Origin of the sequence: Streptomyces sp. DH24 (genome assembly GCF_029813775.1) — a bacterium.
Taxonomy (GTDB): Bacteria; Actinomycetota; Actinomycetes; order Streptomycetales; family Streptomycetaceae; genus Streptomyces.
In genome coordinates, this window is the sequence record NZ_JARVKW010000022.1 from 54,817 (window position 1) to 110,412 (window position 55,596).

57 protein-coding genes and 2 pseudogenes (2 of these 59 cut by a window edge) are annotated in these 55,596 nt (G+C 71.5%); 22 read left to right on the forward strand and 37 right to left on the reverse strand.

The window, feature by feature from the left end; all coding sequences use genetic code 11:
• From QC282_RS19115 to QC282_RS19135, 5 genes are all read right to left on the reverse strand, one after another.
• On the reverse strand, positions 1-1,369 hold the 5' portion of the coding sequence (locus tag QC282_RS19115; RefSeq protein ID WP_279550699.1) for an AAA family ATPase. 671 nt of this gene lie to the left of the window's left edge; only the first 1,369 of its 2,040 coding nucleotides appear in the window; the start codon lies at positions 1,367-1,369; its stop codon lies off the left edge, out of view.
• Positions 1,370-1,451: 82 nt separating this feature from the next.
• Positions 1,452-2,060 carry a TetR/AcrR family transcriptional regulator gene (locus tag QC282_RS19120; RefSeq protein ID WP_279550700.1) on the reverse strand — a complete coding sequence of 203 codons (609 nt, stop codon included), beginning with the start codon at positions 2,058-2,060 and terminating at the stop codon, positions 1,452-1,454.
• A gap of 96 nt (positions 2,061-2,156) precedes the next feature.
• Entirely contained in the window at positions 2,157-4,268 is a 2,112-nt protein-coding gene (locus QC282_RS19125) for an aminoglycoside phosphotransferase family protein (RefSeq protein ID WP_279550701.1), read from the reverse strand.
• Between the two features lie 355 nt (positions 4,269-4,623).
• A complete protein-coding gene (locus QC282_RS19130; protein WP_279550702.1) occupies positions 4,624-5,346 on the reverse strand; it encodes an HAD family hydrolase in 723 nt (240 codons plus the stop codon).
• A gap of 29 nt (positions 5,347-5,375) precedes the next feature.
• The gene (locus QC282_RS19135; protein WP_279550703.1) at positions 5,376-6,254 is read right to left on the reverse strand and encodes a GntR family transcriptional regulator; all 879 of its coding nucleotides are present in this window, start codon (positions 6,252-6,254) and stop codon (positions 5,376-5,378) included.
• Positions 6,255-6,423: 169 nt separating this feature from the next.
• Between QC282_RS19135 and QC282_RS19140 the strand changes: the two genes are divergently transcribed.
• A complete protein-coding gene (locus tag QC282_RS19140) occupies positions 6,424-6,612 on the forward strand; it encodes a hypothetical protein (RefSeq protein ID WP_279550704.1) in 189 nt (62 codons plus the stop codon).
• Between the two features lie 33 nt (positions 6,613-6,645).
• Here QC282_RS19140 and QC282_RS19145 read toward each other — a convergent pair whose 3' ends face one another.
• From QC282_RS19145 to QC282_RS19155, 3 genes are all read right to left on the reverse strand, one after another.
• Positions 6,646-7,551 (reverse strand): GntR family transcriptional regulator, encoded by a 906-nt coding sequence (locus tag QC282_RS19145; RefSeq protein WP_279550705.1) that lies wholly within the window; start codon positions 7,549-7,551, stop codon positions 6,646-6,648.
• Between the two features lie 220 nt (positions 7,552-7,771).
• Positions 7,772-9,031, reverse strand: coding sequence for a GNAT family N-acetyltransferase (locus QC282_RS19150; RefSeq protein ID WP_279550706.1), 1,260 nt, complete (start codon positions 9,029-9,031; stop codon positions 7,772-7,774).
• A 69-nt stretch (positions 9,032-9,100) separates the two neighbouring features.
• Positions 9,101-9,763 (reverse strand): aerial mycelium formation protein, encoded by a 663-nt coding sequence (locus tag QC282_RS19155; RefSeq protein WP_279550707.1) that lies wholly within the window; start codon positions 9,761-9,763, stop codon positions 9,101-9,103.
• Between the two features lie 156 nt (positions 9,764-9,919).
• Between QC282_RS19155 and dtd the strand changes: the two genes are divergently transcribed.
• Positions 9,920-10,345 carry a D-aminoacyl-tRNA deacylase gene (gene dtd / locus QC282_RS19160; protein WP_279550708.1) on the forward strand — a complete coding sequence of 142 codons (426 nt, stop codon included), beginning with the start codon at positions 9,920-9,922 and terminating at the stop codon, positions 10,343-10,345.
• A gap of 42 nt (positions 10,346-10,387) precedes the next feature.
• Here dtd and QC282_RS19165 read toward each other — a convergent pair whose 3' ends face one another.
• The 4 genes from QC282_RS19165 to QC282_RS19180 form a co-directional block, all read right to left on the reverse strand.
• Positions 10,388-11,353 carry a folate-binding protein gene (locus tag QC282_RS19165; protein WP_279550709.1) on the reverse strand — a complete coding sequence of 322 codons (966 nt, stop codon included), beginning with the start codon at positions 11,351-11,353 and terminating at the stop codon, positions 10,388-10,390.
• A gap of 9 nt (positions 11,354-11,362) precedes the next feature.
• Positions 11,363-11,800, reverse strand: a complete 438-nt coding sequence (locus QC282_RS19170; protein WP_279550710.1) for a transcriptional repressor — start codon at positions 11,798-11,800, stop codon at positions 11,363-11,365.
• A gap of 16 nt (positions 11,801-11,816) precedes the next feature.
• Positions 11,817-12,392, reverse strand: coding sequence for an FABP family protein (locus QC282_RS19175; RefSeq protein WP_279550711.1), 576 nt, complete (start codon positions 12,390-12,392; stop codon positions 11,817-11,819).
• Between the two features lie 235 nt (positions 12,393-12,627).
• Complete coding sequence (locus tag QC282_RS19180) at positions 12,628-12,780, reverse strand: hypothetical protein (RefSeq protein WP_279550769.1); 153 nt, start codon at positions 12,778-12,780, stop codon at positions 12,628-12,630.
• Positions 12,781-12,834: 54 nt separating this feature from the next.
• Here QC282_RS19180 and QC282_RS19185 point away from each other — a divergent pair, with 54 nt between their 5' ends.
• Positions 12,835-13,197, forward strand: coding sequence for a DsrE family protein (locus QC282_RS19185; RefSeq protein WP_279550712.1), 363 nt, complete (start codon positions 12,835-12,837; stop codon positions 13,195-13,197).
• 41 nt (positions 13,198-13,238) lie between these two features.
• Here QC282_RS19185 and QC282_RS19190 read toward each other — a convergent pair whose 3' ends face one another.
• From QC282_RS19190 to QC282_RS19220, 8 genes are all read right to left on the reverse strand, one after another.
• Positions 13,239-13,496 (reverse strand): DUF3099 domain-containing protein, encoded by a 258-nt coding sequence (locus QC282_RS19190; RefSeq protein ID WP_279550713.1) that lies wholly within the window; start codon positions 13,494-13,496, stop codon positions 13,239-13,241.
• 82 nt (positions 13,497-13,578) lie between these two features.
• Positions 13,579-13,866 carry a DUF1416 domain-containing protein gene (locus QC282_RS19195; RefSeq protein ID WP_003991226.1) on the reverse strand — a complete coding sequence of 96 codons (288 nt, stop codon included), beginning with the start codon at positions 13,864-13,866 and terminating at the stop codon, positions 13,579-13,581.
• A 42-nt stretch (positions 13,867-13,908) separates the two neighbouring features.
• Positions 13,909-14,754 (reverse strand): sulfurtransferase, encoded by an 846-nt coding sequence (locus QC282_RS19200; RefSeq protein WP_279550714.1) that lies wholly within the window; start codon positions 14,752-14,754, stop codon positions 13,909-13,911.
• Positions 14,755-14,885: 131 nt separating this feature from the next.
• The gene (locus QC282_RS32410) at positions 14,886-14,966 is read right to left on the reverse strand and encodes a putative leader peptide (RefSeq protein ID WP_355172694.1); all 81 of its coding nucleotides are present in this window, start codon (positions 14,964-14,966) and stop codon (positions 14,886-14,888) included.
• A 216-nt stretch (positions 14,967-15,182) separates the two neighbouring features.
• On the reverse strand, positions 15,183-15,920 hold the full coding sequence (locus QC282_RS19205) for a DUF2993 domain-containing protein (protein WP_279550715.1): 738 nt from the start codon (positions 15,918-15,920) through the stop codon (positions 15,183-15,185).
• Between the two features lie 297 nt (positions 15,921-16,217).
• On the reverse strand, positions 16,218-17,693 hold the full coding sequence (locus QC282_RS19210; protein ID WP_279550716.1) for a hypothetical protein: 1,476 nt from the start codon (positions 17,691-17,693) through the stop codon (positions 16,218-16,220).
• A 7-nt stretch (positions 17,694-17,700) separates the two neighbouring features.
• Positions 17,701-17,955, reverse strand: a complete 255-nt coding sequence (locus QC282_RS19215) for a MoaD/ThiS family protein (RefSeq protein ID WP_279550717.1) — start codon at positions 17,953-17,955, stop codon at positions 17,701-17,703.
• A gap of 38 nt (positions 17,956-17,993) precedes the next feature.
• On the reverse strand, positions 17,994-18,863 hold the full coding sequence (locus QC282_RS19220; protein WP_279550718.1) for an alpha/beta hydrolase: 870 nt from the start codon (positions 18,861-18,863) through the stop codon (positions 17,994-17,996).
• 285 nt (positions 18,864-19,148) lie between these two features.
• Between QC282_RS19220 and QC282_RS19225 the strand changes: the two genes are divergently transcribed.
• From QC282_RS19225 to QC282_RS19250, 6 genes are all read left to right on the forward strand, one after another.
• Positions 19,149-19,928 (forward strand): response regulator transcription factor, encoded by a 780-nt coding sequence (locus tag QC282_RS19225; RefSeq protein ID WP_279550719.1) that lies wholly within the window; start codon positions 19,149-19,151, stop codon positions 19,926-19,928.
• A gap of 86 nt (positions 19,929-20,014) precedes the next feature.
• Positions 20,015-21,037, forward strand: a complete 1,023-nt coding sequence (locus tag QC282_RS19230; protein ID WP_279550720.1) for a LacI family DNA-binding transcriptional regulator — start codon at positions 20,015-20,017, stop codon at positions 21,035-21,037.
• A 209-nt stretch (positions 21,038-21,246) separates the two neighbouring features.
• Positions 21,247-22,347: a S1C family serine protease gene (locus tag QC282_RS19235; protein ID WP_279550721.1), complete on the forward strand. Its 1,101-nt coding sequence runs from the start codon at positions 21,247-21,249 to the stop codon at positions 22,345-22,347.
• A 42-nt stretch (positions 22,348-22,389) separates the two neighbouring features.
• Positions 22,390-22,587: a hypothetical protein gene (locus QC282_RS19240; RefSeq protein WP_279550722.1), complete on the forward strand. Its 198-nt coding sequence runs from the start codon at positions 22,390-22,392 to the stop codon at positions 22,585-22,587.
• 98 nt (positions 22,588-22,685) lie between these two features.
• Positions 22,686-23,420 (forward strand): response regulator transcription factor, encoded by a 735-nt coding sequence (locus tag QC282_RS19245; RefSeq protein WP_279550723.1) that lies wholly within the window; start codon positions 22,686-22,688, stop codon positions 23,418-23,420.
• Complete coding sequence (locus tag QC282_RS19250) at positions 23,417-24,838, forward strand: HAMP domain-containing sensor histidine kinase (RefSeq protein WP_279550724.1); 1,422 nt, start codon at positions 23,417-23,419, stop codon at positions 24,836-24,838. Before QC282_RS19245 ends, QC282_RS19250 begins: the two co-directional genes overlap by 4 nt.
• A gap of 59 nt (positions 24,839-24,897) precedes the next feature.
• Here the strand turns inward: QC282_RS19250 and QC282_RS19255 are convergent, their stop codons facing one another.
• The 7 genes from QC282_RS19255 to QC282_RS19285 all read right to left on the reverse strand — a co-directional run bounded on the left by QC282_RS19255 (position 24,898) and on the right by QC282_RS19285 (position 33,374).
• Positions 24,898-26,991: a pectinesterase family protein gene (locus QC282_RS19255; RefSeq protein ID WP_279550725.1), complete on the reverse strand. Its 2,094-nt coding sequence runs from the start codon at positions 26,989-26,991 to the stop codon at positions 24,898-24,900.
• 75 nt (positions 26,992-27,066) lie between these two features.
• Positions 27,067-28,497, reverse strand: a complete 1,431-nt coding sequence (locus QC282_RS19260) for a DUF6177 family protein (protein ID WP_279550726.1) — start codon at positions 28,495-28,497, stop codon at positions 27,067-27,069.
• Between the two features lies 1 nt (position 28,498).
• Positions 28,499-29,359, reverse strand: a complete 861-nt coding sequence (locus QC282_RS19265) for an immunity 49 family protein (protein WP_279550727.1) — start codon at positions 29,357-29,359, stop codon at positions 28,499-28,501.
• Complete coding sequence (locus QC282_RS19270) at positions 29,356-31,584, reverse strand: hypothetical protein (RefSeq protein ID WP_279550728.1); 2,229 nt, start codon at positions 31,582-31,584, stop codon at positions 29,356-29,358. Before QC282_RS19270 ends, QC282_RS19265 begins: the two co-directional genes overlap by 4 nt.
• Before the next feature lie 226 nt (positions 31,585-31,810).
• Positions 31,811-32,215 carry a DUF6507 family protein gene (locus QC282_RS19275; protein WP_279550729.1) on the reverse strand — a complete coding sequence of 135 codons (405 nt, stop codon included), beginning with the start codon at positions 32,213-32,215 and terminating at the stop codon, positions 31,811-31,813.
• Between the two features lie 131 nt (positions 32,216-32,346).
• Complete coding sequence (locus QC282_RS19280) at positions 32,347-32,550, reverse strand: DUF397 domain-containing protein (RefSeq protein ID WP_279550730.1); 204 nt, start codon at positions 32,548-32,550, stop codon at positions 32,347-32,349.
• Positions 32,547-33,374, reverse strand: coding sequence for a helix-turn-helix transcriptional regulator (locus tag QC282_RS19285; RefSeq protein ID WP_279550731.1), 828 nt, complete (start codon positions 33,372-33,374; stop codon positions 32,547-32,549). Before QC282_RS19285 ends, QC282_RS19280 begins: the two co-directional genes overlap by 4 nt.
• Before the next feature lie 118 nt (positions 33,375-33,492).
• Here QC282_RS19285 and QC282_RS19290 point away from each other — a divergent pair.
• Positions 33,493-33,778 (forward strand): annotated as a pseudogene (locus QC282_RS19290) (hypothetical protein).
• 11 nt (positions 33,779-33,789) lie between these two features.
• Positions 33,790-34,731: a hypothetical protein gene (locus QC282_RS19295; RefSeq protein ID WP_279550732.1), complete on the forward strand. Its 942-nt coding sequence runs from the start codon at positions 33,790-33,792 to the stop codon at positions 34,729-34,731.
• Positions 34,732-34,831: 100 nt separating this feature from the next.
• Here QC282_RS19295 and QC282_RS19300 read toward each other — a convergent pair whose 3' ends face one another.
• Complete coding sequence (locus QC282_RS19300; RefSeq protein ID WP_279550733.1) at positions 34,832-35,359, reverse strand: DinB family protein; 528 nt, start codon at positions 35,357-35,359, stop codon at positions 34,832-34,834.
• 264 nt (positions 35,360-35,623) lie between these two features.
• Positions 35,624-37,435, reverse strand: coding sequence for a bifunctional metallophosphatase/5'-nucleotidase (locus tag QC282_RS19305; RefSeq protein WP_279550734.1), 1,812 nt, complete (start codon positions 37,433-37,435; stop codon positions 35,624-35,626).
• Between the two features lie 148 nt (positions 37,436-37,583).
• Here QC282_RS19305 and mshD point away from each other — a divergent pair, with 148 nt between their 5' ends.
• Positions 37,584-38,510, forward strand: coding sequence for a mycothiol synthase (gene mshD / locus QC282_RS19310; RefSeq protein ID WP_279550735.1), 927 nt, complete (start codon positions 37,584-37,586; stop codon positions 38,508-38,510).
• Between the two features lie 185 nt (positions 38,511-38,695).
• Here the strand turns inward: mshD and QC282_RS19315 are convergent, their stop codons facing one another.
• Both QC282_RS19315 and QC282_RS19320 read right to left on the reverse strand, forming a co-directional pair.
• Positions 38,696-39,220, reverse strand: coding sequence for a hypothetical protein (locus tag QC282_RS19315; RefSeq protein ID WP_279550737.1), 525 nt, complete (start codon positions 39,218-39,220; stop codon positions 38,696-38,698).
• Between the two features lie 8 nt (positions 39,221-39,228).
• Positions 39,229-39,498: pseudogene (locus tag QC282_RS19320) on the reverse strand (ABC transporter permease); the annotation flags it as partial.
• A 412-nt stretch (positions 39,499-39,910) separates the two neighbouring features.
• On the opposite strand from QC282_RS19320, the gene QC282_RS19325 reads away from it, so the two are divergent.
• The 7 genes from QC282_RS19325 to pstB all read left to right on the forward strand — a co-directional run bounded on the left by QC282_RS19325 (position 39,911) and on the right by pstB (position 48,145).
• A complete protein-coding gene (locus QC282_RS19325; protein WP_279550739.1) occupies positions 39,911-42,142 on the forward strand; it encodes an RNA degradosome polyphosphate kinase in 2,232 nt (743 codons plus the stop codon).
• Entirely contained in the window at positions 42,123-43,211 is a 1,089-nt protein-coding gene (locus QC282_RS19330; protein ID WP_279550740.1) for a CHAD domain-containing protein, read from the forward strand. Before QC282_RS19325 ends, QC282_RS19330 begins: the two co-directional genes overlap by 20 nt.
• Before the next feature lie 132 nt (positions 43,212-43,343).
• Positions 43,344-43,766, forward strand: a complete 423-nt coding sequence (locus tag QC282_RS19335; protein ID WP_279550741.1) for an NUDIX hydrolase — start codon at positions 43,344-43,346, stop codon at positions 43,764-43,766.
• A 257-nt stretch (positions 43,767-44,023) separates the two neighbouring features.
• Positions 44,024-45,151: a phosphate ABC transporter substrate-binding protein PstS gene (pstS, locus tag QC282_RS19340; protein ID WP_279550742.1), complete on the forward strand. Its 1,128-nt coding sequence runs from the start codon at positions 44,024-44,026 to the stop codon at positions 45,149-45,151.
• A 99-nt stretch (positions 45,152-45,250) separates the two neighbouring features.
• Positions 45,251-46,255 (forward strand): phosphate ABC transporter permease subunit PstC, encoded by a 1,005-nt coding sequence (gene pstC / locus QC282_RS19345; protein ID WP_279550743.1) that lies wholly within the window; start codon positions 45,251-45,253, stop codon positions 46,253-46,255.
• The gene (pstA, locus tag QC282_RS19350; RefSeq protein ID WP_279550744.1) at positions 46,252-47,313 is read left to right on the forward strand and encodes a phosphate ABC transporter permease PstA; all 1,062 of its coding nucleotides are present in this window, start codon (positions 46,252-46,254) and stop codon (positions 47,311-47,313) included. The genes pstC and pstA overlap by 4 nt, the downstream gene beginning before the upstream one ends.
• 55 nt (positions 47,314-47,368) lie before the next feature.
• A complete protein-coding gene (pstB, locus tag QC282_RS19355) occupies positions 47,369-48,145 on the forward strand; it encodes a phosphate ABC transporter ATP-binding protein PstB (protein ID WP_279550745.1) in 777 nt (258 codons plus the stop codon).
• A 689-nt stretch (positions 48,146-48,834) separates the two neighbouring features.
• Here the strand turns inward: pstB and QC282_RS19360 are convergent.
• Positions 48,835-49,833 carry an inorganic phosphate transporter gene (locus tag QC282_RS19360; RefSeq protein WP_279550747.1) on the reverse strand — a complete coding sequence of 333 codons (999 nt, stop codon included), beginning with the start codon at positions 49,831-49,833 and terminating at the stop codon, positions 48,835-48,837.
• A gap of 7 nt (positions 49,834-49,840) precedes the next feature.
• Positions 49,841-50,461, reverse strand: a complete 621-nt coding sequence (locus QC282_RS19365; protein ID WP_189421789.1) for a DUF47 domain-containing protein — start codon at positions 50,459-50,461, stop codon at positions 49,841-49,843.
• Positions 50,462-50,700: 239 nt separating this feature from the next.
• Between QC282_RS19365 and QC282_RS19370 the strand changes: the two genes are divergently transcribed.
• Positions 50,701-51,078 (forward strand): metal-sensitive transcriptional regulator, encoded by a 378-nt coding sequence (locus tag QC282_RS19370; protein WP_279550748.1) that lies wholly within the window; start codon positions 50,701-50,703, stop codon positions 51,076-51,078.
• 45 nt (positions 51,079-51,123) lie between these two features.
• Here the strand turns inward: QC282_RS19370 and QC282_RS19375 are convergent, their stop codons facing one another.
• Positions 51,124-51,303 (reverse strand): hypothetical protein, encoded by a 180-nt coding sequence (locus QC282_RS19375; protein ID WP_279550749.1) that lies wholly within the window; start codon positions 51,301-51,303, stop codon positions 51,124-51,126.
• A gap of 110 nt (positions 51,304-51,413) precedes the next feature.
• Complete coding sequence (locus tag QC282_RS19380; protein WP_279550750.1) at positions 51,414-52,250, reverse strand: hypothetical protein; 837 nt, start codon at positions 52,248-52,250, stop codon at positions 51,414-51,416.
• Positions 52,251-52,376: 126 nt separating this feature from the next.
• Here QC282_RS19380 and QC282_RS19385 point away from each other — a divergent pair, with 126 nt between their 5' ends.
• Both QC282_RS19385 and QC282_RS19390 read left to right on the forward strand, forming a co-directional pair.
• Positions 52,377-52,547, forward strand: coding sequence for a hypothetical protein (locus QC282_RS19385; RefSeq protein WP_279550751.1), 171 nt, complete (start codon positions 52,377-52,379; stop codon positions 52,545-52,547).
• 75 nt (positions 52,548-52,622) lie between these two features.
• Positions 52,623-54,179 carry an FAD-binding oxidoreductase gene (locus tag QC282_RS19390; RefSeq protein WP_279550752.1) on the forward strand — a complete coding sequence of 519 codons (1,557 nt, stop codon included), beginning with the start codon at positions 52,623-52,625 and terminating at the stop codon, positions 54,177-54,179.
• Positions 54,180-54,197: 18 nt separating this feature from the next.
• Here QC282_RS19390 and QC282_RS19395 read toward each other — a convergent pair whose 3' ends face one another.
• Both QC282_RS19395 and QC282_RS19400 read right to left on the reverse strand, forming a co-directional pair.
• Positions 54,198-54,905 (reverse strand): phosphatase PAP2 family protein, encoded by a 708-nt coding sequence (locus tag QC282_RS19395; RefSeq protein WP_279550753.1) that lies wholly within the window; start codon positions 54,903-54,905, stop codon positions 54,198-54,200.
• Between the two features lie 231 nt (positions 54,906-55,136).
• Positions 55,137-55,596, reverse strand: the 3' portion of a protein-coding gene (locus QC282_RS19400; protein WP_279550754.1) for a bifunctional lytic transglycosylase/C40 family peptidase. 548 nt of this gene lie beyond the right edge of the window; the window shows 460 of its 1,008 coding nt (coding positions 549-1,008); its start codon lies beyond the right edge, outside the window; its stop codon occupies positions 55,137-55,139.

The following is a 55,596-nucleotide window of genomic DNA, read 5'->3' on the forward strand; positions in this document are numbered from 1 at the left end:
CGACGAGCCCGGCGACCTCGTCGAGGAGGACCAGGTCGGCGGCCGACCAGCGCGCCGACTTCCACGACCTCGGCGGTCTCGCCCACAGCAGCGCCTTCTGTTCGTCCGCGTCCAGGAGCCCGTGGGCGGCGGCGGCCAGCGCGGCCGGGTCGGCGAGCAGCCCGGCCACCACCTCCTCCGGGCGTACCCGGGGCCAGACGGCGTCGACGTACGCGCCGACCGGCCGTGCCCGTTCGATCTTGCGCACCCAGGCGGTGCCGCGCGGCCCGCTGCGCCGTTCGGCCCGGTCGCGCAGGCAGTGCACGATCCGGGTCCGCACCCGCTCCCGCCCGACGGCGTACGGCGGCTCCTCGGCCAGCACGTCCGCCACGATGCCCGCGAGTTCGTCGCCCGGAATCCGCCAGCGGTAGGCACCGTCCGGGACGGCGAGGGAGTCGGCGCGGTCGGCGCGCACGCGCGCGTACAGGGCGCGGCGCAGCACCTCGGCCGTCCGGGCGTCGTGCTTGACGGCGGCGGCCCGCTCGTCGTCGGTGCCGGTGACCGGATGGAGCGCGATCTCGTCGGCGAGCGTCGACTGCCGGACGCCGGTCTCGCCGAGGGCGGGCAGGACTTCGGAGATGTACAACAGGAAGGTGCGGTTGGGTCCGAGGATGAGCAGGCCGCCGCGCCGGATGCGCTGGGGGTGGGTGTAGAGCAGGTAGGCGGCCCGGTGCAGGCCGACGGCGGTCTTGCCGGTGCCGGGGGCGCCCTGGACGCACACCGACCGGCCCAGGTCGCCGCGTACGAGGTCGTCCTGCTCGGGCTGGATGGTCGCGGCGATGTCGCGCATGGGCCCGACGCGGGGCCGTTCGATCTCGCGGGCGACCAGTTCGCCGTCCCGCGACTCGCCCTCGGTCAGGTGCTCGTCCTCCAGGCCGGTGAGGTCGGCGCTGTCGCCCCGGCTGCCGGGGGCCCAGCCGAACCGGCGGCGGACGGCGACGCCCTGCGGGTCGCGGGCGCTCGCCTGGTAGAAGGCGCGGGAGACGGGGGCGCGCCAGTCGACGACCAGGGGCGGGGCGGCGAGGTCCTCGGTGATCCGCAGCCGGCCGATGTGCAGGGCGCGTCCGGTGTCGTCCGGGGCGGCGTCCGGGGTGAGGTCAAGCCGCCCGAAGAACAGGGGCCCCTCGGGCAGTTCGCGCAGTTCCCCGGCCCGGCTGCGCAGGCGGTGTCCGAGGACTTCGGCGTCGGCGCCGGAGGCGGAGACGTCCTCGCCGGTGACGACGTGTTCGCGGGCGCCGTCGACCATGGCGGCGAGGGCGGCGCGGCAGCGGTCGTGGTGGGCGCGTTCCCGGGCGAGGGCGTGCTGGAGGGCAGGTTCGGTCGACGTCATTCCCCGGACGGTACCGGAAAATGTAACTGAGTTAAATTTCTAACCACGCTTCATATTGTCGGTGACCGAGGCCCGCCGGACGTCACGGGGCGAGGTGCGGCAGCCCTGCCTCCAGCCTCCCGAACGCCCGCTCCGCCGCCGCCACGGCGTCCGCCCGTACGTCGGCCGCGCGCTCACCGGCCGCGATCCGGCGCCAGTTCTCCAGGGCGAGGACCCGCTGGACGGCGACGATCTGCCCGGCGGCCAGCCGGGCGTCCAGGTCGCCGCCGAGGGCGTCCGCCAGCGCGGCCTCCGCGCGCTCCTGGTGCGCGTGGAGCCGGGCCCTCAGGGCGGGAGTGCCGTAGAGCAGGGTGTGGAAGGCCAGCACCTCCGGGTCGTCGTTGAGCCCGGTGACCGGGTCGTGGCGCTCCAGCCCGGCGAGGAAGTGCCGCCGCAGCGCACCGAGCGGGGTCGGCCCCTCGGCCACCACCCGCGCCGCCTCCCCCTCGTGGTCGGCGATCCGGTACAGGACGAGGTCCTCCTTCGCCGGGAAGTACCGGAACAGCGTCGGCTTGGAGATCTCGGCGGCGGCGGCGACCTCGGCGACGGACACCGCGTCGAAGCCCTTCTCCAGGACGAGCCGCACGGCGATGTCCGACACGACCTGGTACATCCGCCGCTTCTTGCGCTCACGCAGCCCGATCTCAGCCATACGGCGAGCCTACGCACCACGGCGCGGCTCCCCCCGGCCCCCGGCCGCGCAGGGCTGCTCCCCCGGCCCGCCCGCGCGGCGCGGGTCCGGTCCGCGCTACGCCAGGGCCCGGGTCAGGTACGGGTTCGCCGTCGTGCGGACCGGCAGGCCGAGCGAGCCGGTCGCGACGGCCAGGGTGACCGCGTAGGAGTCGACGGCCCGGCGCACGTTGGGGGCGTCCAGGCTCGCGCCGGTGACGATGCGGTCGAGGTCGACGTACGCGGACCGCACGATCTCCAGCCAGGAGTACACCCGCCAGTCCTTGCGCCAGTCGCGGGTGTACTCGGCGGGCAGCAGGCGCTCCCAGCGGCGGAACATGCGGTCGCGGATCTCCGGCCGGGTCGGGGTGAGGTGCAGGTGCCGGACGAGGTCGTAGAGCGGGTCGCCGACCAGCGCCATCTCCCAGTCGATGATGGTCAGCGCCAGGTCGTCGTCCCGGCGCACCAGGTTCCAGGGGTTCAGGTCGCCGTGCAGCAGCGACGGTTCCCGGTGGGTCACCTCGTGGCGGGACAGGATCTGCCCGAGCCGGTCCGCGTCCGGCAGGCCCAGCAGCCGGGCCAGTTGCTGGGACTCCTTCGGCAGCCCTCGCACCAGCGACACGAGTTGGCCGCACAACCAGCGGTGGAAGCCGCCCTCGCCGGCCGCCGGGTCGACCTGCTGGTAGTCGACGTGCCGCAGGGCGCCGAGCTGGTCGACGAGGCGGTCCGCCTCGTGCGGCAGCAGGCCGTGCACGGGGTGGTTGGGCGGCCGGTCGGCGTCCGGGCCGACGTAGGTGTGGATGGCGAAACGGTCGTCCGGGTAACTCTCGCCCAGCGCCAGCACGCGGGGCGCCGCGACCTCCACGCGCGCCTGCTCGATGGCGCGCAGCACGGCGTGCTCACTGAGGAAACTGCGCTCCCGGCGGCACACCTCCGGCAGTTTCCGCCGCACGACCACCGGCGTCGCGGCGCCGGTCACCCGCACGACGGTGTTGAGGTGCGCCGTCCCCTTGAACACCCGGTACGCCGGCGCGGCCCCCTCCGCCACCAGCGCCTCCCGCACGAGCCGAGCGGGAAACTCCGGGTGCTCCGGCACGCGGCGGTCAGGTTCCCAGACCAGGGCCCGCGCGATCCGGCCGGGCCCGCCGCGCTGCGGGTCGGTGCGGGAGGCCAGCCACCGGAACAGGGCCCGCTCGATCTCGCCCTCGCCCGGCACGCTCCTGAGCCGCAGCGGTTCGGCCGCCGCCTCCAGGGAGCGGCGCACCTCGGCGGTGGCGTCGTCGAGCCGCTTCTGCGTGAACGACTCCTCCAGCGACCGCGCGGCCCGTATGACGTCCGGATACACGGACCGCGCCCGCTCGAAGGCGACGTAGTGGTCCAGGTCCCTGGTGAGGCCCGCGACGGCGGCCGGGCGGACGGCCCGCATGGCCCGCGCCCACGCGTCGACCACCTCGGCCCACTGCCCCGGCGGGTACCGCATGCGGACCAGGTGCGTGGCCAGGTCGTGCAGGGGATCGCCGTAGGTGGCGAGCTCCCAGTCGACGCAGATGAGCGGCGGGACGCCTCCGTAGGACACGAGCACGGTGTCCCGGTGCAGGTCGGCGTGGAGGAGGCTGTACGGCCGGCGGGTCATCGCGGGGACGCGTTCGGCCATGCCCGGCAGGGCGTCGTCCGGGATGCCGAGGGCGGCGAACAGCCCGCCGAACGCCGCCCACTTGGGTTCCCGGACCTGCCGGCCGGCGAGGACCGCCAGGGTTCTCAGGAACCCCCGGCTGTCCGTCTCGTTGCGGGGCCGGCCGGCGGGCAGGGCAGGCAGTGTTCCGCGCCGTACGTGCGCCATCTGCGCGAGCAGGTCGGCCAGCGCCCGGACGAGCAGGGCGTCCACGGGCCTGCCGTTGCCGCAGACGCTGGAGAGCGGGACGCCCTCCACACAGCTGTGGACGGCGAAGTCCTCCCGCTCGACCAGGCACTCCGGCACGTGCGGCAGGACCGCCCGGACCGCGCGCAGGACGGCCGCCTCGTCCCGCCAGGTCCTGACGCCCACGGGCAGCGCCCCGGTGCGCCGCATCCGCACGGTCACGGTCGTCCCGGCCTCCCGGCCGAGCAGCCGGGCCACGGGTTCGGTCAGCGGTACGACGAAGCTCTGGTGGTCGTGGCCGCCGCTCGCGCCGGCCTGCCGGACGGTGTCCACGAACTCCCTCAGGACGTCGGGCGTGGCGCGCTTCCCGCGAAAGGAACGGGGAAGGGGAGGTGCGCCCACAGGTCGCTCCGAGGTGAGAGGGGACGGTATGGCACACGGTAGGCGTGCGGGTCCCGTCGCGCATGGCGGCGGGCGCCGTGACGTCCGCGACGGGTGACTTCCACCCTTCCGCATGAGGTGTACGCCGGTTCGGTCGAGTGTGGCTCGCGGGCCCCTCGACACGAGGAAAACCGGGCGATCGCCCCATTGGTGCGGGCATGCTACAGCACGCCGGGCGCGCGTCCGCCGAGCCGCCGTCAGCCGCCCGCGAGGCGTCGGCGCCGGGCGGGGGGAGGGCGCCCGCGTCCTACCCCCGCACCTCGCGCAGCAGGGGTTCGAGCGACGTCACCACGGCGTCGGCTCCGGCGCTCCGCAGCAGCGCGGCCTTGTGTTCGTCGCTCGCGTAGCCGAGGAACGGGACCCCGGCGCGCCGGGCGGCCTCGTGGTCCGTGGGGGCGTCGCCGATCATCAGCGCGGCGGCCGGGGCGGCGCCCATGGCGTTCAGGGCGCGGCCGAGGCAGTACGGGTCGGGCTTGAGGTGGTGCAGCTCCTGGGTGCGGCCGTAGACGTGGGGGTGGAAACAGCCCGCCAGGCCCCGGCTCTCCAGGTAGGTGCGCACCACGCGCGGGGAGTTGTTCGTGGTGATGGCCATGCGGGAGCCGACCGCCGTCCAGGTGCGGATCAGCGGGTCGGCGTACGCGGTGGGCATCGCGGACGCCGTGGCCCGCAGCTCCTCCTGGGTGAGGCGTTCCTCCAGTTCCGCGACGAGGTCGCTGCGCGGGTGCCGGCGGTCCACGGCGCGCAGCACGACCTGCGGGTCGAGGGTTTCGCGCTCGGTGTCCGTCAGCAGGCCGTGCAGGCCCCGTCCCTCCAGCCACTGCACCAGGTCGCGCGCCACGCGCTCCGCCGAGTGCCCGGCGAACAGCCGGCAGATCGGCCCGTCGAAGTCCCAGAGCACGACGCGGGCCCGCGCGACCAGGTCCCGGAGTCCGTCGGGAGCGGGTGCCGGCCGGGCCGCCCGCACGGCCACCGGATCAGTCTGCGTCGTATCAGAAGTCACTAGGAGAGTGTCAGGTCAGTGGTGATGGTTTCCCAGAGGGCGTCGAACCACTTCTGGGATTCCGCCACGAACGCCGCGTCCCGCGCCCCGGCCGCCGCCTCGAAGGAGAACAGCAGGGACTCGGCGCCCAGGACGTCGTACATGTCCAGCGTCCCGGCGTCCGAGGTCTCCTCGCGGCGGGCGACCATGTAGTACGCCATCAGCGCCTCCGTGCCGTTGAGCAGGTACAGCTTCACCGGCGGCGTGAAGGGCAGGGCGCGGAAGGTGACCCGTACGTCGATGCCGTGCGAGTGGCGCAGCGAGCGCAGGTTGTGGCGCAGGACGTGGCCCTGGGCGTTGCGCTGCTGGAGCCAGCGCTGGTGGACCGGGTCGTCGTCGCCGTGGTCGCCGACCGAGATCGGGAAGGCCAGGTTGATGTCGCGGGACGGCAGCAGGATGCGCACGTCGATCGACTCGGGGCGGATGCGGCCCTCGTGTATGAGGCGCAGCGGTTCGCCGAGCCCCAGCATCAATGTCTCGGCCGTCAGGCAGGCCGCGTCGACGCGCACGTGCGGCACCTGGAACGCCTCGGCCAGCCGGGGCGCGATGGCCACCATGGTCGGCTGCGGGTCGTGCCGGGCCGGACCGGGAACGGCGATGCGCGGCGGGCTGCCCTTGCTGACGTTGCTGAGCAGGCCGTCCTCCTGGAGGGCCCGCAGGGCCTGGCGCACGGCACCGCGCTCCACACCGAACTCCTCGGCCAGCTCGGCCTGGGTGGGCAGGCGGTCTCCGGCCCTGAGCTCGCCGACGCGGATCCGCTCGCGCAGCACGTCGGCGATCTCCTGGGGCGTGCGCTTGTCGCTGCCGTTCACTGCCACGTTCTCCTGGGTCACGACCAAACGCTAACAACTCTGACCCATCTAAGGGGAGTTGCTCGGAAGTTGTTTATGCCTGACCGCCAAGTGGGGACAACTTACTAAGAGTTGGTTACCAACTTGACTCACTTGCTCCGAGTTGGCGGACATTTTGCTTCCGGAGCCCGACCCGAAGCCAGAAGGGGGAACCACCATGCCGGCCCTCGCCCTCCTCTCCGCCGTGTTCGTCATCGGCTTCGAGCAGCTCGTCCAGTGGAAGTTCGGCGCCACCGGAGTCGTCGGTCTGCTCCTGCTCACCGTGGGCCTCAAGGCCAACAGCCCCACCATCAGCACGATCGGGGCCGTCCTGCTCGCCGTCCTGCTCTCGGGGCCGGCGCTGTGAACGAAGCCCCCGCGATCGGCGCCGCGGGAGACGTCAGGACGTGAGCACCAGCTCCGAACTGATCGTCTCCCACAGCGCGTCGAACCACAGGTGCGACTGCTCCACGAACGTCGTGTCCCGCGGGCCGGCGCCCTGCTCGAAGGCGAACAGCATCGACCGGGTGCCCTCGGTGTCGTACATCTGAAGCGGCTCGTGGTCGATCTCCTCCTCGCGGCGCCGCAGCGTGTAGTACGCGAACAGCGCCTCCGCCCCGTTGAGCAGGTACAGCTTCACCGGCGGCGTGAAGGGCAGGGCGCGGAAGGAGACCCGCGCGTCGACCCCGTGCAGGGTGCGCAGCGCGAGCAGATTGTGCTGGAGGACCTGGACCTGCGCGTTGCGGTGCGCCACCCAGCGCTCGTGGACCAGGTCGTCGTCGCCGTGCCGCTCCACCGGGACCGGGAAGGCGAGGTGGATGTTCCGGCTGGGCAGCAGCACCCGCATGTCGATCTTGGCCGGTTTCAGCTGTCCGGCATGCATCCGGCGCAGCGGCTCACCGAGGGCGAGATTGAGGGAGACCGACGTCAGACAGAGGGCGTCGATCTCTACGTGCGGGGCGGCGAAGGCCTCCGCGACACGGGGTCCCAGGGCGACCGTGGTCGGCAGCGGCGGCGCTCCGGGCCCGGTCAGCGCGGAGGCGGGGTGCGGCGCGACCCGCGCCGGGCTTCCCTTGGAGACGTCGGTGAGCAACCGCTCCGACTGCAGCAGGCGCAGCGCCTGGCGCACGGCGCCGCGCTCCACACCGAACTCGTCGACCAGTTCCGCCTGGGTGGGCATGCGCTGTCCCGGCCGCAACACCCCGGACATGATGCGGGCGCGCAGTTCGTCGGCCACCTCGCGAGGTGACCGCTGTGACCGCTGTGACCTCTTCCGCCCATTGACGGAGGCGTGTTCCGGGTCCACAGTCCCAGACTACAACGTCCCGCCATCTTCGCGCAGTTCACACGAAGGTGGTTATGAGACGCACCCAAGCGGAGATAAGTACAGTGAAGTTGGCTGCCAACTCGCGCAACATGGTCACACCTTAGGACGGTTGGCCGACGCGAAGGGCTGTCGAAGGACGATGTCGGGCTCCCTTCCGGAGGGGAGCCGGGAGCCCGGTCGTCCACGGCAGGAAGGAGACTCAGAACAAGTCCGGGCACCACGGACGCCTGGACGTACGCAGCAGGGCGTCGGCCACCCGGCCGGCGCCCGCTCGTTCCTCCCGCACCCGGCCCAGCGCCGCGAGCCGCACCGCCGACTCGTCACCGAGCCACAGCGCCGCCAAGTCACCCACGTCGAGGGCCAGATCGGCGGACTCGGTGGTCGGCTTGCAGGACCCCCCGTCCGCCGCCGCCTCCAGCCGGTAGCGCCCGCCGGCCCCGCCGCCGTCCCAGGCGTCCACGACCTCCAGCACCAGCGAGCCCTCCCCCTCGTACGTCCGCGCCTCCAGCGCTCGTACGACGTCCAGGATCCGCACCCACAGCCAGTCCGCCTGCGTGGTGATCCTGGCCGCGCGCGGGTCCGGCAGGAACAGGGGCAGCAGGTCGTCGGGGGCCCGCCAGCCGCTCTTGACGCTCGTGACCCAGTCGATGGAGCACAGGAAGCGCCACAGCGCGCGCTCCGCGGCCGGGGTCACGCCGATCAGCCAGTTCACCGTGGCCGTGTTCAGCGGCTGCTTGGCGTCGCCCCACGTGTCGTCCGCCTCGTACGACACCATGCCCTCGACCGTGCCGTCCGCCGCGCGGTACACGGCGTAGAAGGGCTCGGTCCACGACGGTTCGAAGCGGACGGCGCCGGTCCGGGACCGCCACCACAGGTCGTCCCGGCTCACGGCACCCGGCTGGGCGCGGCGCAGCCGCTCGTGCAGTTCGGGGCCCAGCTCGCGGACGTCCTCGCCGTCCACGAGGTCGATACGGCCGCCGTCCTCCGGCCCCGACCAGCGCGGGTCGAGGCCGGCCCGCGGCACGTCGACGGTCCACTCGGTCATCCAGGTGGCAGGGCCGAAGCCGTACCGCCCGTAGATCGGGTACTCGGCGGCGATCAGCGTCGCGACGACGTCACCGCGGTCCCGCGCGGCGGCCAGGTCACGCGCCATCATGCGGCTGAGCAGGCCGCGGCGGCGGTGGGTCGGGCTCACGGTGACGTTCGAGACGGCGTCGGCCGGCACCGGCGCGCCGCCGACCGCGGTGAGCTCCTGCGCGAAGGAGCGGAACGTCGCGACACAGCGGCCCCGGTCGAAGGCGCCGAGCAGCCGGCCCGGCACCCACTGCTCCCGGCGGGCGGCCAGCTGCTCCTCGCTGATCGCGGGCTCCTGGAGGAACCCGGTCTTCACGGCGCGGTGCCAGTCGGCGAACTCGGCCTCGCTGATGGGACGTACGTCGATGTCGGCGCTGCGGGTCATGCGGCCACGGTAGGTCGACGCGGGCGGAGGTGTCGCGGCGTTTATCGCCCGCCCGGCGCCTCCGCCGCCTCACATCAGCAGGTCGTCCACCTGTGCCTCGCCCTCCCGGTAGCGGCGGGCGATCTCCGCGCTGCAGTCGTCGGCCGTGCGCTGCAGGAGCTGGCGGCGGCGGGAGACCTGCTGCTCGTAGCGCACCAGGCGGCCCATCGCGGCGTGCAGTTCCGGGTCGGTGCGGGCCCCGAGGTCCGACAGCTCGACCTCGGCGAGCATCTCGGCGGCCAGCAGCCGGTACTCCTCGCTCTGCGGCGTCCCCAGCGTCACGTGCCGTGCGGAGGAGCGGTGCCGGGCGGGCGCGTCGGTCAGGATCTCCGGGAGCCGCTCGACGACGGACGCCTCGGGCGGGGCCGCGACGGACGCCGCCCCCACCGGGGTGCGGCGCGCCAGCTCCGCCCGCAGGATGTCGATCCGCCCCTGCAGCAGCCGCCGCACATAGCTGAGGTCGGCCTCGTCGCGCTGCGCGTCCCGGCGCAGGGTGCGCAGCTCGGGCAGGCTCAGCTCGGTCAGGCCGGGTTCCCGGGGGCATGCGCCGCTCGGTGCGCTGGGCGGATGATCGCCGGGCAGCCGCGGGCTGTCGGTGCGCTGCGCGGGCGCCCGGAAGCCCTCCAGGGCCCCGTCTCCCACATGGGTCAACGGGACAGTGCCAAGCGGCCGCCCCGTACTCGGTGTGCTCATGTGCCTCTACCGTCCCCTCGACCGGCGTGTGCCAGCATCGTGCCATCCCAAGTGGCCGCAATGTGAATGAGTGCCCCCGATCGGCCCCAGATGGGGGGGTACGGTAGAAAAATCCACCGGCAAGGAGCACACTGCGTCGCACTGCATGATGGTCGTATGCGTGCGGTGGTACAGAGGGTGGACGGCGCGAGCGTCGTCGTGGACGGCGAGACGGTCGGGGAGATCACCGGCGAGGGGCTGTGCGTCCTGGTCGGAGTGACCCACGACGACACCAAGGAGAAGGCGGCGCAGCTCGCCCGCAAGCTGTGGTCGATCCGCATGCTCACGGACGAGAGGTCGTGCAGCGACATCGACGCCCCGCTGCTGGTGGTCAGCCAGTTCACGCTGTACGGCGACGCCCGCAAGGGCCGCCGCCCCACCTGGAACGCGGCGGCGCCCGGCGAGGTCGCCGAGCCGCTGGTGGACGAGGTGGTGGCGCAGCTTCGCGCACTGGGCGCGACGGTGGCGACGGGCCGGTTCGGCGCCCGGATGCGGGTGTCGCTGACCAACGACGGCCCGTTCACCGTCCTGCTGGAGATGTGAGCCCCGGGCCCTCGCGCCCCGGGGCTCCGACGGCCTTTCGGCTCAGGGCTCGACCACGGTCTCCTGGGCCGCCGCCGTGTCCCCGGCGACGAGCCGGGCGTCCACCGGCACGTTCCGCTTGACCAGGGCGAGCGCGACCGGGCCCAGCTCGTGGTGGCGCGCGGACGTGGTGACGAAGCCGACCTTGCGCCCGTCGGGGCCGTCGTCGGACAGCCGGATCCCGGTGCCGGGCGGCGGCAGGTGGACCTCGCTGCCGTCCAGGTGCAGGAAGACCAGCCGGCGCGGCGGCTTGCCCAGGTTGTGGACGCGGGCGACGGTCTCCTGGCCCCGGTAGCAGCCCTTCTGCAGGTGCACCGCCGAGCCTATCCAGCCCAGCTCGTGCGGGATGGTGCGGTGGTCGGTCTCGAAGCCGAGGCGCGGCCTGCACTGCTCGACGCGCAGCGCCTCGTACGCCAGGATCCCGGCCGGCGGCCCGGCCGACCCGGCGTAGGACTCCAGGTCGGCGCGCGGCAGCAGGAGGTCACGGCCCTGCGGCGTCTCGCGGACGACGGCGCCCTCGGGGACCTCGGCGATGGAGCCGGCCGGCAGGTGCACGACCGCGATGTCGGCCGTGCGGTCGGCGACCTCGACCCTGTAGAAGAACTTCATCGACTCCAGGTACGCGATCAGCGCCCCCTGCGTGCCCGGCTCGACGTGGGCCCACGTCGTGGTGCCGTCGTCGACGAGGTAGAGGGCGTGCTCGATGTGGCCGTTCGCGGAGAGGATCAGCGCCTCGGTGGCCCGGCCCGGCGGCAGCTCGCTGACGTGCTGGGTGAGCAGCAGGTGCAGCCAGCCGAGCCGGTCCTCGCCGGAGACCGCGACGACGCCGCGGTGCGAGAGGTCCACGAAGCCGGTGCCGTCGGCGAGGGCGCGCTGCTCGCGGAACAGGTCGCCGTAGTGGGCGGCGACGCCTTCGTCCACGCCTTCGGCGGGGACTGCGCCGGGCAGGGTCAGCAGAGGGCTCTTCATATGCCTAGCCTACGACTCGGTAGTTGAACCCTTCAGAGAACAGTCCCGGCACCGGCCGAAGATCGCGAAGTGCTTCAGGTCCGTGTCGAAGCCGAACGTCTCGCGCAGCTTGGCCGTGAACTCGGCGGCCACCTCCAGGTCGGCCTCGATCACGTTCGTGCAGTCGCGGCAGACGAGGTGGATGTGGTGGTGCCGGTCGGCCAGGTGGTAGGTGGGGGCGCCGTGCCCGAGGTGGGCGTGCGAGACGAGGCCCAGCTCCTCCAGGAGCTCCAGCGTGCGGTAGACCGTGGAAATGTTGACCCCCGACGCCGTCTTCCTCACTTCCACGAGGATGTCGTCGGGGGTTGCGTGCTCAAGGGTGTCCACGGCTTCGAGCACGAGTTGGCGCTGCGGCGTCAGCCGGTAGCCGCGCTGCCTGAGGTCGCTCTTCCAGTCGGTGCTCACCACACCAGAGAGTCTAGGACTACTTGAAGAAGGCGATGCCGTCGTCCGGCATGTCGTCGGGGAGGGCCTTCGCCCAGCGCTCGACGTCCTCCGGGGTGACGACCTTCTTCAGGTGCGCCGACATGTAGGGGCGCAGCTCGACCTCGGGGGTCTGCTTCTCGCCGACCCACATCAGGTCGCTCTTGACGTAGCCGTACAGCCGCTTGCCGCCGGTGTACGGACGGGAGGCGGCCGTGCGGGCCACCGCGTCCGTGACCAGGTCGATCTGCGGCTTCTTGTCGGCCAGCTCGCCGTACCAGACCTCGACGACGCCGTCGTCGCGGACCATGGTGACCTCGACCTTGCGCTCGGCGTCGACACGCCAGTAGCCGTGCTCGGACTCCAGCGGCTTCACCTTGTTGCCGTCGTTGTCCAGGACCCAGGTGTGCGAGGAGTACTCCAGGAAGTCCCGGCCGTCGTGCGAGAAGGTGACCTCCTGCCCGAAGTTGCACTTCTCGGCGCCGGGGAAGTCGTGGACGCCCGCGCCCGCCCAGTTGCCGAGCAGGAAGGCGAGCGGGACGAGGTCCTTGTGGAGGTCGGACGGGATCTCGATCATGAGCTGCTTTTCGTCGGGTACGTCGGTACGGGCGGGATCAGCGCTGGCCCTGGTACAGCTTCTTCACGGTCAGACCGGCGAAGGCGAGGACGCCGACGGCGACCAGGACCAGCAGGATTTCGAAGAAGAGTTCCACGGGATGCTCCTCGGTGAGCGGAGAGTGCGGTGCACAGGGCCGGGCCCCAGCTTACGCGGCCGGGCCCCGGCCCCGCCTGTGAGGTGCGCCCGGTGTGGATCAGCCCAGCAGCTGGCTCTGCAGGGTCACCGTCTGCTGGAACGGCACGGCGGGCGCGGTGCCCTTTTGGGACTGGACGATCACGGCGAGGGTGTCGCCGGCGGTACGACCGCGCCGACGGCGACACGGGCCGGGCCGGACCGCGGTGCGCACAAGAGGCCCATGGCCAACGCGCCGGGGTGTGGGGAAGTTGATTACGATTCAGCCATGGCCAAGAAGCTTGTGATCAAGGTGACCGCCGGGGCCGACGCCCCCGAGCGCTGCTCCCAGGCGTTCACCGTCGCGGCCGTGGCCGTGGCCAGCGGTGTGGACGTCTCGCTGTGGCTGACGGGCGAGTCCGCCTGGTTCGCGCTGCCGGGACGTGCCGCGGAGTTCGAGCTGCCGCACGCGGCCCCGCTGCCCGACCTGCTGGACTCGCTCCTGGCGGGCGGCCGGGTGACGCTGTGCACCCAGTGCGCGGCCCGCCGGGACATCACGGAGAAGGACGTGATCGAGGGCGTACGGATCGCGGGGGCGCAGGTCTTCGTGCAGGAGGCGCTCGCCGACGAGACGCAGGCGCTCGTCTACTGAGACGGCCGGGCGCTCGTCCCCTCAGAAGGCGCCGCCCGGGGTCACCCGCGGCGTTTGCCGTCCAGCTCGTCCCACCACTCGTCGGACTCCGGGTCGCCTGAGGGGTCGTCCCACCAGCGGTCCTCGGGGCCCCTGCGGTTGGCGACGACGGCGGCGAGCGGCGGGATGACCATGGCCACCAGGCACATGCCGACGGCCACCGGGACCGACCAGATGCGCACGACGCCCCAGGCCAGGACGAAGAGCGTGAGGCACGTCCCCATCATGACGAAGTACAGGTGACGCCGCCGTGCGTACATGTCTCCAGGGTAGATCCGGGCGCCGGACACGCCAGAGGGCCGCACCCCGGTCAGGGTGCGGCCCTCTCGTCACTCGGGCGGGTCAGACCGCGATCGCGACCTCGGCCAGGCCGCCCTGCTGGGCGACGACCGTGCGGTCGGCGGTGGCGCCGGGCACGAGGGCGCGGACGGTCCAGGTGCCCTCGGCCGCGTAGAAGCGGAACTGTCCGGTCGCCGAGGTGGGCACCTCGGCGGTGAACTCGCCGGTCGAGTCCAGGAGACGGACGTAACCCACCACGGGCTCGCCGTCCTTGGTCACCTGACCCTGGATGGTGGTCTCACCGGGCTTGATCGTCGAGGCGTCCGGGCCGCCGGCCTTCGCACCGCACATGTCTTACTCCTGAAGGGGTCTGGAAAGGTCGGTCGGGTGGCGTTACTTGTTGGCGCCGAGCTCGATCGGCACACCGACGAGGGAGCCGTACTCGGTCCAGGAACCGTCGTAGTTCTTGACGTTCTCCACGCCGAGCAGCTCGTGCAGCACGAACCAGGTCAGGGCGGAACGCTCACCGATGCGGCAGTAGGCGATGGTGTCCTTCGCCAGGTCCACCTGCTCCTCGGCGTAGAGCTCCTTGAGCTCCTCGTCCGACTTGAAGGTGCCGTCGTCGTTGGCGTTCTTCGACCACGGGATGTTGCGGGCGCTCGGGACGTGGCCCGGACGCTGGGACTGCTCCTGCGGCAGGTGGGCCGGGGCGAGCAGCTTGCCGGAGAACTCGTCGGGCGAGCGGACGTCGACCAGGTTCTGCGAGCCGATCGCGGCGACGACGTCGTCGCGGAAGGCGCGGATCGACGTGTCCTGCGGCTTGGCCTTGTACTCGGTCTTCGCGCGCTCGGGGACCTCGTCGCCGGCGACCAGCTCGCGGGCGTCCAGCTCCCACTTCTTGCGGCCGCCGTCGAGCAGCTTGACGCTCTCGTGGCCGTAGAGCTTGAAGTACCAGTAGGCGTACGAGGCGAACCAGTTGTTGTTGCCGCCGTAGAGAACCACGGTGTGGTCGTTCGCGATGCCCTTCTCCGACAGGAGCTTCTCGAAGCCCTCCTGGTCGATGAAGTCACGACGGACCGGGTCCTGGAGGTCCTGGGTCCAGTCGATGCGGACGGCGTTCTTGATGTGGTTCTTGTCGTACGCGGACGTGTCCTCGTCCACCTCGACGATGACGATGTTCGGGTCGTCCAGGTGCTCCTGGAGCCAGTCGGCATCGACCAGGACGTCGCTGCGGCTCATGCTCTTTCTCCTCCGGGGCAGTTGCGGCGGGGCGTGCGAGTTGAGAGGGTGCGCGCTCGCGCGCTCGGGCAGGGAGCGGCGCACGGATGCCCTTGTGCAGGGCGGGGGGACGCGGAAGTCGGAGCTTCCGCTCAGAAGGCGCGACAGAGCATGGCGGCAACGCGGCACAGGTCTACTGCCCGCCGCTTCGTGAGATCCGCCTGTCGCTTCATGGTGTCGATCGTAGGGACGGTGGGGCGGGCATGTCACCGGCGTGTCGCATGATGAGACGCGATCGTCCGGATGGCGGGACGAGAGGGCTCTGAGGGCCGTTCCCGCAAGGTTTCCGGCCGGATGGGGCGCCCGTCACAGTTGAGTGGCGGACTGAGCCGTCTCGCTCATCGGACAGCCGAGGTGGGGACGGCGCCCGGGTGAGGCCGTAGGGGGTGCTACCCGGCCAGCCGGACGTTCGAACCCTTCACCGAGATCTCCACGCCGTTCTTCGCGGCCTCGACCTTGTCGAGCTCGATGCCGCCGGGCAGGTCGTCGATGCGCTGCTCGAAGTCCGTGATCGCGCGGACCCGGGACTCCGGGAGCTCGACACTGCCGATCCTGGGCAGGGCGTCGGCGTCCACGCGGACGGAATCGCCCTCGACCTTGACGGTGCTGAGCACGTACACCGGCTCGGGCAGCTCGGCGCCGAACAGCGTGGCCTCCACCGCGACCCTGATCTTGCCGTTGCCGCCGTCGGAGAGGCCCACGACCTTGGCGGTGACGCCCGGGGCGACGCGCGTCGGCTCGGACTTGGCGGTCTTCAGCAGCTCGTCGTACGCGATGGTCGCGGTGCCGGTCGCGGTGGCGGCGGTCGCGGAGCTGTAGTCGCCGGAGAACTCGACGCCCTTCATGTGGGCGGTGAGGTCGGCGATGCGGATCTTCTCGTCGCCGCTGCCGGTGGTGGCCTCGTAGTTCTCGATGCCGATCTCCACGTCGTCCAGTTCACCGCCGGCGAGCTGGGTGAGGAACGGGAAGCCGTTGATGGACACGTCCGGGGTGTCGGCCAGGTTCTCGTTGGTCCGCAGCCTGTCCGCCACCTCGCCCTCGGCGAGCGTCACCGCGACCCGGTCGACGATCACGAACAGCCCGCCGAGGATCACGACGACGATCAGCAGTACTCGCAGTGCGCGCATGTGGTGTCCCCCACCTAGGCCGGTCCGGCGGTCATCGACTACGGGTGGTCATAACGGCCGGCGGCCGTCGAACGCCGAGCGTAGCCCTGCCGGGGGCCGGGGCAGGGGAATTGTCGATCACCTGTGACAGGGGGGCGGGGAACAGGGACCGGGGGCGGGGATTGGGTTGCCGGGGTGAGTCCCGCCGTCCCCCGGGCGGGCGTACGGGCGGACGGGCGGCCGGGTGGCCAGGCGACGGGCGGACGGCCGGGCGGGCGGCCATGCGGCCAGGCGACGGGCGGGACCTCACCAGAGACGTCAGCCCAGCGCACGCCCCAGGACGTACACCGCCGGGGCCGCCGCGGCCAGCGGGAGGGCCACGCCCGCCGTGAAGTGGACGAAGCGGGACGGGTAGTCGTAGGCCGCGACCCGGTGGCCGATGAGGGCGCAGACCGCCGCTCCCCCGCCGAGCAGCGCGCCGGACGCGCCCAGACCCGTCAGCTGTCCCACCGCGATGCCCGCGCCGGCCGCCGCGAGCAGGGCCGCGACCACCGACGCGGGGGTCGGCAGCGGCAGCGACCGGGCCAGGACGGCCACGGCCACTCCGGCCGCGCCGACCGACACCGCGTCCGCGTCGGCCGCGAGCCAGCCGCCGGCCACGATGGCCAGCGCGGCGGCGGCGACGGTCGCCATCAGCCCGTACATCCGCTCGTCCGGGTCCGCGTGCGACCGCAGCTGGAGCACCAGCGCCAGCAGCACCCACACGCCCAGCGTTCCGAGGATCGCCGCCGGGGACCGGTCCGACGCCAGCAGCGCCACGTCCGCGGCGAGCGCGCCCGCGAAGCCCAGCGCGATGCCCTGCCGGGCGGGCCACATGCCGTTCAGCCGGAACCAGCCCGCGGACGTCACCGCCTGGAGCACCACCAGCGGGACCAGCAGCGCGTACGTGCCGATCGCCGCGGTGCCGGACAGCAGCAGACCCAGCAGCGCCGTGAGCGCCGCCGGCTGCATGCCCGGGTCGATGATCGGCGAGCGGCCCTCGGCGCGGGCCCGCTGGGCGTCGGTGACCCGGGTGTTCCCGGCGAGGGTGGCGGGTCCGTAGGAGGGCGCCTCGCCGCCCTCACCCGGCGCGGGCGCGGGCACCGACGCCGACGGGGACGCCGGACCGGCCGGCGGGGCCGCGGTCACCGGCGACTGCTGGTACGGCTGCGCGTACGAGGCCTGGGGCTGGGGCTGAGGCTGCGGCTGCGGCTGCGGCTGCGGCTGCGGCTGCGGCTGGCGGCGGACGCCGTAGCCGTGGGACTCCCCCGGGGCCTGCGGGCCGTAACCCTGACGCGCCCCCTGGGCTTGCGCGCCATGGCCTTGGGGCTCCCCCTGGGCCTGCCCGCCATACCCCTGAGGCGCCGCCCCCTGGGCTTGCGCGCCGTAGCCCTGGGACACCTGGGCCTGCGCGCCGTAGCCCTCGGGCGCCTGGGCGTACGCGCCGTGATCCCGGGGCTGCCCATGGGCGGCGTGCGCGTCGTAGCCGTGGTTCGGGGGTGCCGTGTGGTGCCCGGGGCCGTAGCCCTCGTGGGGGGTGGAACCGACGGGCGGTTCCTGGCCCTGCGGCGGCAGGTACGCCGTCTCCTCCACGGAGACCGGCGGCTGGAGCCGCGTCTCCCACGTCTGGCCCTGCCACTGCTGCGTGTGCTGGGCGGCGTGCGGGTCGTCCGGGTCCGGCGCGTGGCCCTGCCAGGGCTGCTGCCGGTGCGGGTCGTAGCCCCCGTACGGGCCCTCGTACGGCTGGTTCGTCATCGGTCGCTCATCCTCCTGCGAACGGCGGGAGCACTTCGACCGTGCCGCCGTCGGCCAGCCGTACCGTCTCATGCGCGCGGGTGCCCACGGGGTCGCCGTCGACGAGGAACGAGCAACGTCGCAGCACGCGCGTGAGTTCACCGGGGTGTCGCTCGCGCACCGTGTCGAGCGCCTCGGCGAGCGTGGCGGCGTCGTACGGTTCCTCGGCCACCCCGGCCGCGGCCTTCGCGGCGGCCCAGTAGCGCACCGTGACCTTAGCCATCTGGTTCCTCAATCGATTCGGTGACGGACAGCCAAAGGCTAGCCCGCCCGGCCGGCCCGGGCGGCGGCCCAGTCACCGATGCGGCGCAGCAGCTCGTCCGTGGCCGCGTGCTCGGCGTGGCCCATGCCCGGCTCCAGCCAGAGTTCGCCGTGGTCACCGGCCGCGGCGGCCAGCATGCGGGGGTGGTCCACGGGGAAGTAGCCGTCCCGCTCGCCGTGCACGACGAGCAGCGGCGTCGGCGCGATCCGCGGCACGGCCTCGACCGGGGACAGCGGGACCGGGTCCCAGTCGCGGTCGTGGATACGGGTGCGCAGGCCGTAGCGGGACACCAGGCGGCCCCCGGGCCGGGTGACCAGCCAGTGCAGGCGCCGCATGGGGGCGGTGCCCCGGTAGTACCAGCGGGCGGGGGCGCTCACCGACACGACCGCGTCCGGATGCAGATCGCCGTCCCTGTCGTACAGCGCCGCCTGCCGCAGCACCACCGAGCCGCCCATCGAGAAGCCCACGGTCACCACGCGCCGGTGTCCGAGCTCGCGCGCCCAGGCGACCGCCGCCGCCAGGTCCAGCACCTCCCGGTCGCCGACCGTCGACCGCCCGCCGGACGCCCCGTGCCCCCGGAAGGAGAACGTCACCACGGCCCCGTACCGCGCGAACGCCCCCGCGACGCGCCGCACGTGCGGCCGGTCCGCGTCCCCGGTGAAACCGTGCGCGACTACGAAAACGGGGCAGCCGGGGCGGCCGGAGGGTGACGCCCCGGGGTTGTATACGACCGTTCCCGGTTCGTATACGGAATCGATGCGAACCCCGTCCGACGTGCGCAGAAACGTCCGCAAACGGGCGTACCCACCTGTCTCGGAATGCGGACGCGCCGTGGAACGGGCCACACGGCCTGCCGGAGAAAGGGTCATGTCGGCTATTCTGCTTGCCAGAGGACTCGGGCAACGTAGCCCCCGGGTCCTTTTGTGCTTTCGGAAGCGTTGTATACGACGCGGGAAACCGCGGGTGTACGGGCCGTCGGACGCATGGCGGAGTCCAGGGGCGCGGGAACCGCACAGTACGAAGCAGTGCCGCACACTCCCCCATCGCCCCAGAGGCGTGGGAGGTACCCCCATCGCAGGGACCGAGGAGGAACCAGACGTTATGGGCGAGCGAACCGAGCACGAACGCAGGACGACCCGGGCGGGTGGAGCGCGATGAGTTCTCTGCTGCTCCTGACCAATGCCCTCCAGCCGTCGACGGAGGTGCTGCCCGCTCTCGGCCTCCTGCTGCACAACGTGCGCGTGGCTCCGGCGGAAGGTCCCGCCCTCGTCGACACCCCGGGCGCGGACGTCATCCTCGTCGACGGCCGCCGTGACCTCCCGCAGGTCCGCAGCCTGTGCCAGCTGCTGCGCTCCACGGGCCCCGGCTGCCCGCTGGTCCTCGTCGTGACGGAGGGCGGCCTCGCGGCCGTCACCGCCGACTGGGGCATCGACGACGTCCTGCTGGACACCGCGGGTCCGGCCGAGGTCGAGGCCCGGCTGCGGCTCGCGATGGGCCGGCAGCAGATCGTCAACGACGACTCCCCGATGGAGATCCGCAACGGTGACCTGTCGGTGGACGAGGCGACGTACAGCGCCAAGCTCAAGGGCCGGGTCCTGGACCTGACCTTCAAGGAGTTCGAGCTCCTGAAGTACCTCGCGCAGCACCCCGGCCGCGTCTTCACGCGCGCCCAGCTGCTCCAGGAGGTGTGGGGCTACGACTACTTCGGCGGCACCCGCACGGTCGACGTGCACGTGCGGCGGCTGCGGGCGAAGCTCGGCCCCGAGCACGAGTCGCTGATCGGAACCGTCCGGAACGTCGGTTATCGATTCGTTACGCCCGAGAAGTCCGACCGTGCCACCGAGGAAGCCAAGGCCGCGGCGGAGCGGTCAAAGTCGGCCATTGCCGACGAAGCGGCTTCTCCGGTCACCGCCGAGGCCCCCGCAGACGCGTAGAAACCGTGTGGGCGGGGCGCCCCGGGAGCCGAATGCGGCCCCCTTTCGCCCTGCCCACGGCGGGTCCATCCGCGTAGACTCCGCGCGTGGCCAAGGTGACTCGGGATGATGTGGCGCGGCTGGCAGGGACTTCCACTGCCGTCGTCAGCTATGTCATCAACAACGGACCCCGGCCGGTCGCCCCGGCAACGCGCGAGCGTGTCCTCGCGGCGATCAAGGAGCTGGGCTACCGGCCCGACCGGGTCGCCCAGGCGATGGCCTCGCGGCGCACGGACCTCATAGGCCTGATCATTCCCGACGCGCGCCAGCCCTTCTTCGGGGAGATGGCGCACGCGGTCGAGTGGGCCGCCGCCGAGCGCGGGAAGATGGTCCTCGTCGGCAACACCGACTACGTGGCCGAGCGCGAGGTCCACTATCTGCGGGCCTTCCTCGGGATGCGGGTCTCCGGCCTGATCCTCGTCAGTCACGCGCTCAACGACCAGGCCGCCGCCGAGATCGACGCCTGGGACGCCCGGGTCGTCCTGCTGCACGAGCGGCCCGAGGCCATCGACGACGTCGCCGTCGTCACCGACGACCTCGGGGGCGCCCAGCTCGCCGTCCGCCACCTCCTGGAGCACGGCTACGACTACGTCGCCTGTGTCGGCGGCACCGCCGAGACCCCGGCCGTCGGCGACCCGGTCTCCGACCACGTCGAGGGCTGGCGGCGCGCGATGGCCGAGGCCGGGATACCGACCGAGGGCCGGCTGTTCGAGGCGCCGTACAACCGCTACGACGCCTACCGGGTCGGCCTGGAGATCCTCGCGGGCCCGAAGCGTCCGCCGGCCATCTTCTGCTCCACCGACGACCAGGCCATCGGTCTGCTGCGCGCGGCCCGTGAGCTGCGCATCGACGTTCCCGGCGAGCTGGCGGTGGCCGGCTTCGACGACATCAAGGAAGCCGCGCTGACCGACCCGCCGCTGACGACGGTCGCCTCCGACCGCTCCGCGATGGCGCGGTCGGCGGTGGACCTCGTCCTGGACGACGGGCTGCGGGTGGCCGGTTCGCGGCGCGAGCGGCTGAAGGTGTTCCCCTCGCGGCTCGTGGTGCGGCAGTCGTGCGGCTGCGGGTGACCCCGGCCGTCGCGGCGCCCCCGGCCGTTTTCTGAGGCGCCGCCGAGAGGCTCGTTCGGGAGGCGTCGCCGAGAGGCCCGTTCCTGAGGCGTCGCCGAGAGGCCCGCGAAAGACGCGAGAAGCATCTTTACATCGGGCATACGAGGTTCTGCCGGGCTTCTCAGGCAGCACTCAGGAGCCTCTCATCGACGGTCGCGAAGCTCGTGGACATGACCGAGAGCTTCCGCCGCAGCGGCGAGTACGAGAACCCGTACCAGGGCGAGCAGCAGCACGCGCACCCCGGGCAGCCGGCCGCCTCCCCCGTCGGCGCACCGGGCGCCGCACCCGTCGGCTCCCCCGTCGATCCGGAGTGGCCGCCCCCGCCGGCGCAGCCGCCCGCGCCGCCCGCCTCATCCGCCTCGTCCGCGCCGCCCCTGCCGTCCGCGCAGTCCCCGTCGCCGAAGAGGCGCGCCCGGGGGCCGCTCGCCCTGCTCGCCGCCGTGGCGATCGTCGCGGCGGCCGTCGGCGGCGGCACGGCGTACGGCATCCAGGAGCTGACCGGCTCCGCGACGGTCGCCTCCAGCTCCACCGGCACCAGCGTCGTGCCGTCGGCCGACCGGGGCACGGTCTCCGGGGTCGCCCAGGCGGTCGGCCCGAGCATCGTCGAGATCAACGCCGAGTCGAACGCCGGGTCCTCCACCGGTTCCGGCGTGATCATCACCAGCGACGGCGAGATCGTCACCAACAACCACGTCGTCTCCGGCGCCTCCTCGATCAAGGTGACGACCAGCGACGGCAAGGAGTACGACGCCGAACTCGTCGGCACCGACAGCTCCAAGGACCTCGCGCTGATCAAGCCGGCCGACGCGTCCGGCCTCAAAGCGGCGACGCTCGGCGACTCCGACGGTGTGCGGGTCGGCGACGAGGTCGTGGCGATCGGCTCCCCCGAGGGCCTGACCGGCACCGTCACCAGCGGCATCGTGTCCGCCCTCGACCGTGACGTCACCGTCTCCACCGACGAGGGTCAGCGCCGGCAACAGGGCGGCGGCACCTGGCCGTTCGAGTTCGAAGGCCGCGAGTTCAACGGCGACACCGGCACGTCCACGACGACGTACAAGGCGATCCAGACCGACGCCTCCCTCAACCCCGGGAACTCCGGCGGCGCCCTGATCGACATGAACGGCAACATCATCGGGATCAACTCCGCGATGTACTCCGCCGCGGCGCAGAGCTCCTCGTCGGAGGCGGGCAGCGTCGGCCTCGGCTTCGCCATCCCGGTCAACACGCTCAAGGCCGACCTGGCCAAGCTGCGGGCGGGCGCGACCGACTGAGGCCCGCCCCGTTCCCGTTCCGCCCCCCGACAGGAGTACGTCATGATCCCGCAGGTTTCCCACCAGGCGTCCGGCGCCGCCGGCCCGGCCGCCCTCACGCTCGCCCTCGCGGTCGCGGCAGGGCTGCACCCGCCGGTGCCGCGGGCGGCGGAGGTCGCGGTGAGCCCCGCGGGCCCGGCGGCACGGGGCCGCGCCAAGGCCCGCGCGGAAAACCGCCGGCGTCGTACCGCACGCCGCTGACCTCCCCGTACGCGGCGGGGCCCGCCGCCGTCACAGGGAAACGTGCGACGCTGAAGGCGTCCTGCCCGTGTCCCACCGCACCCGAGGAACCCGAGCCCATGACCCCCGCCGAAGGCGACCGTGACACCCAGCGCATCCTGATCGTCGACGACGAGCCGGCGGTGCGCGAAGCCCTCCAGCGCAGCCTCGCCTTCGAGGGGTACGACACCGAGGTCGCCGTCGACGGCGCCGACGCGCTGGAGAAGGCGAGCGCGTACCGGCCCGACCTGGTCGTCCTCGACATCCAGATGCCCCGCATGGACGGCCTGACCGCCGCCCGCCGGATCCGCGGCTCGGGCGACACGACACCGATCCTGATGCTGACCGCCCGCGACACGGTCGGCGACCGGGTCACGGGGCTCGACGCGGGCGCCGACGACTACCTGGTCAAGCCGTTCGAGCTGGACGAACTGTTCGCCCGGATCCGCGCGCTGCTGCGGCGCAGCTCGTACGCCGCCGCCGTCGCGGACGCCGCCCAGGACGACGACGCGCTCACCTTCGCCGACCTGCGCATGAACCTGGCCACCCGGGAGGTCGTCCGGGGCGGGCGGCCGGTGGAGCTGACGCGCACCGAGTTCACGCTGCTGGAGATGTTCATGGCGCACCCGCGTCAGGTCCTCACGCGGGAGCAGATCCTCAAGGCGGTGTGGGGCTTCGACTTCGAGCCGTCGTCGAACTCGCTGGACGTGTACGTGATGTACCTGCGCCGCAAGACCGAGGCGGGCGGCGAGCCGCGGCTCGTGCACACGGTGCGGGGCGTGGGATACGTGCTGCGGCAGGGCGGCGCCGAGTGAGCAGGCTGGTCCGCCGGTTCCGGGCGCTGCCCCTGCGCGCCCGGCTGTCGCTGCTGGTCGCGGCGGCCGTGGCGTTCGCGGTGGCGGCGGTCTCCGTGACGTGCTGGTTCATCGTGCGGGGCAAGCTGTACGGCGAGATCGACGACAACCTGCGCTTCGGGAACGTCCGGATGACCGTCCCGCAGGTCCAGTCCACGCTGGACAACTGCACCCAGGTGCCCGACGACACCTGGCAGCCCGGCCCGCGCAACCGGCCCTACCTCCAGCTCGTCAAGGCCGACGGCGACTACTGCCTCTTCGAGAACTCCGCCGGCGCGGTGAAGGTCGCCTCCGCCGACGTCGACGTGGCGGAGAACCCGGACGACGCCCTGCGGTTCCGCAACGGCAAGGACACCGAGGGCAAGGCCGTGCGCACGATGACGGTCCCCCTGGCCGACGGTGTCGCCCTGCTGATCGCGCTGCCGCTGGAGGACACCGAGAGCACCCTGAACGAGCTCGCCCTGCTGCTGCTCCTCGCGTCCGGCATCGGGGTCGTCGGCGCCGGGGCGGCCGGGCTCGCCGTCGCGCGGGCCGGGCTGCGGCCCGTCGACGAGCTCACCGAGGCCGTGGAGGAGGTCGCCCGCACCGAGGACCTCGGCATCCGCATTCCCGTGGCGGACGACAGCGACGACGAAGTGGCCCGGCTGTCCCGGTCGTTCAACTCGATGACCGCGTCGCTCGCCTCGTCCCGCGATCTCCAGCAGCAGCTCATCGCGGACGCCGGGCACGAGCTGCGCACGCCCCTCACCTCCCTGCGTACCAACATCGAACTGCTCAGCCGCAGCGAGGAGACGGGCCGCCCGATCCCCGAGGCGGACCGCAAGGCGCTGCTCGCGTCCGTGAAGGCGCAGATGACGGAGCTGGCGTCGCTGATCGGGGACCTCCAGGAACTGTCGCGTCCGGACACCGGGCAGCACACCGGCAGGGCGCGGGTCCTGGCGTTCCACGACACGGTCGAGCACGCCCTGCGCCGGGCCCGGCTGCGCGGCCCGGAGCTGACGATCACGGCGGACGTCGAGCCGTGGTACGTCCGGGCGGAGCCGTCGGCGCTGGAGCGGGCGGTGGTCAACGTCCTCGACAACGCGGTGAAGTTCAGCCCCGCCGGCGGCACGGTCGAGGTGCGGCTCGCCGACGGCGCGCTGACCGTCCGCGACCACGGCCCCGGCATCGCCGCCGACGAACTCCCGCACGTCTTCGACCGGTTCTGGCGTTCCCCGAGCGCCCGCGCCCTGCCCGGCTCGGGGCTCGGCCTGTCCATCGTGGCGCGGACGGTGCAGCAGGCGGGCGGCGAGGTGCGGCTGTCCCCGGCACAGGGCGGCGGCACGGTCGCGACGATCCGGCTGCCGGGGGCGCCCACGCCGCCGCCGGAGTTGCCGTAGGCGCACCGCCAAAGTTGCCGTAAGGAGGCTGCGAGAACGGGCGGTGCGGCGCTACGACGTCACGACGCCGAGGGCGTCCAGCCCGCCAGCCAGTCGGCGACTTCCTGGTCCGCCGCCTGTGCGTCGGTCAGGTGAGGGCGGTTGGAGGACGGGGCGCCCGCGCCGGGGCCGGAGTTGTGGTACTCGGCGAAGCGGTCGTCCTTCCAGGAGAAGCCGCTCATGTCCGTCCACGGCGTGGACTTGATCGCCGCGCTCAGGACCGTGTCGCGGACCGTGGTCTGCGGGTCGAGGGTCGCGTCGCCACCCGCGTGCCAGGGTCGGCCCAGGTAGAAGGTGGACGCGGACACGTCGCCGTTCACCGTCGAGCGGTTGATGAGGAAGCCCTTGCGGTTGGCGGCCGTGCTGGGGGCCGTGATGTACCCGGCCGACGTGCCGTCCCAGCGCTTCTTCAGAGTGAGCACCGATCGGTCGATGACCGCCGTCGCCCGCCCGAAGACGAAGTCGACGTTGCCGACGACGTACGAGTTGGTCATGTAGACCCGGCCCAGCCGGTCCTTCGCCGCCGTGTCCAGCAGCAGCGTGTCCTGGTCGCCGGTCGTGATGATGCCGTCCAGGAAGACCTTGTCGGCGGCCGTGCGCAGCGCCACCGCCTGGTGGCCGGACAGGTTCTGGTTGGCGGCCTCGTCGAAGTCGTTGGAGATCGTGAGGTTGCGGGCCTGGAAGTCGTCGGCCTCGACGGCGACCGTGGCGCTGCCCGACGTGCCGTACGTGCCGGAGCCGTCCGGCTTCGGCGTGCCCGACGCGTTGTTGTAGACGATCACCGTGTCCTTGCGGCTCGCGCCCGTGCCCTGGATGGTCACGTGCGGCTTGTCGGACGGGACCTTCACCGTCTCGCGGTACGTGCCCGGCTTCACGGCGATCACCACGCGCGAGGTGTTCCCGGCGGGCACGGCGTTCACCGCGGCCTGCACGGTCTTGTACTGGCCGGAGCCGTCCTTGGCCACAGTGAGCGTCGTCGCGGCGGCGGCCGCGGCGTCTTTGGTCTCGGTGGTCGTGGTGGTCGTGCCGATGGTCGAGCGGGGGCCGGCACCCGACTTCAGCAGCGCCGGTACATCAGCAGCCGGATCCGCCGTGTAACCGTAGAAGGACTTCGGATCGAAGGCCGTGCCGCCGCTCTCGTTCCGCCCGGACGTGCCCTTGAACACATTGCCGCGCTGCACGACGGTCGCGGTCGCGTCCTTGATGACGGGGTTGCTGACGCCCTGGAAGTAGCTGTTCTCCAGGACCATCCTGGTCGCGCCGCGGGAGTAGTTGCCGTAGGACGACTTGATGTCCGTGCCGGCCACGTCCTCGAGGAAGTTGTTGTAGAGGTGCGCGTGCGCGGCGTTGTCCGTGGACGGGTTGCGCTGCTCGGTCTCGCGGATCCAGTTGTGGTGGATCGTGATGTCCGTCTTGACGTTCTCGGTCCAGCCGATGCCGAATGCCTTGTTGTCCTGGCTGAGCTTGTTCCAGGACACCGTCACGTTCGTGCTGTCCTTGCGGACGTCGATCAGACCGTCCGCCATGCGCCGCAGGTCGTTGTGGTCGATCCACACGTGGTGGGCGCCGTCCATCTGGATCGCGTCGAAGTCGTGGTCCTTGTCGTTCCACACGCCCTGGTACGTGTCCCGGACGGTGAGGTTACGGATGATCACGTTGTGGACGCCGGGGCCCAGGAAGAAGCCGCCCCCGACGATGTGACCGGCGGTCCCGGACCCGACGATCGTCTTGTCGGAGGCGACCTTGATCTCCTTGCCGACGGGCGCGATGTCGATCGTCCCGGCCACGACGATGACGTACGGCTCGGCCGCCGTCGCGTACTTCTCCAGCTCCGCCTGCGTCCGCACCGTGACGGTCTGGCCGTCCCGGCCGCCGTACGTGCCGTTCTGCCCGAGCGCGTTCACCGAGGCGAAGCCGTCGGCGCTCGCCGTCGCCCACGCCGGTGCCGCGGCCGTCGCGGCGGACGCCCGCTGCTCGGCGCCTGCGCCGAACACGCCGAGGTCCGTGCCGTACGCCAGGGTCCCGGCGGCCGCCAGGACCACCGGCACCGCGAGCGCAAGCGCCGTCCCGCCTCTGCGATGCCGTGCACGAGCCTTGTTGCGGGCCTGAGTCATGCGGAACTCCGTTCCGTGCGGGGGGAATACCGACCGATGGCCGGTTGCCGCCCGGGGCGGAAAGGTTGCCGCGACCTACGGCGCCGTCGGAACCCCGGACTTCCCCTCGGGTCCCCACTGGGCGACCAGCGCGCGGAGCCTCGCCCATGCGTCGCTCTGCGTGCCGTCTCCCAGCCGGTAGTGCAGGGCGGCCTCGGTCGGGCGGCCGAGCCTGACGGCCGAGGGGGCACCCGATGAGCCGGCCGAGGCGCCGTCGATGCCGATACGACGGGCTTCGTCGTGTCCGACGGTCAGTGAGACGGGATGCGGCGACGCTTCGCAGCGGGCGGGAACGGTGAGGTCGCGGCGAGCGGCCCGCACGGTGGTCAGGAGGTTGACCAGAGCGTGCTCGGCGCCGAGTTCGGCGGCCAGCGGCTCGACGGCGTCAAGGGGTGGTTCCTCGTCGGCGCCGTATCCGACGGCCACGGACATGTCCTCCTCCACACCGCCCGGCGTGCGCGTCACGCGCAGGGTGGCGAGCGCGGGGCGGTCGGCGCGGCCGACGGCGACGAGCCAGGTGGGGCGCGGTGCGCGGGATCGCGCCAGGTCGGTCAACTGCCGCGTGGACCAGGGCAGGTTGACCGGCTCGGCGGTGCTCCAGCCGGCGGGCGGCTCGCCGGTGAGGTGCCGGAAGACGGTTTCGAGGGCGTCGCCGAGGGTCAGGCCCGGGGTCGGGGCGTGCCGGGTGCGCAGGGTGAGCAGGAGCTGCCGCTGGCGGGTCGGGCGGGTCCTGCCGTGGGCGTCGGCGAGAGTGCCGTTGCCCTGTGCGTCCCGCACGGGGGTGAAGACGCCGCCCTGCCAGTGCAGTACGGCGCCGGACAGACCGTCGTAGTAGCCGCAGTCGGGGTCCTTGACGACCCACCGGTTGGGCAGCCCGCGCAGCGCGGTGCGGGTGGGGAGGGTGAGTCGGGCGGTGGGCGGGGTGACGATCTGCAAGGCGCGGCCGGTGTCGGCGGCGAGGCGGAGGGCGTCGGAGAGCCAGGACGTCATGGGGACGAGGGGGCGGTCCTGGATGACGACGACCGCGCCGTCGGTGAGGACGTCCACGGCGGGGTGCGCGGTGGGCGGGACGGGAACGGCGGCCACGTCGGTGGTCAACGGGACGACCTCGGTGGTCGCGGCGTGCGGAGGCCATACGGTGCCGCCGAGCACGGTGGCGAGCCGCCCGGCGAACGACCCCGCGAGGCGGCCCGCCTCCTCGACGGCGGTGGAGGCCCGCGCCTCCGTCCACCACACGGGTTCTTCCTGCCCGTGCTCCCCCAGCAACCTGACGGTCTCGCCGGGCACTTGTACGAGAACGGGCGCCTCGACGGAGACAAGGGGCCGCCCGTCGGAGGCACACAACTGCACCACGGCCCCGCCGGCGGCGGCCCCCACCCCGACGCCGGGCCCGCCCGCGTAGAAACCGGCCAGCAGGGTCCGGAGGTCGGGCATCCGGGGGGTGAGGGCTATGACGTCCTTGGTCATGTCAGGTGGGGTACTCGCCGAGCCAGTCGTGCTGGAGGAGGTGCTTGGGGAGGTACTCGGACTCGACGTTGATCGGCAACTTGCCGTCGTAGGCCCAGCAGGCGATGGCGAGGGGGCCGAGCGGGAGCGCACCGTCGATATGGGAGCTACGCTCCTCCGTCGCCGTCCAATAGGCGCGGTGCAGGTGAAGCGCCTCCTCAAGGGCCGGACTGAAGCCCTCAACGTCCCTGCGGACGAAGCGGTAGAAGAGGTTGATCGGCGGATAGAGGACCCCGTCGAGAAGGTCACGCGGGGCGACTGTGGCCACGTCCGGATGAGAGGCGTTGAGGGTGGCCGTGAGCTTCTCCACGAGGCCGGGGCGCTGGAGCCAGTAGGTCTGGAGGGTGTCGACCCAGTGGTAGATGTACTCGTCGACGATTCCCTCTGTCACCCGGAGCCTGTCCACGGGGATCTCGCACAGTTGCGTCATCCGGTCCGGCTCTCGGCAGATCACCGCCAACCAGAACGCGGACAGCCAGGCACCTGCGTTGGCAGTCGGCAGCGTGCCGATCGCCGGGATGCGGCGGACCCGTCGATTGATGCGGCATTCGATGGTTCCTTCGCTCACTCCCGTCGCCGCGAACAGCGCCGAACCCATTTGCATGGCGTTGACGGCCGCGTCCCAGGTCTCGGCCTTGGCCGCCGGCGGATCGACCAGACACCGGGCCCTGAGATACATAACGGCCGCCTGGAAGGTGCCATCAATGACGGCGCTTGACGTCTCAAGTTTGTCGATTCGCTTGACCAGATACTCGTTGAACTGCTCCGCATAGCGCTCCGGATCTGGCCGGTTCAGCTCATGCCGAGGAAAGTACACGGTCACCAAAGAGTCCCCTTACTGATGTCAAATCGTCGATAGCGGAGGCCATTGTACGCCCCAGCGTTTTTCTCGCCCTTGACCAGGACGTACTCCAACTTTCCTGCATCCAGCGCGTCTTCCATGCGGCTGACCAAGTCCCACTCGCCCCGATGCCTCATCTGCTCCATGATGTCATCGAAGTATTCACGACTCCCCTGAGAGACCTGCGTACCGTCGGGCAGCGTGCGTCTGCCGAGATCCGTCTCCACACTACTCTTGGCCTCGACCACGACAACTCGCCCGTCCTCGTGGGTCCAGACCTGATCGAACTGGTCGTTGCCGTTCTTCGGACCAAGAAGTGGCTCATCCGTGAAGCCCGGGTAATGTTCGGCGATAAAATGATGCCGTGCCGCATTCCCACCGAATTCCTCGGCGGCACCGATCATCTGCCTGTGAGAATCCTTGTACGCCTTGGTGGCCTCTTCCAGGCCGGCCGCCGACTCAGGAGTCCCCTGCGCACGGTGGTTTCGATCGGCCTCTGCCTTCCAGTCCGCCATTTGATTGTCTCGCTGAATCGCAGCATGGCGCCTCTCGGCAGATTCTTCCAAGATCTGTCGGCGTCTCGCGTCTGACACACTGTCTGCGCTCAACTTTTGTGAATCACCAAGATAATGCGGCTGAGGCGGCTCCGGAACGTCCTTTGCTCGAATCCAGGGAGCGTCGTCGGAAAAGCGCGTGAGCTGAGGAGGCGTGAAACCGCTCTCGTCATAGACGGAGAGGTTTTTGCGCGTGCCGTCCCTGCGGTAGTGCCGACTCAGATAGTCGGGATCGTGATTGGCCCGGTAGACCTGGATCTGCTCGATCTGTTCGCGGGTCAAGGAGCCCCTGGGTCCGTACGGGTTGGGCCCGTCACGCATGAACTCCGGGCGTCGCATCGCTTCTCGTTGGGCGGCGGCGACCTTCTCCGCCATCCCGCCGGCGCCGTCAGCCCCACCAAGGGCCGCGCCCCCGCCGCTGGAGTCACCATGGCCCCCGTTCGAGCGTGCCCCGTCGCCGGCAACATGCCCGGCCGCCGTACCGCCACCGCCAGACCCCCCGACCGTGGGCTCCCCGGCGCGCGCCCCGCCGCCGACCGTGGCGAGTTCCCGGTCCCGTGCGTGGGCCGTAACATCCGCGGCCGACGACTCCGTCCGCGGCCGTTCCGGCGGCGCGCTGGAATTCACGACCTGACCGTGCTTGTCGTACGCGATGAACTCGCCGTTCTCGACGACCACCCGGGACCCGTCGTCCAGTTCGATGACGCTGTGCAGCCGCTGGGCGTCAGCCGCGGCGGCGGAGCCCGCCGTGAGTCTGGCGGTGAGTTCGGAGAGGGTGGGTATCTTCCCTACCGCCTTGCCGGTGGCCATCGCGGTAGCGGCGATCGGGTCGATGTACAGGCCGACCTTGCCCAGGGCTCCCGCACCCCTCGCCAGGGCGCCCGCCTCGCCCGCCATACCGGCCTTCATCAGCGGACCGGCGCCCAGGGTGAGTAGGTTGAAGGAGACAGTCCCCGCGGCGCGGGCGGGGTTCTCCTCCCACTGGTCCCAGGCAAGGAACCCCTTGCCGAACTCCTTCGCCGCCTTCTTCGCCTTGATTTCCTCCGCGCTCTCCTTGTCGGGGCCGAAGACCGAGTCCATGAGCGCGTCGTACGGCTTCACCGTGTACAGGCCGATGCCTTGGACCACGTCCAGCAGCCCGCCCCATGCCTCGCTGCTCGCCTCGGCGCCGTTACCGCCAGCCAGCGTCCACAGGCCGACGACCCCGGCCTCGATGCCGTCCTTGTAGACGCCGTCCCACAGCGCGCTCTTGATTCCGTGTCCGAACCAGCCCGCGCTCCAGGCCTCGTAGTTCTGCTCGTCGACACTGCCCCAGGGCAGATTCTCGGCGCCTTCCAGCAGCTTCTTGTCGACGCCGTACGTGACGGTGTTGCGCCGGTAGAAGCCGCTGCCGTGATCCGCCACGAACTGCGGGCCGCCCACCAGCGCCGAGATCTTGTTGGCGGCGCGGCGTTCCGCCTCCTGGAAGGCAAGGTGGATGGCCGTGACCTCGTTGATCAGCTCCTCGTTGCGCCTGACCTTGTCCTCGTCCTCGGTCCAGTCGTCGTCGCCCTCGACGGAGGCTGCGAACGCCTTGGCGTCCTCCTGCAGTTCCGCCAACCGCTTGGCCAGCGGGGCCGCCTCGGCGGCGTAGGTGTCGAGCGCGTCGGCCACCGTCTCCAGCTTCGTCGCGAAGGTCTCGGCCTTGTCCTGACCGGCTGGGTGGTGGCGAACAGGTCGTCCGCCTCGGGCGCGACGTAGAAGGCCTCCATCATCTGGAAGCGGGAGTGGATGTCCGAGCCGTTGTTCCGGATGCCGGTGGCGTCCTTGCGCAGACCGGTGACGTCCCTGGCCAACTGCTCGAAGTCGCCCGTGAACTGCGGTATGCCCGCGGGGACGATCACTGCTCGCCGCCCTTCGCACCGCCGCCGCCCGCACCTTTGCCGGGCATGTCGATCTTCGGCACCGCCAGGGCGGCTTCCTGGGCGTGCGCGGCCATCTCCAGATTCCCCTGGAGATAGCACCCCATCGCCTCACGTGCGCCGTTGACCGACTTGGCGGCGCGGGCGTTCAGGAACAGGACGTCCTTGGTGGTGCTGTACACGAACGTGGAGAGCGCCGCGCCGACGGGTCCGGTCGGCGTCGACACCCCGCACGTCGGTCCGCTGACGGTCCCGGCCGACGCGACCGCGCTCTCCATGTGCTTGCCGTACGACTTGACGTCCTTCGCCATCTCGTCCATCGCGTCCTGCACGAGCGACGTCACGAACTCGACGCCGGACACAGAGATGTCCCACCCCGTCACACGTTCCCCCGGTGCACTTCTGCCTCTCGCGTCACCCGACGCGCGAAATGTCGAACATACTGTCGCAGAGAGTATTGCGACTGCAATGCGGCACACCAGGGGTTGGCGTGATCCGTACGAGGTTCAGCCGACTACGACCTGACGGCGGCCGACGTCACGAACGCCGCCCAGGAAGACACCCGGAAGACGACCACCGGGCCGTGGGGGACTTTGCTGTCGCGGACGGGGACGACGCCGGGGAGGCCTATGCCTACTTCTACGCAGTTGTTCGCGCCGCCGTCGCTGTAGCTCGACTTGCGCCAAGTCGCACCGCTGAGGTCGGGGGTGTACGTCATGGCCGGTACTCCTTCAGTACGTCCCGGATGAACGTCAGCGAGTCTGACGGGGTCAGCGCCAGATCCCGAAGGTGATCGTAGGACAAACGGTGTCGGAGGGCGTCCTCCGGATCGTCGATCAGCAGACCGCTGCTGTCGCCTTCCGTATAGGCCACGGCACTTCCGTCCGCCTGCCACAGCAAGGTCAGGGAGCCCCTGCCCATGAGTTGGTGGACCCCCGCCGCGAACGGCAGGACCTGGACGACGACATTGGGCAAGTCCGCCGTGCTCTCGATGTGGCGCAGTTGTCCCAACCAGGTCTCGGCGCTCGCGGACGGACGGCGGAAGGCGAGTTCGTCAATGATGAAGCGGACGTTGGGCGGCGAATTCCGGCGCAGCAGCAACTGCCGTCCCATGCGCGCCGCCACCTGCTCCTCGACTGCTTCCGCGTCGCGCTCCGTTGCCTGCGGCCCGGACAACACCTCGCGAGCGAAGTCCTCCGTCTGCAACAGCCCCGGGACGTCCGGCGTGTAGACGCGCATGACCCGGGCCGCCGCCTCAAGGCGCATGTACTCCTTGTACTTGTCTTTGAAAGCGTCGTACCGGGCCAGCTTCCACAACCCGACAAGCAGGTCGTCCGCTCCGTAATAGCTGTCCAGATCCTCCATCACCGTCACCTTGGACAGCCGCTCCCCCGACTCCAGTCGGCACAGGTAGCTCTTGTCGTAGCCGGTTTCCTCGGCCAGTTGGCCCAGGGACTTGCCCGCCTTCTCCCGGAGGTACCTCAGCGTGCGCCCCAGGACGGCGCGCCCCGACTCCCGTTCCCCGTCGGCCGGTTCGGCCACCTTGCTCCTCCTCGTTGTCCCGGGCCCGAGTCAACGCGGACCCTCTTCCGCAGCGTAGGCACGGGCCGTGACGATCAGGGTGCGAACAGTCATCAGTCACCCCTCGTGAGGAGCCCCCGTGAGCACCGGCCTTCGTCTTCTGCCGTGGACCACCCCGGACGGCAAACCCTGTTATCTCAGCAGCGACGGTGATCGCGGGGTGATCTCCCGGCTCGCCGACGACATCGAGGAGGCGCAGATCGGTTCGGGGCAGGACGTGCTCGGCGGTGCGCGGGCCGTTCTCGCCGACCGGGCGGCCGGTGAGCGTGCCCTGCGATTCGCGCTCACCCAGGGCCGCGGAGTCCCTGGAGGACGTGCTGCGGGTGGCTGTCAGCCGCGGGGCGCGTGTCAGAGGGCCTCACTAAGGTGATCGGCCATGGGTTTCGACACGAGTTATCACCCCGTCGACATGCGGCTGATCGAGTCGCGGCTGCTGCCGTATCTCGCGGGGCACGGGGACGACGGCGACATCGAGGACCTGGTGGAGCGGGCCGTCCGGATACGCAGGACGCGGTTCCGGGCCAAGGCATGGGCGCTTGGTGTGTCGAAGGCTGTCCCGGATGCGGGTGAGAGCGCCTTCGACTCACAACTGCATCTCTGGGGACGGCCGTTCTTCATCATCGGTGAGGGGGTGGGAAGCGTTGTCGAGGGCCTGCGGCGGTATCTGTCGGCCCCGGACCTCGACGCCGTGGACGCGATCGCCGGCGAGATGGCCGGGCGCATCGATCCCGCGCTGAGCGGGCGCGTCGAGCCCGATCCCGGCGGGCAGTTGCCGGACGACGCCGCGCTGGCCGACAGCTTCCGGCTGCCCCTGCGGATTCTGCGCGGTGCGGCTGTGGCCCTGCGGGCCGGGCAGCGGACGGTGCGGCATCCCCGGGGAGAGCGGGAGTTCGACGCCGCGCGGCTCCTCGCCCAGGAGGTGCCGTTCAATCTGCTCGACTTCGCCGCCGCCCTGCTGCCCGGCTGGATGTCCCGCGGATACACCTGGCCGACCCGGCTGTGTGCCGACGCCGGGCTGCCGGCCGAGGGGTTCACCGACGCCTCGGCGCTGACCGGGCTGTTGCGTGAGCAGTTCCCCGCGCTCGACTGGCCCGTCCTGCCCGACACCATCGTCGCCAACTACACGGTGGGCGGTCTGGTGCCCGCGCCCGACGTGCCCACGGCGCGGGCCCAACTGGCCCGGGAGCGGGCCCGCCTCGACTGCGACGGCCTCGAACTGCGCAAGCTCGACGAGGCCCTCGGGGTCGCCGAACACCTCGGCTTCGCCTTCTGCGAGGCCACCGAGATCTACAGCGGCTTCGAGGGCAATCTGAACTGATCCGGCCGACGGCCGCCGCCACCGGCGTCCGTCGTGTGCCGGGCGCCGCTCGAACGCCGTGCCCGGCACACGCCTCCCCGGCGACAGGCCTGCGTCCGGCTCAGACGCCGGCGCGGCCGTCGATGCGTTCCCTGATCAGGTCCGCGTGGCCGTTGTGGCGGGCGTACTCCTCGATCATGTGGACCAAGATCCAGCGCAGGGAGACGCTGTTGCCGCCCACATGGCGCGCCTCGTGGCCGGGGAGGTGACCGGCGTCCTCCAGGGAGGCCGACGCGATCAGCTCGCGGCCCCGTTCGACCTCCGTCCGCCAGGCCGCCGTTGCCTCCGCCAGGCCCCGGTCCGGGCTCAGGCCGAACCCGTGCCCGTTGTCCGGGCCGAACAGCGGCGGCGCGTCCTCGCCCGCGAACACCCTCCGGAACCAGTTCCGTTCCACCTCCGCCATGTGCTGCACCAGGCCCAGCAGCGTCATCGGCGACGGCTCCGCCGATGCCGTGCGCGCCTGTTCGTCGTTCAGGTCCGCGCACTTCAGGGCCAGCGTGGCGCGGTGGAAGTCCAGCCACGCCTCCAGCATCGTGCGCTCGTCGGCGTGCGCGGGCGGGATCGTCCGCCCATCGGGTGTCGTAGCCATGGCGGCACCCTCGCACACCCCACTGACACCGCAACGCGCGGAAGGCGTGGCCCTGATGCCGGTCCCCATGCCGGTGCGCCACACCGGTCCGTTCGACAGAGGCGCGGGCGAGCGCCACTCGCCGGTGGCCCCGCTCTCCGTGAGAACGAGGAAGGCGGTGGGGGCCCTCGGGCCCACCACCGCCTTCGCCGCGAACGGCAGCCCCGCGGGACGGCCACACCACCCGCCTGCGGCGGCGGTCGCGGCCGTTCCCCCCCGGGCGGCCTACTTCACGATCGTGATGCGGTTCGCCGCCGGCGGCGCGATCGGGTTCGACGCCGAGGAGTTCGCCGTCAGGTACTTCTCCAGCGCCGACAGGTCGTCCAGGCCGACGAGGTCGTTCGTGCCCTGACCCAGCGTGGGGAAGCCGTCGCCGCCGCCCGCGAGGAAGCTGTTCGTCGCGACGCGGTACGTGGCCGCCGGGTCGATCGCCGCCCCGTCGAGCTTGATGGAGCCGGTGACGACACGGTCCGCGCCCGTCTTCGTCAGGTCCAGCGTGTAGGTGAGGCCCGAGGAGACCTGGAGGACCTTCGGGGACGCGGCGTTCGCGCCGCTCACCTGCTCCTTGAGGACCTGGATCAGCTGCTCGCCCGTGAAGTCCTGCAGGTTCACGGTGTTCGCGAACGGCTGCACCGTGAAGCCCTCCGCGTACGTCACCACACCGTCGCCCTCACCGGCCTTGGCCGCGTACGTGAGGGGCGCGCGGATGCCGCCCGGGTTCATCAGCGCCAGGTCGGTCTCCGGGTCGAGTTCCTTGCCGTGGGCGAGCTGCGCGTCCGCGATCAGGTCGCCGAGCGGGGACTCGGTGCCGGTGTTGCCGATGTCGCCGGAGATGTGGCCGATGGCGCGGTTGCCGATCGGGGCGGCCAGGGTGTTCCACTTGTCGATCAGCCGCGTCATGTCGGGCGCCTTGGGGACGTCCCGCGTGACCACGTGGTTCGCCGACTTCACCGCCGTACGGGCGATGTCACCCGTCCACCGGTCGTACGTCAGCGTCGTGTCGGTGTACAGCCGCCCGAACGACGCGGCCGACGTGACCGTGCGGGGGTTGCCCGCCGGGTCGTCGATGGTGCACACGTACGGGTTGTGCGTGTGACCGGTGACCAGCGCGTCGACCTGCGGCGTGATGTTCTTGGCGATGTCGACGATCGGACCGGAGACACCGTCGCCGGCGCCCGGCGCGTCGCAGTCGTAGTTGTACGCGGAGGAGGCCGGGAAGCCGCCCTCGTGGATGAGCGCCACGATCGACTTCACGCCCTGCTTCTGCAGCACCTTGGCGTACTTGTTGATCGTCTCGACCTCGTCCTTGAAGGTGAGGCCCTTGACGCCCTCGGCGGACACGATGGCCGGGGTGGCCTCCAGCGTCACGCCGATGAAACCGACCTTGACGTCCTTCTTCTTCCACACCCAGTACGGCTTGAGGATCGGCTTGCCGGTCTTCTCGTCCAGCACGTTCGCCGCGAGGTAGGGGAAGTCGGCGCCCGTGAACTCGTCGTCCGTGTAGCAGCCCTCGGTGGGGTGGCAGCCGCCCTTCTGCAGGCGGGACAGCTCGCGCGCGCCCTCGTCGAACTCGTGGTTGCCGACGGACGTGACGTCCAGGTCGAGCTTGTTCAGCGCCTCGATGGTGGGCTCGTCGTGGAACAGGCCCGAGATCAGCGGCGAGGCGCCGACCATGTCGCCGCCGGCGGCGGTGATCGAGTACGGGTTGCCCTCGCGCGCCGTGCGCAGGTGCGTGGCGAGGTACTCCACGCCGCCCGCGTCGACCGTCTTCGTCGTGCCGTCGTGCTGCAGTTCAGTGACCCGGCCGGACGAACCGGACGGCGGCTCCAGGTTGCCGTGCAGGTCGTTGAAGGACAGCAGCTGAACGTCCTGGTAACGGCCGGGCTTGTGGGCTGCCGACCGCGGGCTCTCGTCCGCGCTCGCCGAGCCGGGCAGCGCGGCGGCCAGCGCACCGGCCGTGGCGACACCGGCTGCCGCCGCGATCAGACGGTACGTCCGACGTCTGCGGCGCGGATTCGCCTGGGATGTGGTTGGCATTCGCCCCCCTGAGGATCTGGCTGGAATGTGTGGGTCCCGTCCGGCGCAGCCTAAGGTCAACGCGCGTAGCGCGACAGTGTGTTCGTGGTTACATCCTGGTTGCTTCTTTACCGCCGCTTCGGGGGTGTCTGGCCGTACCCTCGTACGCATGACCAGCGACGACATCGCACAGCCCGGCAGCGCCCGCTCCATCGAGACCTCCGCCGCGCTCTCCCCGGAGCAGACCGAGGCCGTCCTCGGCCTGCTCGCCGAGGCCGCCCGGTACGACGGTCAGCAGGCGGTGTCCGAGCAGGGGCGGCTCCAGTTGCGCGGCGGTGAGCGCGAGGGCGTCTCCCATCTGCTGGCCCTGTCCGGCACCGAGCTCGTCGGCTATGCCCAGCTGGAGGACACCGACCCGGTGGAGCCGCCCGCCGCCGAACTCGTCGTCCACCCCTCGCACCGCGGCCAGGGGCACGGCCGGGCGCTCGGCGCGGCGCTCCTCGCGGCCTCCGGCAAGCGGCTGCGGGTCTGGGCGCACGGCGGGCACTCCGCCGCCCGGCATCTCTCGCAGGTCCTCGGGCTCACCCTGTTCCGCGAACTGCGGCAGATGCGCCGCCCCCTGGCCGGCTTGGACGCGCCCGAGCCGGTGCTGCCCGAGGGCGTCACCGTCCGCACCTTCGTCCCCGGCCAGGACGACGCCGCCTGGCTCGCACTGAACGCCGCCGCCTTCGCCCACCATCCCGAACAGGGCTCCCTCACCCAGCGCGACCTCGACGACCGCAAGGCCGAACCGTGGTTCGACCCCACCGGGTTCTTCCTGGCCGAGCGCGGCGGCGAGCTGGTCGGCTTCCACTGGACGAAGGTGCACGCGGAGGAGCGGCTCGGCGAGGTCTACGTCCTCGGCGTCAGCCCCACGGCCCAGGGCACCGGCCTCGGCAAGGCCCTCACCACGATCGGCCTGCGGCACCTGGCGGCGCAGGGGTTGCCCACGGCGATGCTGTACGTCGACGCCGACAACAAGGCGGCCGTGTCCGTGTATGAGCGGTTGGGGTTCACCACCTACGAGACGGACCTCATGTACCGGACGGAGACGTGAGGTTCCGGACCACCGCATCGCGACAGGCGCTTTCCGGATGTATCGGGCGAAGCGGTGAGTTCCGGGAACGACCGGTCTCCGCGTCCGGCACCCGTGCCGGTGCCGACGTCACCGAAAGCCCTCGGCCCGACTGAATCTCAGGCGCCGGCGCCTGCACGGTTCCGGCAAGCTCAGCGCCGTGAGGATCAGCGCCACCGCCAGCGCCGCTGCCCAACGGGCGTGCGCCGCCTCCCACTCCGGGCTGGTCCGCGCGACGAACACGCCCCACCGGTCCGGCAGGAGCGCCGCTGACACCAGCAGCGTCGGCAGCCGAACCGCGGTGGCCGTGCCCGGCGTCGCGCTCGACGTGCGGCGCACCGCGAGTGCGCGAGGGCGAGTGCCGTGGCGGCGACGGTGGCCGCCTCCAGGGTGACGGCACCTGCCGGGGGTTTGACGTCCGGCGGTATGAGGTGCGGGGCCGCCGTCCACCACACGGCGACGAACGGCACGGCGAGCCGCACACGCAGGCCGGTGCGGACCGGGCGCCCGGTCGGCACGGTGGCGGTCGTGTGCCGGGCGGAGTCGTCCAGCAGGAACGCCGGGACGAGGGCGAGACAGACCATGGCGGCCCGCAGCAGGGTGAGGGACAGCCACGGGTCGGGCCCGTCCGGCAGGAGACGGGGCACCGCGGCGAGCAGCAGCCCCGTCCCTGCGCAGGCCGTCAGGGCCAAGCGGTCGTCGGGTCGTCCTGCGCGGCCAGTGCCGGCCACATGAACGTCACGACGCGTGCGTGGCACACCTGGCTGCCGCTCGACTCGTCGCCCGCGACGAGGACCAAGGCCACGCCGACCGCGAACTCGGGGACGCGGTTGCCGCCCCAGGCGGTGCCGACGGTCACCTGTGACGGCTTCGTCAGCGGAGCGAGGGCGGCGTCCGAGCCCAGGCCGTAACGCGCCTGGACACGCTCACGGACGGTGAGGGAGCGGTCCGCCGCGCTGCCGCCGGCCAGGCGACCGGCATCGTCCTGGTCGTCGCCGCCCTGGCCACGGCCGCCGCCTTCACGCTCCTGCGCCGCCGAACCGCCTGAGGGCCACCCTCTCCACAGGTTCTCCACACACCTTTCAGTCGGAGGACCTGGGGAGGGGCCACACCCCCTGTGCCGGCACGCGTCCCCCCGCTTTCCCCTGCTTCCGCCGCTCCCCACGACCCCCGCGAGCCGCCCCCCGCTATCCCTCACGTCATGTCGCCGTAACCATCGATTCAGACGACCTTGCGACGCTCGGCAAATGACGCCCGCCGTGCCAGAGCCTTCGCCGCCTCCCGAGGGGAACGTGCGAAACGGGGACCTCCGGATCGCCACCGCGCTGCCGCGCGCGCGTTCCGACGCGCCCGTGACGCCCCACGCGCGGAACAATGGGTCCATGAGCCAGCCGAACACCCAGGCACAGGTCCAGCACGCGCAGCCCTCCGTGGGCTCCATAGCCGCGCACCGCCCGCACACCGTGGCGGCCACGGTCTCCGACCTGGAACCGGACATCGACGCCGACCTCGACGGCTACGAGGAGGCGCCGTCGGACGGCGTCCCGCTGCCGACGGGCCGGTTCCTGGACCGGGAGCGCAGCTGGCTCGCGTTCAACGAGCGCGTCCTCGAACTCGCCGAGGACCCGAACACGCCCCTGCTGGAGCGCGCCAACTTCCTCGCGATCTTCGCCAGCAACCTGGACGAGTTCTTCATGGTCCGGGTGGCCGGCCTGAAGCGCCGCATCGCCACGGGCGTGGCCACCCGCTCCGCCTCGGGCCTCCAGCCGCGCGAGGTCCTGGAGATGATCTGGGCCCGCTCCCGGGAGCTGATGGCCCGGCACGCGGCGTGTTTCCACGAGGACGTCGCCCCCGCCCTCGCCGAGGAGGGCATCCACCTGGTCCGCTGGAACGAGCTGGCGGAGAAGGAGCAGGCGCGGCTGTTCACGCTGTTCAAGCACCAGATCTTCCCGGTGCTGACGCCGCTGGCCGTCGACCCCGCGCACCCCTTCCCGTACATCTCGGGCCTGTCGCTGAACCTCGCGGTCGTCGTCCGCAACCCCGTCACCGGGCACCGCCACTTCGCGCGCGTGAAGGTGCCGCCGCTGCTGTCCCGCTTCCTGGAGGCCTCCCCCGGCCGGTTCGTCCCGATCGAGGACGTCATCGCGGCCCATCTGGAGGAGCTGTTCCCGGGCATGGAGGTGCTGGAGCACCACGCCTTCCGCCTCACCCGCAACGAGGACCTGGAGGTCGAGGAGGACGACGCGGAGAACCTGCTCCAGGCCCTGGAGAAGGAACTCATGCGGCGCCGCTTCGGGCCGCCGGTGCGCCTGGAGGTCGAGGAGTCCATCGACCGCGAGGTGCTGGACCTGCTGGTGCGGGAGCTGAAGATCAGCGAGGCCGAGGTGTACCCGCTGCCGGGCCCCCTGGACCTCACCGGCCTCTTCCGCATCCACAGCCTCGACCGGCCGGAGCTGAAGTACCCGAAGTTCATCGCCGGCACCCACCGCGATCTCGCCGAGGTCGAGTCGGCGTCCGCGCCCGACATCTTCGCGGCGCTGCGCAGCCGTGACGTGCTGCTGCACCACCCCTACGACTCGTTCTCGACGTCGGTGCAGGCCTTCCTGGAGCAGGCCGCGGGCGACCCGGACGTGCTGGCCATCAAGCAGACCCTGTACCGGACCTCGGGCGACTCCCCGATAGTCGACGCGCTCATCGACGCCGCCGAGTCCGGCAAGCAGGTCCTCGTGCTGGTCGAGATCAAGGCCCGCTTCGACGAGCACGCCAACATCAAGTGGGCGCGCAAGCTGGAGGAGGCCGGCTGCCACGTCGTCTACGGCCTGGTCGGCCTGAAGACGCACTGCAAGCTGTCCCTGGTGGTGCGCCAGGAGGGCGACACGCTGCGGCGCTACAGCCACGTCGGCACCGGCAACTACCACCCGAAGACGGCCCGCCTCTACGAGGACCTCGGCCTGCTCACGGCCGACCCGCAGGTCGGGGCGGACCTGTCCGACCTGTTCAACCGGCTGTCGGGCTACTCGCGCCGCGAGACGTACCGCCGGCTGCTGGTGGCGCCGAAGTCGCTGCGCGACGGGCTGATCTCGCGGATCAACAAGGAGGCCCAGCACCACCGTGCCGGGCGTCCCGCGTACGTGTGCATCAAGGTCAACTCGATGGTCGACGAGGCCGTCATCGACGCCCTGTACCGCGCGTCCCAGGCGGGGGTGCCGGTGGACGTGTGGGTGCGGGGCATCTGCGCGCTGCGCCCCGGCGTCGCGGGCCTGTCGGAGAACATCAGGGTCCGCTCCGTGCTCGGCCGGTTCCTTGAGCACTCCCGGGTCTTCGCCTTCGGCAACGGGGGCGAGCCCGAGGTGTGGTTCGGCAGCGCCGACATGATGCACCGCAACCTCGACCGCCGCATAGAGGCACTGGTCCGGGTCACCGACCCCGCGCACCGGGCGGCCCTCAACCGGCTGCTGGAGACCGGGATGTCCGACACCACCGCGTCCTGGCACCTCGGCCCGGACGGCGAGTGGACCCGGCACGCGACGGACGCGGACGGCGTGCCGCTGCGCAACATCCAGGAGATGCTCATAGACGCCCGGAGGCGCCGGCGTGGCAAAGCAACACCTTGACCCGACGGACCCCACGGCCTCGCCGGTGACCGGCGACGCCCTCGCGGACTACCTGCGCGGCCAGGCGACGGAGTTCCTGCGCGCCCTGCGCCTGCACCGGGAGACCGGGGGGTCGGCCGCGGCGGGCGGCGCGGAGGGTGCCGTGGATGCGGCCCGGGCGCTGCGCCGCTCGGCCCGCCGGATCAGCGGCAGCCTGCACACCTTCCAGGCGCTCCTCGACCCGGACTGGGCGGAGTCGATGCGCCCCGAACTGGCCTGGGTGTCGGGCACGTTGGCGCTGGAGCACGCGTACGCGTCCCGGCTGGAACGGCTGCTGCAGGCCCTGCACCGCCTGTCCGGGGCGGCCGTGCTCCCGGCCCAGGGGGGCGTGGCCGTGAGCGCGGTGGAACCCGGCGGCACCGGCCCGCGCCCCCACCCGTCGGCCACCGCGGAGCGCGGCAACCTCACGGTCGGCGCGGCGAAGGCGGGCGCCCTGCTCGAACGCCAGCTGACCCTCGCCCGGACCCGCGCCCACTCCACCGCCCTCCAGGCCCTGGGCAGCAGCCGCTTCCACGCGGTCGCCGACAAGGTCGCCGTACTGGCCAGCGAGGTCCCGCTCGCCGCGTCCGGGGCGAGCGCGGAGCTCGGGCCGCCGGCCGCGGCGGCCGAGGAGCGGCTCGCCGCGGCGGTCGCGGCGCTGCCGCTGGTCACCGCGGGCAGCCCGTACAACTCGGAGGCGCTGGTCCACGGCCTGTCCCCGGACCCGGCCCCGCACCCGCAGGACGCGCCCTGGCACCAGGTCCGCCTGCTGCTGCGCCTGCACCGGTACGCGCGCGAGGTGCTGCACGGCGAGTACGGCGAGGCCGCGCCCGTGGACGTGCGGCTGCTGACCGCCGGGCAGGCCCTCGACCGGCACCGCGACGCCTCGGAGGCGGCGGCCGCCGCGGCCCAGGCGGCCCGTACGCCGCGGATCGCCCCGGCGACGGCGTACGCGCTCGGCGTGCTCCACGCCGATCAGCGGCATGAAGTGGAGGCGGCACGGTACGCGTTCCAGCGCTGCTGGCAGAAGGAAGCGGTCGGCACGGCCTAGGCCGGGTCCGCGCGGCAGGCCCCACCTCGCGGGCACGTCCGGGCCGACCCGTCCGACGGGACGGCCCGGACGCGAGCACGTGAGTACGCGAGTGAGTACGAGGATTCCGGAGACGGAGGCGGTGAGCACGCGGTGAGTACGTCCGGCGACGGCACCGTTCAGGCGGCCGGGTGCGTCCTGTGGCGCCGCTCCCCGGTGCACGGCGAGCTGGAGCTCTGTCTCGTGCACCGGCCGAAATACGACGACTGGTCGCACCCCAAGGGCAAGCTGAGACCCGACGAGGAACCGCTCGCCGGCGCGCTGCGCGAGGTGGAGGAGGAGACGGGCCACGTCGCGGCGCCGGGCGCCGCGCTGCCCACGGTGCGGTACGTGACGGACGGCCGCCCCAAGCAGGTGCGGTACTGGGCGGCCGAGGCCGTGTCCGGTTCCTTCCTCCCGTCCGACGAGGTCGACCGCATCCTGTGGCTGGCCCCCGGACCGGCCAGGGCCCGGCTCACCCGGCCGCACGACCGGGACCTGGTCGACGCGCTGCTCGACGCCCTGCGTTTGGACTAGGCCATTGCCCCCGGGATGCCCGGGAAGCCGGAATCACTCCGTGTCCTCGACGTAAGCGTTCCGTTACCTCACCGCACCGTCCTCAGGGGTTCACCCCACGTTCATTTACGGCCATCGGCGGCTTCACCTGTTCTGCCTAATTTCGGCCTTAGCCGATGCGAGCCGTGCCGCGAAATCCCTCGACCACGCGTCCGCATCAAACAGACTTCGCACGCCGCCGGATTCAGGACGGCGGCTCCTGGAAGGAACTCCCTCAAGTGAAGCTTCAGCGCATGAACCGGCGGGCCCTCGCTCTCGGTGCTCTCGCCGTCTCCGGCGCCCTGGCCCTCACGGCGTGCGGCTCCGACGACACCGGTAACACCAGCGGTGACGGCTCCTCGGAAACCACCCAGGCCGGCAACATCGACTGCGGCGACGCCAAGGGCCAGCTGCAGGCGTCCGGCTCCTCCGCGCAGAAGAACGCGATCGACGCGTGGATCAAGCAGTACACGGCCAGCTGCAAGGACGTGCAGGTCAACTACCGTCCTGACGGTTCCGGCGCCGGCATCACCGCGTTCACCCAGGGTCAGACCGCGTTCGCCGGCTCCGACTCCGCGCTGGACCCGGAGGAGATCGAGGCTTCCAAGAAGGTCTGCAAGAGCGGCCAGGGCATCGACCTGCCGATGGTCGGCGGCCCGATCGCGGTCGGCTTCAACGTCCCGGGCGTCGACACGCTCAACCTGGACGCCGCCACGCTGGCCAAGATCTTCGACACGCAGATCAAGAAGTGGAACGACCCGGCCATCCAGAAGCTGAACCCCGAGGCGAAGCTTCCTGACCTGCAGATCCAGGCCTTCCACCGCTCCGACGAGTCCGGCACCACGGACAACTTCACCAAGTACCTGAAGGCCGCCGCGCCGAAGGACTGGAAGTACGAGCCCGAGAAGGCGTGGAAGGCCAAGGGCGGCCAGTCCGCCAACGGTTCCTCCGGCCTGGCGCAGCAGGTCAAGGCCACCTCCGGCGCGATCGGCTACTTCGAGCTGTCCTACGCCAAGGACGGCATCAAGACGGTCGACATCAAGACCGAGGCCGCCGAGCCCGTCAAGGCCACGGTGGAGAACGCGACCGCCGCCATCGGCGCCGCGAAGGTCGTCGGCACCGGCAAGGACCTGGCGCTGGAGCTCGACTACACGCCGTCCGCCGACGGCGCGTACCCGATCGTCCTCGTGACGTACGAGATCGTCTGCGACAAGGGCAACAAGGCGGACACCCTGCCCGCCACCAAGTCCTTCCTGAACTACATGGCCTCCGAGGACGGCCAGAACCTGCTGGCCGACGCCGGCTACGCCCCGATGCCCACCGAGATCATCACCAAGGTCCGCGAGACCATCTCGGGCCTGAGCTGACCTGAGTTGCGGTCCGGCCCGCCAGGGCCGGACCGCACCGTCCGGTGCACCGCCGCCAGGAGCGCGCGACCCGCGTGACTCCGCAGACCGGAGAACTCAATGGACATATCGACACAGAAAACCATCGCACCCCCACCCGTGCAGCCCAGCACCGCCGAGCAGAAGCGCGCCGCACGCGGCGCCACCCGCCCCGGTGACCGGGTCTTCGTCGGCCTCTCCCGCGGGTCCGGCATCCTGGTCCTGGTGATCATGGCCGCCATCGCGGCCTTCCTGACCTACCGGGCCGTCCTCGCCATCAGCAAGGACGAGGCCAACTTCTTCACCAGCTTCGAGTGGAACCCGAGCGGCACCCCGCCGGAGTTCGGTATCGCCGTCCTGGTCTTCGGCACCGTCGTGTCGTCGATCATCGCCATGGTCATCGCGGTCCCGATCGCCGTGGCCATCGCGCTGTTCATCACGCACTACGCCCCGCGCAAGCTGGGCGGCACCATCGGCTACGTCATCGACCTGCTCGCCGCCGTGCCGTCCATCGTCTACGGCCTGTGGGGCGCCCTCGTCCTGGTCCCGAACCTCAACGGCCTCTACGGCTGGCTGGACGCGTACCTCGGCTGGACCGGCGTCCTGGAGTGGAACGGCGGCGCGCCCCGCTCGCTGTTCACTGTCGGCATCCTGCTCGCGGTCATGATCCTGCCGATCATCACGAACGTGAGCCGTGAGGTCTTCCGGCAGGTCCCGCAGATCCACGAGGAAGCGGCCCTGGCTCTCGGCGCCACGCGCTGGGAGGTCGTCCGCCTGACCGTGCTGCCGTTCGGCCGCTCCGGCGTCATCTCCGCCTCGATGCTCGGCCTCGGCCGTGCCCTCGGCGAGACGATGGCCGTCGCGATGGTCCTCTCCCCGAGCTTCGACATCCCGGCCAGCCTGCTCGACCCGGGCGGCGGCACCTTCGCCCAGAACATCGCCAGCAAGTTCAACGAGGCCACCACCATGGGCCGCGACGCCCTGATCGCGTCCGGTCTGGTGCTCTTCGTCATCACCCTGCTGGTCAACGGCGCGGCCCGCCTGATCATCGCCCGCCGCAAGGAGTACTCGGGGGCCAACGCATGAGCAACGCAACCGTCACCGAAGAGCGCAGCGCCCTGCGCGGCGCGACCCTGCCCAAGTGGTTCCCCTGGGCGCTCGCCGCGGGTTCCGTCGGCGTCGGCCTCGGCATCAGCGCCGCCGCCGGGCTGGACAGCAACATCCAGTGGGGCCTGATCGCCGCACTCGCCTTCGTCCTCGGTACGTACGGGATCTCCGCGTCCGTCGAGAGCCCCCGGCAGGCCAGGGACCGCATCGCGACCAGCCTGGTCTGGGTCGCGTTCATCATCGCCCTCGTGCCGCTCGCCTCGCTGATCTGGGAGACCGTCAAGCAGGGCGTGAAGGTCCTCGACGGCTACTTCCTCACCCACTCGATGGGCGTCGTCGCCGACACCGAGCCCGGCGGCGGTATCTACCACGCGCTGCTCGGCACGCTGCAGCAGGTCGGCCTCGCCACCCTGGTCTCCGTCCCGGTCGGTGTGCTCACCGCGATCTACCTCGTCGAGTACGGGCGCGGCAAGCTCGCCAAGGCCGTCACCTTCTTCGTCGACGTCATGACGGGCATCCCGTCGATCGTCGCCGGTCTGTTCATCCTCAGCCTGTGGATCGTGATCCTGGGCATGGGCTACTCCGGCTTCGCCGGCTCGCTCGCCCTGTCCATCCTGATGATCCCGGTGGTCGTCCGCTCCACCGAGGAGATGCTCAAGCTCGTCCCGAACGAGCTGCGCGAGGCGTCGCTGGCGCTGGGCGTGCCGAAGTGGCGCACCATCCTGAAGGTGGTCCTGCCGACGTCGATCGGCGGCATCACCACCGGTGTGATGCTCGCCATCGCCCGTATCACCGGCGAGACCGCGCCCGTACTGCTGCTGGTCTGGGGTACCAACTTCATCAACGCGAACCCCTTCTCCGACCCGCAGGCCTCGCTGCCGATGTACATCTACCTCCAGTACGCGAACAGCGGCGGTTCGGGTGCGGCCTACGACCGTGCCTGGGCGGCGGCACTGACGCTCATCGCGTTCATCATGATCCTCAACCTGGGGGCCCGCGGCATCGCCCGCTGGAAGGCCCCGAAGACCGGTCGCTGACGCGGCCAAGGACGAACAGTCAGCGACTCGGACTCGAAAGAAGCAGTGATTCACCATGGCCAAGCGCATTGATGTCAGCGGCCTCAACGCCTATTACGGTTCCTTCCTCGCCATCGAGGACATCTCGATGACGATCGAGCCCCGCTCCGTGACGGCCTTCATCGGCCCGTCCGGCTGCGGCAAGTCCACGTTCCTGCGGACGCTGAACCGCATGCACGAAGTCACGCCGGGCGGACGCGTCGAGGGCAAGGTCATGCTCGACGACGAGAACCTGTACGGCACCGGGATCGACCCGGTCGCCGTGCGGCGTGAGGTCGGCATGGTCTTCCAGCGGCCGAACCCGTTCCCGACGATGTCGGTGTACGACAACGTGGCGGCGGGGCTGCGGCTGAACGGCAAGTACAAGAAGTCCGAGCTGGACGACGTGGTCGAGAAGTCGCTGCGGGGCGCGAACCTCTGGAACGAGGTGAAGGACCGTCTGAACAAGCCGGGGTCCGGCCTGTCCGGTGGTCAGCAGCAGCGGCTGTGCATCGCCCGGGCGATCGCGGTCGAGCCGAACGTCCTGCTCATGGACGAGCCCTGCTCCGCCCTTGACCCGATCTCCACTCTGGCCATCGAGGACCTGATCGGTGAGCTGAAGGAGCGCTTCACGATCGTCATCGTGACGCACAACATGCAGCAGGCGGCGCGGGTGTCCGACCGCACGGCGTTCTTCAACCTGGCGGCCGTGGGGCAGCCGGGCAAGCTGATCGAGATCGACGACACGGAGCGGATCTTCTCCAACCCGTCGGTCCAGGCGACCGAGGACTACATCTCCGGCCGCTTCGGCTGATCGGCCAACGCCGGTCCGGCGACGCCGGTTCGACGGTGTCGGTCGGCGGTGTCCGTTCGGCGGTGTCGGCCAACGGCGCGATCCGACGGCGCGAGACTCCTCGCGGTGCTGCATGGCGGTGCCACCGCGAGGCCAAAGGGCCCGCCCCTGGCTCCCGGGGGCGGGCCCGCGCCGTGCCTCCGGCGGTGGGGCGGGGTGCCTGCGGCGGCCTCCGGCGGTGGGGCGGGGTGCCTGCGGCAGCCTGTGCGGGGTGGGTGGTGGCGGAGCGGGTGCCTGCGGCGGCCTGTGCGGGGTGGGTGGTGGCGGGTGTGGTGCCTGCGGCGGCCTGTGCGGGTTCGGTGGGGGCGTGCGTTGCGCTGTCGGTTCGGTGGGTGGGTCGGGGCCGCGCCGGGGGGTGTCCGTCCTCGGAACGGCGCGAAATCGGTCACTTGAAAACGCCCCGGCGTTGACGCGCCAACCGCTGCGGGCGGACACCCCCCGACACGTCCCCTTCCCGCCGTACGCGGCTGCGGGTCCGTCACGCCGCGGGCAGTCGTGCCGCTGGGGCGGCACGGGTGGGCGCGGGCGGCAACCCCGCAGCGCCGGGCCGCGCGAACCCCCTGCGGTCAGCGCAACGCCGCCCCGCCCCCCCCACGACGTACAACACCCGGCGTCCAGAAGGGCGCCGGGTGTGTAAGGAGACTCGGGGACTACAGAAACGCCAGGTTCACGATCCAGTACGCGACCGCCGCCACCGCCGCCGCCGCCGGCATCGTGATGAACCAGCCCAGGATGATGTTCTTGGCGACACCCCACCGCACGGCGTTCACCCGCTTCGTCGCCCCGACGCCCATGATCGCCGACGTGATGACATGCGTCGTGGAGATCGGCGCCTTGAACAGGAACGCCGTCGCGAACATGATCGACGCACCCGTCGTCTCCGCGGCGAACCCCTGCGGCGGATCCAGCTCGATGATCTTGCGGCCCAGCGTCCGCATGATCCGCCAGCCACCGGCGTACGTACCGAGCGACAGCATCACCGCGCAGGCGATCTTCACCCAGATCGGGATGGGATCGCCGTAGTCCTCGACGTCGGCGATGACGAGGGCCATCACCACGATGCCCATCGTCTTCTGCGCGTCCTGCAGACCGTGGCCCAGCGCCATGCCCGCCGCCGAGACCGTCTGCGCTATACGGAACCCCCGCTTCGCCTTGTGCGGGTTGGCCCGGCGGAAGATCCACATGATCGCCGTCATCACCAGGTAGCCGACGAGGAGGCCGACGACGGGGGAGATGAACATCGGGATGACGATCTTCTCCAGCACCCCGTGCCAGTACACGGCCGTGCCGCCGGCCAGGGCCGCGCCCACCATGCCGCCGAACAGCGCGTGAGAGGAGGAGGACGGCAGTCCGAAGTACCAGGTGATCAGGTTCCAGGTGATCGCGCCCACGAGTGCCGAGAAGAGGATGCCCATCCCCGTCGAGCCCTCGGGCGTCTCGATCAGCCCTTCGCTGACCGTCTTGGCGACACCCGAGCCGAGAAACGCGCCGGCGAGGTTCATCACCGCGGCCATCGACAGCGCGGCCCGCGGCGTCAGCGCGCGCGTGGACACGGACGTGGCGATCGCGTTCGCCGAATCGTGGAAGCCGTTGGTGTACGTGAAGAAGAGCGCGACCCCGATGGTCACGACCAGAGCGAAGGTGTCCATGTACGGGTCAGGACTCCTTGACGGCGATGGTCTCCACCGTGTTCGCCACGTGCTCGAAGGCGTCCGCCGCCTCCTCCAGCACGTCCACGATCTGCTTGAGCTTCAGCACCTCGATCGCGTCGTACTTGCCGTTGAAGAGGTGGGCGAGAAGCTTGCGGTGGATCTGGTCGGCCTGGTTCTCCAGGCGGTTGACCTCGATCCAGTACTCGGTCAGGTTGTCCATGGTGCGGAGGTTCGGCATCGCTTCGGCCGTCAGCTCGGCCGCCCGGGCCAGGACCTCGATCTGCTGCTCGACGCCCTTCGGCAGTTCCTCGACGTTGTAGAGGACGACGAGGTCGACGGCCTCCTCCATGAAGTCCATGATGTCGTCGAGGGACGACGCGAGGGTGTAGATGTCCTCACGGTCGAACGGCGTGATGAACGAGGAGTTCAGCTGGTGGAAGATCGCGTGCGTTGCGTCGTCACCCGCGTGTTCGGCGGCCCGCATACGCTCTGCGATCTCGGCCCGGGCGGAAGCGTCCGCCCCGAGCAGTTCCATGAGGAGTTTCGAGCCCGTGACGATGTTGTCCGCGGATGCGGCGAACATGTCGTAGAAGCTCGTCTCCCTGGGGGTCAGACGAAAGCGCACGTGGGGTCCTCGGGATGCATCGGTTTCGGTCAGGCTGATGCTAGGCGCATCATCCGGCCACGGCTATCGGGCCGCCCACCAGTGTCGCCCATCAGGCACAGTGATGAGCAGGGGGGCGGCAGGCGCACTGCGGACCGGCCTCCGCGCTCGGCGTCGGCCAAGAGGTCTCTACCCAGGAAGTTCGCTACCATATACCCACTAGGGGTATATGTCCGCCATCCGCTCACCAGGAGGACGCGATGACGACCACCGAGGCCGGCGCCGGTGCGCCCTCCGCACCGGAAGTAACGGAAGTACCGGACGAAACAGGCGTCTTGACCGACCACGACCGCGGCGTGCACGGCTATCACAAGCAGAAGGACGAGCACCTCAAGCGGCTGCGCCGCATCGAGGGCCAGATCCGGGGCCTGCAGCGGATGGTCGACGAGGACGTCTACTGCATCGACATACTCACCCAGGTCTCCGCCTCCACCAAGGCCCTGCAGTCCTTCGCGCTGCAACTGCTGGAGGAGCACCTGCGCCACTGCGTCGCCGACGCGGCCGTCAAGGGCGGCGCCGAGGTCGACGCGAAGGTCGAGGAGGCCACCAAGGCGATCGGGCGGCTGCTGCGCACCTGAGCGGGGGCGGAATCCGGCCAGAAACCGGGCGGGGGCGGTTTCCGGTCACTCGGCGGTGGCGCGGGCCCGCTCCTCGGCCACCTTCAGGACCTCGTCGATGCTCTCCAGGCTGAGCCGCTCCTCGTGGGCGGCCGAGGCCGCGATGATCAGCTCACCGCAGAGCTCGATCTCGGCGAGGGCCACGTGGTCCTGAACTGCCGTACCGCCGACCGGAGCCACGCGCATCACCTCGTCTCTGCCGTCACCGGCTTCCTAGAGTAGGGAGCGGTCCGCGCGCCGCGCATGGCACGGAAGGGCTAGTTCTTGACGCCCGTCAGGCTTGCACGTGGCCTTCCTCACTCCTCGGCGATCCGGCCGGCGTAGATGTCCTCGTCCTCCGGCAGCCGTACGCGCACGGGCGTGCCGAAGTCGAACAGCAGGGTCGTGGAGGCGACGGCGACGGGCCCCTTCTGGCGCCCGTTGACGAAGCTGAACCGGTGCCGGACCTTGCGGATGCGGCCCTCGTCGTCGAGATAGGCGTCGAACGGGACGTCGGTCGTGGCGAACCCTTCGGCCGCCGCCGCGAGCGCCTGCCGGTTGGCCGTCGTGGCCCTCCGCGCGGCCACCGCGAGATCGGCCGTCCCCCGGTAGTGCCGCACCTGCGCCCCGGCGACCTCGGTGGGCCCGACGTACGTCGCCCGCCGGGTGCCGCGCAGCACCTCGGCCGCGACGAACGGGTCCGTGGCACCGCCGGTGACCAGGTTCCCGTCGGACAGCGTGGCCGTGTCCACCCGCACCCACTTGTCGGCGGGCACCCCGGCACCGCGGTTCTTCATGAACAGGGCGCCCGGCGCGAGGAGTTCGGTGATCGGCCGCCGCGGGCCGGCCGGGTCCTGCGGCAGCAGCACCCGCAACCGCCCGAGCTGCCTGCGGTAGTCGTACACGCCCTCGCCGCGGATGGTCACCCGCGTGCCGCCGGTCGCCATCTCCATCGACGTGCGGGCCTGCGAACTGCCCGCCTCGGCCAGCCGGTCCGCCGCCCGGTGCAGCACCTCCACGGCATCGCCCTTCGGCGCGTCGTCGGCGGCGGCCCGCGGACCGCCGGAGCAGCCGCCGGCGCCGAGACAGACGCAGCCCACGAGACCCACCGTGACGAACGCCCCGCCCATCCGCCTGCGCCGCCGCCCAGCCATCGTCTGCCTACCCCCAACCGCCGCCGTCCGTCCCGGGCCCTTCGTCGTTCCGGTTAACGACGGGTAGGGAACCCCGTCACGCGCCCGTGTACGAGCCCGCCGCCCGACACCGCTACCGTGGAACGCGTGACGCAGCAGGACGGGCTCGAACCTTCCGGGGACACGGCACAGCACCGGACCACCACGGTCGAACAGGGGCCGTTCTGCGTGGCCCGCTGCTCCTGCGGCTGGCGCGGCCCCGCGCGCCGGGCGCGCAGTCTGGCGCGGGCGGACGCGGAGGGGCACACGACCGGCTGAGCACGCCGGGCGCACGCCGTGGAACCCCGGCACCCGCCGCCCCGTCTCGTTCCACGGGACTCCCGGGAGGCGCACATGGACCGGCGTACGTTCATCTCGGGCGGTGCGGTGGCCGCCGCGGCGGTCGTCGCGGGCGCCTGCGACGGCGGCGGGTCCGGCACGGCGCACGCGGGCCCCGGGGCCGCCTCCGCTTCCCGCACACCGCCGCGCCCGACGGTCACGGCCGCCGCCGACTGGTCGGCCCTCGCCGGTGACCTCGACGGCACACTGGTGCGGCCCGGCGACGCGGACTGGACGACGGCCCGGCAGCTCTACAACACCCGCTTCGATGGCCTGAAACCCGCCGCCGTCGCCTACGTCGCCCACCCGGACGACATCCGCACGACCCTGGCGTACGCCCGCGCGCACGGCCTGCGCGTCGCCATCCGCAACGGCGGTCACTCCTACGCCGGCTGGTCCTCGGGCAACGGCCGTCTCGTCGTGGACGTCTCCCGGCTGGCCCGGATCAGGGCGAGCGGCGGCGAGGCGGTCGTCGGCGCCGGGGCCAAGCTCATCGGCGTCTACCGGGCCCTCGCCGCCAAGGGCGTGACCGTCCCGGCCGGTTCGTGTCCCACGGTCGGCGTCTCCGGACTCGCCCTCGGCGGCGGGCACGGTGTGGTCTCCCGCGCGTACGGCCTGACCTGCGACAGCCTGACGCGGGCGACGCTGGTCACCGCGGACGGCAGGCAGCTCACCGCCGACGCGACCGAGCACCCGGACCTGTTCTGGGCGCTGCGCGGCGCCGGCAACGGCACCTTCGGCGTCGTCACGGAGCTGCGTTTTCGCACCAGTCCCGCGCCGCAGGGCGTGACGGCGTACCTGACCTGGCCCTGGCCGAAGGCCGCCGAGGTGGTGCGGGCCTGGCAGGAGTGGGGTCCCGGGCAGCCGGACGAGATCTGGTCGTCGCTGCACCTGGCGAGCACCGCCGACGGCACCCCGGCGGTCTCCGTGAGCGCGTTCTCGCTCGGCACCCACGGCGAGCTCCAGAACGCGGTGGACCGGCTCGCCGACCGGATCGGCGCCTCGGCGAGCGGCGTTTCGCTGCGACGCCGCTCGTACGAGGAGTCGATGGAGGTCTACGCCGGCTGCTCGTCGTTCGCGGCCGACGCCGCCTGCCATCTGCCGGGCCGCACCCCGGGCCGCACCCCGCAGGGTTCGCTGGGTCGGGAGACGTACGCGGCACGCTCGGACTTCTACGACCGGTCGCTGCCGGCGGCGGGCATCCGCGCGCTGCTCTCGGGCATCCGGTCGGTGCGGGGCGGGGCGGGCAGTTTCTCGCTGACGGCGCTGGGCGGCGCCGTGAACCGGGTCTCCCCGACGGCCACGGCGTTCGTGCACCGGCGGTCACGGATGCTGGCCCAGTACATCGCGGCCTGGCGGCCGGGCACCTCGGGCGCGACCGCCCAGGCCTGGCTGACGGAGGCTCACCGGGCCATGCGGCCCTACGCGTCGGGCGCCGCGTACCAGAACTACCCGGACCCGACGCTCGCCGACTGGCGCACGGCCTACTACGGGGACGCGGCGCCGCGCCTGGCCCGGCTGAAGCGGCAGTACGACCCGCACCGCTTCTTCAGCCACCCGCACGCCCTGTAGGCGCCGCGGGCGTCCGCCTCAGGCGGCGAGGTCGCGCTCCTCGGAGCCGGGGAGGCGGCCCGCCGTGGCGCCCGGGACCACCGTGTCGTGGCCGTCGGGCGTGCGGCGGGCGGTGATCAGCCGTCCGGCGCGCGGGGACCGCTCGATCGTCCTGGTCAGCGGCGTCAGCAGCGCCATGGCGACCGGCGAGAGCAGCAGCGCGGCGGCCGTGCCGAGCGCGAAACCGCCGACGACGTCCGTCGGGTAGTGCACGCCCATGTAGACGCGGCAGAAGCCTTCGAGGAGCGCCAGGCCGATGCCGACGAGGCCGAACTTCCGGTTGGCGACGAACAGGGCGACGGCCATGGCCATGGTGATGGTGGCGTGGTCGCTGACGAACGAGAAGTCGGTCTTGCCGGGCTGGAGGACCTCAAGGCCCTGGTGGACACGGAACGGGCGGGGCCGCTCCACGAACCCGCGTATCGGCACGTTCACCAGGACGGCGACGCCCGCCGCGAGCGGGGCCCACGCCAGCGCCGCCACCGACGGAGCGGCTTCCGCGCCGCCCCGGCGCCGCACGGTCCACCAGCACCCCAGCACGAGCAGCACCATCGCCAGCAGCAGCCCGTACTCACCGACGTACTGCATGACCCGGTCGAACCAGGGTGGTGCGGCCTTGGCCAGGCCGTTGATGTCGTAGAGCAGCTCAACGTCGGGGTTCGACCCGGATGCGGCGAGTCCAGCCATGATGCTGCGGCCCCTTCGTCGTCTTCGTTCCCCGGCGCACACCTGTGTGCGCCGCTTGCCACCCCCGTGGTCTGTGGATCCGCCACCGACGTGCGTCCGCGCGGTCGTCCGGATACGTCATCAGGAACGCACGGCTCCCGTTAATACGTTCCACACTCCACCGAATGATCACTCAGACGTTATCGAAGAGAGACTCATCATCGCAGCTCAGGGGGTGGCTTCACGCTCGGTTCACACCGTGGTGGGGAGCGCTTTCGCGCCATCTTCGGTGACCCGAGTGGCGCCGAAGTAGTCGGGGGTGTCGATCGGGTCGAAGCGGATCACGGCACCCGGACGGGGCGCGTTGATCATGTATCCGCCACCGACGTAGATGCCGACGTGCCGGATGGCGCGGGAGTTGGTGAGGTCGTCCGAGAAGAACACCAGATCACCGGGGAGCAGCTCGTCCCGGTTGGGGTGCGGCCCGGCGTTGTACTGGTCGTTGGCGACCCGCGGCAGCGTGATGCCGACGCTCTCGTAGGCGGCCTTGGTCAGACCCGAGCAGTCGAAGCGTCCGCCCTGCTCAGCGGTGCCGTTGCCGCCCCAGAGGTAGAGCGTGCCGAGCTTCTTCTGGGCGTAGGCGATGGCGCCGGCGGCCTGCTCGGAGGGGTCGACGCGGCTGACCGGAGCGGCGAAGCTCTCGGCCAGCGTG

What these genes read in the sequence shown, in the direction of transcription:
- QC282_RS19120 (WP_279550700.1), bottom strand. Translation starts at nt 2,060, where the DNA reads ATGGCTGAGATCGGGCTGCGTGAGCGCAAGAAGCGGCGGATGTACCAG.
- QC282_RS19140 (WP_279550704.1), top strand. Translation starts at nt 6,424, where the DNA reads ATGCCGGCCCTCGCCCTCCTCTCCGCCGTGTTCGTCATCGGCTTCGAG.
- QC282_RS19150 (WP_279550706.1), bottom strand. Translation starts at nt 9,031, where the DNA reads ATGACCCGCAGCGCCGACATCGACGTACGTCCCATCAGCGAGGCCGAG.
- QC282_RS19155 (WP_279550707.1), bottom strand. Translation starts at nt 9,763, where the DNA reads ATGAGCACACCGAGTACGGGGCGGCCGCTTGGCACTGTCCCGTTGACC.
- dtd (WP_279550708.1), top strand. Translation starts at nt 9,920, where the DNA reads ATGCGTGCGGTGGTACAGAGGGTGGACGGCGCGAGCGTCGTCGTGGAC.
- QC282_RS19165 (WP_279550709.1), bottom strand. Translation starts at nt 11,353, where the DNA reads ATGAAGAGCCCTCTGCTGACCCTGCCCGGCGCAGTCCCCGCCGAAGGC.
- QC282_RS19175 (WP_279550711.1), bottom strand. Translation starts at nt 12,392, where the DNA reads ATGATCGAGATCCCGTCCGACCTCCACAAGGACCTCGTCCCGCTCGCC.
- QC282_RS19185 (WP_279550712.1), top strand. Translation starts at nt 12,835, where the DNA reads ATGGCCAAGAAGCTTGTGATCAAGGTGACCGCCGGGGCCGACGCCCCC.
- QC282_RS19190 (WP_279550713.1), bottom strand. Translation starts at nt 13,496, where the DNA reads ATGTACGCACGGCGGCGTCACCTGTACTTCGTCATGATGGGGACGTGC.
- QC282_RS19195 (WP_003991226.1), bottom strand. Translation starts at nt 13,866, where the DNA reads ATGTGCGGTGCGAAGGCCGGCGGCCCGGACGCCTCGACGATCAAGCCC.
- QC282_RS19200 (WP_279550714.1), bottom strand. Translation starts at nt 14,754, where the DNA reads ATGAGCCGCAGCGACGTCCTGGTCGATGCCGACTGGCTCCAGGAGCAC.
- QC282_RS32410 (WP_355172694.1), bottom strand. Translation starts at nt 14,966, where the DNA reads ATGAAGCGACAGGCGGATCTCACGAAGCGGCGGGCAGTAGACCTGTGC.
- QC282_RS19205 (WP_279550715.1), bottom strand. Translation starts at nt 15,920, where the DNA reads ATGCGCGCACTGCGAGTACTGCTGATCGTCGTCGTGATCCTCGGCGGG.
- QC282_RS19210 (WP_279550716.1), bottom strand. Translation starts at nt 17,693, where the DNA reads ATGACGAACCAGCCGTACGAGGGCCCGTACGGGGGCTACGACCCGCAC.
- QC282_RS19215 (WP_279550717.1), bottom strand. Translation starts at nt 17,955, where the DNA reads ATGGCTAAGGTCACGGTGCGCTACTGGGCCGCCGCGAAGGCCGCGGCC.
- QC282_RS19220 (WP_279550718.1), bottom strand. Translation starts at nt 18,863, where the DNA reads ATGACCCTTTCTCCGGCAGGCCGTGTGGCCCGTTCCACGGCGCGTCCG.
- QC282_RS19225 (WP_279550719.1), top strand. Translation starts at nt 19,149, where the DNA reads ATGAGTTCTCTGCTGCTCCTGACCAATGCCCTCCAGCCGTCGACGGAG.
- QC282_RS19235 (WP_279550721.1), top strand. Translation starts at nt 21,247, where the DNA reads ATGACCGAGAGCTTCCGCCGCAGCGGCGAGTACGAGAACCCGTACCAG.
- QC282_RS19240 (WP_279550722.1), top strand. Translation starts at nt 22,390, where the DNA reads ATGATCCCGCAGGTTTCCCACCAGGCGTCCGGCGCCGCCGGCCCGGCC.
- QC282_RS19245 (WP_279550723.1), top strand. Translation starts at nt 22,686, where the DNA reads ATGACCCCCGCCGAAGGCGACCGTGACACCCAGCGCATCCTGATCGTC.
- QC282_RS19255 (WP_279550725.1), bottom strand. Translation starts at nt 26,991, where the DNA reads ATGACTCAGGCCCGCAACAAGGCTCGTGCACGGCATCGCAGAGGCGGG.
- QC282_RS19260 (WP_279550726.1), bottom strand. Translation starts at nt 28,497, where the DNA reads ATGACCAAGGACGTCATAGCCCTCACCCCCCGGATGCCCGACCTCCGG.
- QC282_RS19280 (WP_279550730.1), bottom strand. Translation starts at nt 32,550, where the DNA reads ATGACGTACACCCCCGACCTCAGCGGTGCGACTTGGCGCAAGTCGAGC.
- QC282_RS19295 (WP_279550732.1), top strand. Translation starts at nt 33,790, where the DNA reads ATGGGTTTCGACACGAGTTATCACCCCGTCGACATGCGGCTGATCGAG.
- QC282_RS19300 (WP_279550733.1), bottom strand. Translation starts at nt 35,359, where the DNA reads ATGGCTACGACACCCGATGGGCGGACGATCCCGCCCGCGCACGCCGAC.
- QC282_RS19305 (WP_279550734.1), bottom strand. Translation starts at nt 37,435, where the DNA reads ATGCCAACCACATCCCAGGCGAATCCGCGCCGCAGACGTCGGACGTAC.
- mshD (WP_279550735.1), top strand. Translation starts at nt 37,584, where the DNA reads ATGACCAGCGACGACATCGCACAGCCCGGCAGCGCCCGCTCCATCGAG.
- QC282_RS19325 (WP_279550739.1), top strand. Translation starts at nt 39,911, where the DNA reads ATGAGCCAGCCGAACACCCAGGCACAGGTCCAGCACGCGCAGCCCTCC.
- pstC (WP_279550743.1), top strand. Translation starts at nt 45,251, where the DNA reads ATGGACATATCGACACAGAAAACCATCGCACCCCCACCCGTGCAGCCC.
- pstA (WP_279550744.1), top strand. Translation starts at nt 46,252, where the DNA reads ATGAGCAACGCAACCGTCACCGAAGAGCGCAGCGCCCTGCGCGGCGCG.
- pstB (WP_279550745.1), top strand. Translation starts at nt 47,369, where the DNA reads ATGGCCAAGCGCATTGATGTCAGCGGCCTCAACGCCTATTACGGTTCC.
- QC282_RS19360 (WP_279550747.1), bottom strand. Translation starts at nt 49,833, where the DNA reads ATGGACACCTTCGCTCTGGTCGTGACCATCGGGGTCGCGCTCTTCTTC.
- QC282_RS19370 (WP_279550748.1), top strand. Translation starts at nt 50,701, where the DNA reads ATGACGACCACCGAGGCCGGCGCCGGTGCGCCCTCCGCACCGGAAGTA.
- QC282_RS19375 (WP_279550749.1), bottom strand. Translation starts at nt 51,303, where the DNA reads ATGCGCGTGGCTCCGGTCGGCGGTACGGCAGTTCAGGACCACGTGGCC.
- QC282_RS19380 (WP_279550750.1), bottom strand. Translation starts at nt 52,250, where the DNA reads ATGGCTGGGCGGCGGCGCAGGCGGATGGGCGGGGCGTTCGTCACGGTG.
- QC282_RS19390 (WP_279550752.1), top strand. Translation starts at nt 52,623, where the DNA reads ATGGACCGGCGTACGTTCATCTCGGGCGGTGCGGTGGCCGCCGCGGCG.
- QC282_RS19395 (WP_279550753.1), bottom strand. Translation starts at nt 54,905, where the DNA reads ATGGCTGGACTCGCCGCATCCGGGTCGAACCCCGACGTTGAGCTGCTC.